The organism is Enterococcus sp. LJL128, from assembly GCF_056924295.1.
Genome location: NZ_JBXPBP010000001.1, coordinates 458,181 through 515,851 on the forward strand (window position 1 = coordinate 458,181; position 57,671 = coordinate 515,851).

The window sequence follows — 57,671 nt, forward strand, 5'->3', positions numbered from 1 at the left end:
GCATTTGAAAATTTAAATATCGAAGTAGAGATTGATGAATGCACGCAAGTTGATGCTGAAGATTTTAAGGATGCTGATATTTGTGTTGTGGCAACTTATACTTACGGTGATGGCGAATTGCCGGATGAAATTGTTGATTTCTATGAAGATTTGCAGGAGGTAGATTTATCTGGAAAAACCTTCGGTGTCTGCGGTTCCGGAGATACATTCTATGAAGAGTTCTGTAAATCTGTTGATGATTTCGAAGCAGTATTTGTAAAAACAGGAGCAAACAAAGGAGCTGACAGTGTAAAGGTTGATCTGGCAGCTGAAGAAGAAGATATTCAAAATCTAGAAGCCTTTGCAAAAACCTTAGCTGAAGCAGCTTCATAATTTAGCCGATTGTTTATAAAAAATGAAGTTCTACATCAAATTTTGTGAGTAGAATCAAAACACCCGAAAATTGTCCTTGAACAATTTTCGGGTGTTAATTTTATTTAATCTTTATTTAAAAATTCTTTTATTGCCTGAGCGTTCGCTGCTTCATCGATCTCAATGACACTTCCGGAAGAAGTATAGTCATTAAAATCCCAGCTACCTTCTACAGGAACAGATAGGCTTTCCAAAGATTTTACTTTACCCAGCAGAAAATCCTTAGCTAAATCAATAATCAAATCAGTCGGTACATTTGTATCAACTTTTCCAACTGCTTCTCCTGCAACCTTAGGCAGCTTAAGAATAGGAACCAAATCCTTCGATTGATCCGCCAAGGCATTCATCACCTGCTGCTGTCGGCGAATCCGTCCAAAATCCCCCTCTTCGTCCATTCTAAATCGGGCATATTGAAGTAAAGTATTTCCGTCCATCTTCTGCTTTCCAGCATATATATCAACACCATCCAAATTAATGTCTTTTTCAGCATTGATTTCTACGCCGTCAGTATATAGCTCATCCACCATTTCACTAAACTGGCTAAAATCGATGACTGCGTAATAATTAATCGGTATACCAAAGCTTTCATTCAGGACTTCTTTTGTCAGCTTCGCCCCGCCATAGGCATAAGCCGCGTTTATTTTATCTAAGCCATAACCGGGAATATTGACAAAACTATCTCTCATAATCGAAATAAGCTTAGGCTGCTTAGTCTGCGTATCGTAATGGGCAATCATTAACGTATCTGAGCGGCCGTCATCTTCATCATCATCTCGGGTGTCAGTACCAATCAGCATGATTGTCAGCTCTTTGTCGCTTTCTTGATTATCTCCGGTAAAATCTTTGTTTTTGGTTACTATAGCTTTAGCTTCAGCTGTTTCTTTGGCACTAAAAAATGTCAATGCAGCATAGCAGCCTACAGCATCTAAGATAAATACAATAAATAGCAAGATGATAATTCCAGTTTTAGCTGTTTTCTTCATCAGTCAAGTCCCTTCCACTGTTGTATACCAGTGTTCATATTCCCATAACACAAAAGCTAGCCCCATTACACAGACTAACTAACCCATTCATTTTTTCAATTGACAATTATTTTTACCAATAATAAATACAGTAATACTATACCCACATCGAAAAGTGAAGTCAACTAAAGATATATTAAGATTTCTTATTTTTTTCACAGGAAAAAGCATTCAAAAAAAATAACATCTATTTTTTTAAAACTCAAAAAGACCTTTAAAAAAGCAACTGTCAACGACTATCAGAACAAGTACAAGAGCAGGGAAATCAGAGAATGTTGATTAACTATTTTCGTTTGATTTCTTTCTTATTTGGATGGTAAGAATTGCGGCGCTTATAAGAATAAACACTAATAATAGCCAACTAAACCAGCTTTGCAGGAAAAAATTTTGAATAATATAAGCGATAAGAGACAGTTTAGTTAGTCCATAAATCATCGCAAAAAACATATAGCTAACAGTTTTTGATAACCCTAATGCGAATAAGCCTGATAAAGCACTAATTAATGGTACCAGCCAGAAAACCTGTTCAAAAGAGAAGCCCGTTCCTGTTGCTGAAGCTAGAGCCATGACAAAGGATAGCGGATAATACAATAATGCATTTAATGCAATTTCACATAGCAAATAGAGGATAACCTCTGGCCGCTTAAACGTATTTTTCATTGCTGTAGTAGTTATTTTCATAAGGCACCTCAATTACATTCTATCTATTTTTTTGATTATTCATTCTATGTTTTATGTCTACTAGAGACGATTAAGAGAACTATTATCATTATAACATTTTTCTTTCAAAAAAAAGGAGCTAGCCTGAAAACAGGCCTCTCCTATAGTTTTTGCGTTTACTCGCTTCATCATACTGTTAATAGCTTTTATCAACAGCTGCTATTTTTATTGTTTAAAAATCTGTAAAGCCAGCTTCCAGCTCTTTACTGAATAAATGATGTTTTTCTGCAATAATTTGATCAAAGAACAATGCCTCTGAAACACTAAAGTATGGCGTCACGTAAAATAGTGAAATACCCATGCTGAAAAATGTTAGTACATACCATGGAATAAAAGACAGTGTAAACAGAAAATACTCCATTTTATAGCCTTTCATTAACTCCATACTCAATGCAATTGCTTCCTTCGCTGATAGGCTTTCATCTTTTCTCATCAGATAATTGGTCATGCTATAAGACATCTGCTTCACCAGACCTGGAACAATAAATAGCAGTGACCACAAGAAAGTGTAAAGCCAAACCAGTAAATTCGCAGGAACAGCTCTCCTTCCATTTTCTTTAAAGAACCTGGTAAAGGTCAGCTTTAGACCAAAATCTAAACCTTCGGCATTATCAACAGCTGCCCATTTCATCATAGCTTGATATAAAAGTACGACGAAACCTATTGCTAAACCAAATAGAAAGGCGAATAATCCAATAAGGACAGAACCAGACCGTCTATAACCATAATTATAATCATACAGGTGATTTCTTGCAGTAAGCTGTTCATCGAACCCTTGGACAGGCAGATTCAATGCATGAAGGTTTCGACCTTCTTCTTTTTGGTTCTCTTCTTCATAATAGCCGTCGTCATCAAAAGCGTCATACCAGCCATCGTCATAGCCATCATCGTAACCATCGTTATAGCCGTCCATATAACTGTTTCCCGAAGCTCCGTCATAGCTGTCGTCATCATCCCAAAGATCATAGTCATAATAATCATCATACTCATATTGATAATCATACATATCATATGAAGTGCTGGATGTAGCAGCCATCATTATAAAAATATATCCCGCCACTGCTATAAACGGAATCACCAGCAACGTGCTCCAACGACCATAATTTCGATGCAGCAGCCGCTGCGCCTGTTTCTTTATTTCACTTCTAAGCATCTTGTTTTCTCCTTTTTTAACCCATTATCCACCTTTTACCTGAATCTGTTACTAAGTAAGTAGTTTTACTATATCGAAAATCTGTACTTTGTACAATAGAAAGACTGAAATTTTCCCTACAATTTATGTAGAAAAATATAATAGCTGCTGGCACTCTTCTATAGATTTTCTACAGATATACGCTGTTCTTTATTCCCCTGTTTAAGAATTGCCTGATTAATGCGATCCGCCCAACCCATATTTGCTTCTTCGGGAATTACAAACAACGCCTCCTTGTAATTCCAGCCCTTCCTAACCACCTGACAGCCTTCTGTCAGCCATTCTCCTAACTGAATGATTTCATCAAACAAGTCTACCGCATAGTGATTGAAGGCCTGCAAACGATTCAGCTTTCCATTCAATTCACTTTTTATTTCACCATACATTCCTAAAAGTGTAGTGTTTTCACTAATAAAAAAGGCTTTGTTTAGAGGCTCCAGAGTAGAATCAGCTACTTCCTTGAGCAAGCGTCGAATTTTTTCTATTTGATTTTCCCAATAGCTAATCTGCTCTGATAACTCGGCAGCATTCAAACTGCAGTAGTCGACCGTTGACAAATAGTTTTTTATAAACTGATTGTTTACCTCAATAACTATCTCCGAAAGTAATTTTCCTCCTCTTATCAAGGGCAGCAAAACCGTTTCAAAATACTGTTTTGCTGAGTCGTATGCTTTTGAGCGACTTGATGTTTCCAAGATAAATTTTTGAAACTGATTAGCTAGTTGTTCATAGATAGTCTGTTGCTCCTGACACAGCCTATTCATCCCCTCTACCTGAGATAACGCCTGAGGTAAATCAATATAGATATTCATTATTAGTCTCTCTTTCTTCCATAAACAATCTTTCCACACTATTTTTAGATCGACCTATTAGCTGCAGCCACTCATAAAAAATGGATCCCCATAAACAGCTGCCTTGATTTACTTTTTAGTCTTTGCTATATCGCTTATTCCAATCCTCATGTACTTAATTCTAATAGGGCCAATCCGCTTTATTTTATAGTTCTTTAGATATTTTTTTCAAATGATCTGCTGCTTCAGTCACTATTTTACTAATTTCTACAGTTGGCTTTACCACTTGCTCTACTGCTTTTTGAAGATGATTTTCTTGATTATCTGGGGGTAATTCTTTCAAGCTATTCATTAAATCATCAGCTGCACTATAAAGACTGTCTGCAACTTTTTCGGCTATTCTGCTGTCTTTATGATTACGTTCCATTGTCTCGTTCCCCCAATAGTAATCTACTTGTCAAATTCATCGAAAACTTTCTTAAACATCTATTCTTTTCAAAATAAGAGATAGTCTTTTCATCTTTATTTTATAAATAGTATCATAAAATACGAATAATTTGTTATCATTTTTTTACATCTAAATCTAAAAAAATGAGAATTATTTTACCTCCATAATTAAGTGAAATAACTTTGAGGTATGCGAAGAATTCAGACTCTATTACTCAGGCTTAAAACATGGAAAAAGTACTTTTTTAGTAGACTAAAGACAACAAAGCCATCCACAATCAAGGTACTGTTGTGCAAAAAATTTGTAACTATTTCTTTTGTAATCAATCCATCTATAGAAAGATATTTGGAAAGACACTATCAATAAGTTAGCTTTTTATTTTCTGGATACTATGACGTCACAGGTAACGGTCCTAATCATAATACTCATTTCCCAACAGAATTTACCTGTAAATAAAGTTATTTTTTATATTTATTTTATCAATTGATTAGACTATAGTTTCAAAATAAATGCAGAATGTACGTTTAAGAAACTGTTATTTTCAGGCGTTTCTTCGTATTTTTTCTCACTTTTTGTCTTGCGTTTTCTTTTTGTTCGTTTATACTTATAAGCGTGGGATAGAAAAAACAATTTTATATATTCATTGGCTCTCTTAATTCGGCGCCAACCGAATTTTAGAGAATCGTTGTGACAACCGTAATTGCCCAACATATTGCCAATAGTGTCAGCGCGCCGCTGCTTATTTTGTATGCTCTCCCTGCATAGATACCGATCTTTTAGGTAAAGGTCCTATTTGTGCAGTCACTTCAAAAAAGCAGATGGGCTATGAATAAAAACTATTGTAAACGATATTAGGGTAATTCCTGGTATCGTTTTTTCTATCCTGCTTTCACAGGCAGGATAAAATAAAAAGGGCACTTCACAAAATGGCGCCAACCATTCTGTGAAGCCTTGAATAGACAGCCGTAACTATCTAGACAAGTTTGCCCAATTACCAGCACTGAGCACTGGCTTCTTTATTGTACCGAATTTTACAGAGAATTTCCAGTCACTCTCTTATTATTTGTTTCAATATGTGCCATCCAACTGTCATAACCCAATTAATACCTGCGGTTTTCTTTTAAGACAGCTCTTTTTATTTGTCCTTGCCATTATCTTGATAAATATAACTTACAAAGCTCGTCCTATATAAAAATTACAGCTCCGTATACTTCTCTTTATTCCCTTTACTCTTATCCACTGGGTACTTAATCGCATTCAGCTTCATCTTGTCTTCAATAATCTCATGAACATCCAATTCCAAATCTGACGCCAGCATCAAACTATAAATTAAGACATCAGCTAGCTCCTGCTTGATATTCTCCATATTTTTTGATACAGCTTCTTCGTCTGTCAGCCATTGAAAATTCTCTAGAAGCTCAGCTGCTTCCAGACAAATAGATAGAGACAGATCTTTTGGGTGGTGATACTGCCGCCAGTCTCTTTCATCTCTAAAATGATTGATTTTACGAATTAATTCTTCCATTCTTCTACCTCCATCCGCTTACTTGCTCTATATCTATCCGACAACTATTTTCTTATTCAGCCTTGTTAAGCTCTCGATAGCTGCCTGTAGTTTATGTTAGATTAACACATGCTTCACTCTTACTATCAACTTTTTACTTTCCTGAAATTTTTCAGCCAATTATAAGAGATTTTTTTATTTCTAGTTATTATTACCCCTTTACCCGATACTAAGCTTAAACTTTCATTCAATAAATAAATGGCTTCTTCTGCATTTTCTGTATCATAAGGGCCATCAGATAATTCATCACAAAGTTCTAGTAGAAGAAAAAAATTGGGGACGTGCTGATAAAGCTTCTGCACAAACTGAATCAGTTCATTACTGTAATCCATCGCTCCATTTTTGCATATCCTAAACTGCAGCTCTTGAAGATGAGAACTTTGTAAGTGTAGTGCAAGATAAACTTCCTCATCATAGCTTTGCTGAAATGTTTTTTGGAAATATCTGTCAAAGCCCTTAACTTCTTTAAAATGCAAACTCCGGCCAAATCGATATTCCCGCGGGTCTTGAGAAAATGTTTCTTCCCCCCATGCTAGAAGCAGTTCCTGCAGCTCCACTCCATAGAGCTCACTTTCAGGTATCAGTATATCTAAAAGAAAATCCATCTGTATTCTTCCTGCCCCTTCTCTGTTTCTTCCCCGACTATTTTTCAAAAAATATAATAACTAAAATTGTCGATACTTTCCACATAGTTCTATTTTACTTAGGGATGCACTCGCTTGAAGTGAGGAACAGCCGAGCTGATTTTACTATCTCCCTTTGGATCATCAAAATAAACAATTTTATCTAATGGTATTTCTTCGGGAATAAGCAGTCTGCTGATTTGGATTCCTTTATTGCAGCTGCTGCACCAGACCAGACTGTAACCGATGCGTGACTTTTGATCCCCTACATATAAGTAATCAAGTGTCCTACCTTCACATGAGGGACAAGAAAGCTCAGACAGGCAGCTAACGTAATCAGGAAGGACTGCCGCAGTATGAACCCATGCTCTAAAGTTTTTCATTAGGCGACCTCTTCCACGCTATTCTTTCACTGCTATTTTATCAATCAGATAGCCATCTTGATCAAACACCTCGGTAATTCCCACAGAATTTACAATCATCAATATATCCTTCCCAATAAAAATTGGCTGATCCTCATTTTCCTCATAGAAGCACTCGCCATCCTTGTTCGTGTATAGCTTCTTATTTGTACCATTAATTCCTTCTTTATAAAGTGTAACTCTCCAGCTATTCAGAATTTTTTCTAATGTAATAGACCGGTCCTTTTTGATTGTATAGAGAACTTTTCCATTTTTATCAATTAAACCATTGTCATACGCTTTATTATATATTGTGGCAAAATTGCTGTTTTCAAAGCGGGTAATTCCATGAATCTTTCTTTTTTCGGCTTCCTCTTGAGAGAGCAGTATATCTCCATCTATATTAACCAAGGCATAGCTTTTGCTGCCATTCCCTACTTCTCTCGCACTAAGCAAACCAAACCCAAGATAAGTATAGTCATCCATATCAGAATCTAAAACAGCTGCTTTTTTCAGATTTTCATCAATAAGGACGTAAGAGCGGTTGAACTCCTTGTCTCTATAATAGGATAATGCATAACCATCCTTATCAAAGTCATAGATTGATCCCAGTTCGTTTTCCTCTATTTCTTCTCCAGTCATTAGAATCTTGCCTGTTTTATCAATAATCAATTCCTCGCCGAACTCACTTCTAGCAGTGGCGATACCAGCTGAACTAAATGTGCCAATGGATTGGAAAAGCAAAGGCGATCCATCCTCTGTTTTGATGATTTCACCGTTTTCATCAATCAGGCCATTTTGATTGTCTGTAGTGTAATACTTTGCAACCGTATTATCTCTATAACTATAAATATCTTCAATTTTCTTTTCTCTGGCATTGACAGGTGTTAAGGTCCAGCCCTTTTCACAATGTAGAATTCCCTCTTCATCATTTATCTGAACAATAGCCCCTTTAACCTTTGGATTATCACTGCTGTTAATATATAAATCTTCAAAACGCTCAGTCAGCAGCTCGCCTTTATAATTTAAAACTGCACTCTTGCCATCTGTAAAATGGATGGTCGCTAAATAACTAGTTTCAAAATAAATTGATTTCACCTGTTCAAACTTCATATCTCTGGCTGCTTTGATAATTTCACCATTATTCTTGATGATTCCCAGTCTATTTATAGCTGTATCTCTGTACGCACCGTACTCCCCTTTAGAAAAGGCACTTTTTGAGATGGAATAGTCTCCTTCCAACCGTTCATTAGTTCCGGAAATGTAATAAAAGCTTTTATAATTTTCATCTTGACATGCAAAAAGCTTACTATTTGGAATTGATTCTATTTCTGTTATCTTCTCTTCCACACCATTCAGTAATATCTTGCCGTTCTCATCCATTAAGCCCATATAGCCCTTTGCTGAATAGATAAGCGTTTCATTTTCCAACGTTTTATCTGATTGTCTGATTTCTGTACTGAATCCCATATCTGGTTCCTGCTCTACTCGGTGTTCTTGCTCCAGATATATACCAACAGCTAGACAGATTCCGATCAAAGCCAATCCAGATAAAATAATAACCTTCTTTCGAGCTTTCCATATTCTCTTCATTTTTATTACCACCTTTTTATTTTCTCCATGATCCAATCGATCATTTTATATTATAACAATTCTTAAAAGATTATGGCTTTATTTTTATGATAAAAATTGAAAAACAGGCTGATTGTGTTTCACAGGTTTCAATCAGATCTGACGATTCCTGCTGCTAATTCTTTGCTTCCTGCTTTATTCCTAATTAGTTCCCTATAAATAATAGATACAGGAATAGGAATAAGGCCTTCCCCTCTTTCAACTCGTAAACTAAAAAACTAATCATAGATGCCGTAATCAAAGAAAAAATAATGTGTACTTGACTGCCCAAAAATCCGCCGGTATGTATAGCCCTTCTGTACTTGAATCAGCTCGGGTTTATCCATTTTTTCCAAAAGCAGCTCGACAATTTTCAAAGGTGTTTCAACCGCTGCTAAATCATTATGCAGATAACTAAAAAATCTTGTAGGAGAAACAGCTTGAATATCTATTTGATTGAGCATCCCAAAATAAGCAGGAATCCAAACGTTTTCCAGAGCATTTAACCACTCCGCATCTTTTTTGTTTGGTTCTTCCTCCAACGGCCATTCTTCACTATCAAAAAGTTCTTTTTTAAACAACGCTGAGAAAGCATCCTTAACTGTCCCGATTTCCTTTTTAGGTACCATTAAAATATCTACCTGCATGACGGATTTACTAAAAGAGTATTCTTCAAAGCCGACTACTTGAATATCTATCTCTGCTGTCATTGCAGCAAAGTGTTTTTTATCTCTGAATAACGCTTGAATCTGCTGCTTCATTCATTCGCTCCTTCTATTTAGCTAATTACTACCTGTTAAAGGTTTATCCAATACCGTTCGACTATTTCATCATCCTCTACTTCTCCTTCAAATACACCCCCATTAGACAAAATAACCTTTCGAGACGCAAAATTACTTTGATCACAGGTTACAAGAACCTTTTCCAGACCAAGCTGTCGGCAAAAGTCCAGCGACCGCTTTAGCATTTCTTTGGCATATCCTTTCCCCCAAAAGCTTGGCCGGACACTGTAGCCAATATGGCCGCCAATTCGAGCAAGATAGTCATTGAGTTCATGTCGGACACTAATCATTCCCACAAGTAGTTGATCTTCCCCGCGAACAGCCAGAAACTGAGTTGCTTGAACCAGTCCTTCTGCTACTGTTTCACTGTTGCTATTCATTTTGATACAATCCAGCCATTTTTCTATCTCTTCGTAATCCGCAAGAAATGAGGTGCCATCCATCGAAGTCTTAGACTGTAGAAATTCGTTTCTATATTCTTTTATCTGCCCTTCATATACAATTGAAGGCTTGATTAATTGTATTTTGCTCATACTGCACACTCCATTTTTTAGTTGTATTTCCTTTATCAATAACTACTCTGAAAAAGCTTTTTTCCTTTCATTCCTGCTAAGCTGAACAAGTCATTTCAAATCAGATAAACAACTCTCCCAATATGGCTATTTCGCTAGAATCATTCGCATAGCCGGTCAACAGCTTTCTTAGCTGAAGCTTTTCAGCAGCGGTAAACTGGACGAAAAAATGGCGGTTCCATTCCTTATACCAGCTTTGGATTCGCCTTTGAATAGCCTCTTGAATAGCGTCATTCAGGGCACAAGGGTACAGTTCAAATAAAATCAGCAGGTATTCTTTTCTGGGACTGCTCGTCAGCAAATTTAAAATACTTTGCTGGCAATAAAAATTTGCTGTTTGCTGAAACTGATTCATTATATCTCCTTCAATAGCAGGAGTATAAATAGCCCTCAATCCCTCGATCGCCTTTTGCCGTACTTCCCTAGAGCAATCCGCAAGACCTTGATAAAAGAGCGGGACTTGTTCCAGAGGTGATAAGCAAACTGCCCAATCAAGAACCGCTGTACGGATTTTCTTCCTAGAATCGTTTTGTTTTTTTCTCATCTGCTCTTCATCACGAGGGTCCCTCAGCATTGCCAGCCCCTGCAGTGCTGTCACTTCATTTGTTTCAAGATGCTGATGATAATACGTGCGGATATTCATGTCAGGAAACTGTTTGACCACATAATCTCTGGTCAAATAACGGATACTTTTGGCACTATCCAATAGCCTAGGAATCATCGTTTCCTCTTTTTCCAAATGGCTGTAACTCCATTCGCTTGCGAGCTTTCGAAGAATTGTTTGAGGATGAGACAACAGCTGTCTAATCTGTTCTTCCTGATGCTCGGTTGTTTTAATCAGAACTTTGAAGCTTCTCGCTAAAGTCACTTTATCAGACTTGTTCAGTCCATTATGGATGCTCTCCATTTTCGTTTCCTCATCTGCTGAAAATCCTAATTCAAAAGCATAACGGTAAATAAAGACATCCTCTGACTGCTGAGCTCTTAAGAGTATTTTCGGCTTTGTCAATAACACCTGGACTAGTCGTTGCTGTAATTCTATGTTCTCTTTGTGCCCTAATCCTGAGAGCCGCTGAATAAAGGGCAGGCAGTATTCCCAGTCCTCATCACAGCAGGTGTCCAGCTGACTTAAAGCTACCAGAGCCATTTGACGAAGCTTTGGGACATTATCATTGAGCGTCATTAATAAAAATACCGCTTTACGCTTTAGCGGCCATTCTACAAGCTTCTCCCAAGCCAGCTCACGAATATAACCATTAGGATGAGCAGTCAGCCAGAGCCAAAAAGAGCCGGAATCCTTCTCATTAATCCTTTTAAGCTGTTTTTTATCTAAATTCAGCCACTGCCATTTATCTGTTTTATAGTGGGAGAATGCTCTTAGTTCCTTATAAGTATCTAATAGAGCCTTGGGTGTTAATGTATGTAAACAGCTAGTCAGCACAGCGAAATAATTCTGATGATTTTTATAATCCAACCGTAGCTTGTAGCAATAATACTTAATCATTTCTCCACTGGAATGTGTGCTCATTTGTTGATTAAAACGCTGAATTTGATGTTCCTTTTGTTTCATCTTATCCTTTTCCCTCCCTTTTATTTTAATTGAAACAGTGCTGTCTCATAACCTGCTTCTTCTACATTTTTTATGTATGCTGCTTTCTTTTTATAGTAGGTTACCAGTTTTTCATTCCCTGCCCAGCAGTCAAAATAAACCTCTTTTTGCTCAAATTCTCCTTTGTTTTGAGCAAAGGCAAACAGTCTGTCTAGTATCCCCTGACCTTGATATTCTGGATGAATGGCTATCTTTCCAATGAATAAAACTGGAGTTTGGGACATAAGTAAATGCCCGAACTCTTCTTTGTCTAAAATCCGAATAAACGGCGTTCCAAAAGTAGCTCTCTCGGAAATAAGCCGAACTATCTCAAAAATATGAAAAGCTATTTTCGGATAATTCGTCTTATTTCTCGAAGCTAAACACTTTTGTCACGACCTCATGAAAATTTTCCATTTCTGAAATGCTCATACTCCCAATAATCCGTTCTGATTTTTTTAGAAGAAACAGCATCGGTAGAATATTTTCAATCTGCTGCTCTGTCCAGGGATAACACCACTGTTGAATACCTCTTTTTATCAGCTTATCTGTTACTTGGTTGTACAGACAAACAAGTTTAGGTACATCTATTTTCTCTGCTTTTTTAATCATCCTTTTCTCTCCTCATTCGTTTCCCCTATACCTGTTCTTCTCATTATACCTGATAAATAAGCGCTAATTACAGCTCTTTTAGTTGATGCACCTTTGCAGCTCTGCAAAAAAAAGAAACCGAAGCAGCTAAATTTGGGCTTCGGTTTCTTTCTGCTATTCAATTATTTCATCCTTACTTAGTCAGGATGGCTTCCTGTTCAGCGGGATAAAACGGGATGATTTCTTCATCTGGAATCACAGGTGTACCATAACGGAAGTAGCTGTGCGGCAGGCTGGCACCATACCAAATGATTGCCTTTTCTGCATCTGTCAGCTTCCACTCAACTGGTTCAAAGGTTGGATCAAAAATTAAATATCCTGTATCTCCAAACAGCTCAATCCGATTACCTCCTGGTTCAATAACATACATACATTTAGCTTGAGAAACACCATGCTTCAGCGGACCAGCTTCAATGGGAATACCTAATTCTGTTAAAGCATCAGATAGATATTCTAAATCTTGAGGATCACCAAACCAATAGGCAATATGGTGAAGACGACCCGGTTCCGCTTTATCAAACATTCCATCAGCCATAAAAGCAATTTCATGAACAAGCGGCGATACCGACAGCCAAGCAGCTCCTTTTCCGCCATCTTCTTTAGCTAAATATTCACGAACCTTAAAGCCAAGATGTTCCGTAAAGAATTCGACATTTTTATCTACACTTTTAGATAGACAGTTCATATGATCTAATCGGCGAACAGGAACACCTGTAAGCGGACGACGTTGAGGACGGTTATTTAGTTTTGATTTTAATTCTTCCGGCGCAACATAATAGTCTACATCAAAGAAAATTTCAAACAAATGATTATCTGGACTAGTAAATTCATACGCTTTTCCTCTGCCAAAAGCCGGTTCCACCCAGCCTTTCCCCTCAGGAAGATTGGAAAGAACTGCTACTCTCCGTTCTAGGGCTGCCTGACTAGTTGCACGCCAGCTGGCTTTTGCAAGTCCTGCTTCATGATGAGGCGTTAGCTTCATACTGTATTGATAAGGATCTTCATACGCCCGCATATATACAGAGCCTGCTTCATCGCGATTGACGACAATCATCCCCATGATTTCAAAAAACTTAACAGATTCTTCCAGTTTTGGAGTATAAAGATTTACCATGGCCAGCTGCGCTACTTCAAATAATGGTTCTACCTGTGTATTTGTCATATTCTTGTTCTCCTTTTCCTTTTATCTTTTTAGTTTTTTTGCAGACACTCCGCCAATTCCCCAGTGGGTTTTCGGCACCTCAGAAACGATTACACGAACATTTTGCTCCGGTACTTCTAAAACGCTTTCAATTGTTTCCGTTACTTCAGCGATCAGCCTCTCTATTTTTTCTTCTGACCGTCCCTCCATGATTTCAATATGAATGAGTGGCATATGCTCCCTCCTGAACTATTTCATAAATAGGCGTACTTCACCTAATGTTTCACCAAATTTAACTTCTACATAATCACCAGAAGAAACGGCAACTGCCTCTGTTAAACCGCCAGTCAAAATGGGTTCTCCCGGCTTTATAGCTTCTCCTTTTTCCGCCAGCATATTTGCCAGATAGGCAACTGATTCTGCTGGATGATTTAGAACAGCTGCACCGGCACCAACAGTCTTTACCTCACCATTAATCTGTAGGACAACCCCGATAGTTTCAAGATCTATGCCTTTTGGACTAATCAGATGAGTACCGAATACAGCACCAGCGGCAGACGTATTATCTGCAACAACATCTGTCATCGTAAAATTAAAGTTTAAATAGCGGCTGTCGATAATTTCTATTGCCGGAAAAACAGCTTCTGTTGCTTCGAGAACGGCTTCTTTTGTAACACCAGGACCCTTTAGCTCTTTTTTTAAAATAAAACCAATCTCCGGTTCTACTTTAGGATGAATATAATCCGCCATTTCCGCAGTGCCCCCATCTGGAACAACCATCGTATCAAATACATAGCCATAAATCGGATCTGAAACATTCATTTGCTGAAGCTTGGCTAGACTAGTCAGTCCCATTTTCGGCCCAACAATTTTTTCACCTCTATCCAGTCTTCGCTTGATGAGCGCTGCCTGAATCTGATATGCTTCAGCCATTGTTAATTTGGGATAAAGTTTCTCGGTAATTTTAAGAATCTCATAGTTTTCGTCTTGAGCATTTAAAACATAATCGACCAGCTCATTTCTTTTCTTGCCATCCAACAATTCTTCACCTCCGATTTATTTTTTCTCCATTAATTTTTTTGCGGTATCAATAATCATATCTTCCTGACCGCCAACAACCTTCTGCCGGCCTAACTCAATCAGGATATCCCGAGGGTCAATTCCATATTTTTCCCCTGCACGTTGTGCATGCAGCCTGAAACTGGAGTACACTCCTGCGTAGCCTAATGTTAAACTTTCTTTAGTAATTTCCTGGGGCACTTGCAGCAGCGGTGCAACAACAGCTTCGGCGGCATCCATAATTTTGTATAAATCGATACCTGTTTTAACCCCCATTTTTTCTAAAGCAGCAACCAGTACCTCTGTCTGTGTATTGCCGGCACCAGCACCTAAAGCACGAATACTGCCATCAATTCTTGTTGCTCCAGCTCGAATGGATTCCAAGGTATTGCCCATTGCCAAGCCAAGATTGTTATGGGCATGAAAGCCGACTTCTACAGACAATGCGGATTTTAAAGCAGAAATTCGTTCATATACCTGCTGCGGCAGCAATGCTCCAGCAGAGTCGGTCATATAAACTGCTTGAGCACCATAGCTTTCCATCAGCTTAGCCTGTTCGACCAGCTTGTCGACTGGAGCCATATGCGCCATCATTAGAAAGCCAATGGTTGTCATGCCTAATTTCCGAGCCTCCTGAATATGCTGAGCTGAGACATCTGCTTCGGTTACATGGGTTGCCACTCTTACCAGAGAGGCACCGAGTGCATGTGCCCGCTTCAATTCATGAAGGGTCCCTATCCCGGGCAGCAACAGCACACCGATTTTAGAATACTCTGCGGTTTCCACTGCCGCTTGAATCAGCTTAAACTCATCAACTTTAGACAAACCATACTGTAGCGTACTGCCGCCTAAACCATCGCCATGAGACACTTCAATATATGGAACCCTGGCTTGATCCAAGGCGCGAACAACGTCTCTTACTTGTTCCTCAGTAAAACTATGCTTAACTGCGTGACTGCCGTCTCTCAAGGCAACCTCTGTGATAATTACATCTAAATCTTCATTCAAGATTATCCCTCCTTCATTGATTATTTTTGACAATTTCCTCTGCAACCTGGATAGCAGCTGAGGTCATAATATCCAAATTCCCGGCATAAGGAGGCAGAAAGTCCCCGGCACCTTCTACTTCGATAAAAACAGTGACTTCATTTCCGTCAATAATTGGCTCTGAACGTAAATGATAGCCTGGTACATATGCCTGTACCTCTCTTACTCGATCATTGATAGCTGCTGTGATAGCTGCTTCATTTACTTCACCATCTACTAATACTCGAACCGTATCACGCATAAGAATAGGCGGATCAGCCGGATTTAAGATAATGATTGCCCGGCCCTTTTCAGCTCCGCCGATTTCTTCGATGGCTTTGCTAGTAGTTTCTGTAAACTCATCAATATTTGCTCGAGTTCCCGGTCCGGCACTTTTGCTGGAAATCGTTGCCACTATTTCCCCATATTTTACAGGAGCTACCTTTCCAATTGCTGCAATAATCGGTACTGTGGCTTGTCCGCCGCAAGTAACCATATTGATATTTTTCTCATGAATGTGTTTTTTTAAATTCACTGGAGGAATCACGAAAGGTCCAATAGCAGCTGGAGTGAGATCCAACATCCATTTTTCCAGTCGGCCAGCAACCTCCCAATTATGAATATGAGCATTTGCAGATGTAGCATCGAACAAAATGTCGGCTGATTCCGGTGCTTCTTCAGCCCATTGGTCAATTCCGCCTGTAAAAGTCTTCAACCCATGTGCTCGAGCTCTTTTCATTCCTTCTGACTGGTCATCAATTCCAATCATTACTGCAGGTTCAATCCACTCTGAACGCAGCAGCTTAATCATCAGGTCACTGCCAATATTTCCCGAACCAATAATTCCAGCTTTTAACTTCTCCATCACCTTACCTCCTTCTTTAAAAGCGCACTGCTACATTTCCCAGCTGATTGAACTTTATTTCAAAATAGTCGCCTTCCTCTGCTGGTATTGCTGCAGATAAAGCCCCGGAAAGAATCACTTCTCCTTTTTCCAGCTGGATATCATAAGCTGCTAGCTTATTGGCCAGCCATACCACTCCGTTAATCGGATTATCCAGACAGGCAGCTCCAGCTCCGGTGTTCTGCAGCTTACCGTTTTTATAAAGAGCCATACCTGTTAGCCGCAAGTTTATTTCTTTCAAAGAGAATTTTTTTGTACCTAAAACATATAGACCTGATGATGCATTATCTCCCACTGTATCCTGTAAGGTTAGCTTCCAGTCCTTAATTCGGCTGTCGACAATTTCAATAGCCGGCGTAATATAATCCGTTGCCTGAATGACATCCAATGCGGTCACTTTGGGACCCTTCAAAGCTTCTTTTAATACGAAAGCAATTTCTCCTTCTACTCGAGGCTGAAGGACTTGTTTCGATTGAACCTTGCCCCCGTCGATAATTTCCATACTATCAAGAAGATGCCCATAGTCAGGCTCGGATACTCCTAAAGAATCCTGCATTGCCGTAGAAGTTAGACCAATCTTTTTTCCTGTAATTTTATTGCCGGCTGCGAGTTGTTTACTGATGGTTTTCAATTGAACCTGGTAAGCTTCTTCAACACTCAACAGAGGAATCAGTTCTGTCAACGGCTGAACACCACCATTTTTTTTGGAAGATGCCAAATGCTCAGATAATTGTGCTGCATTGAAAATCATTTCTCTTCCTCCCGTCATAACTTAACAGTGATATTTGTCAGCTCTGTGTAAAAATCAAAGCTGTGTGCACCACCTTCACGTCCAATTCCGCTATGCTTCATACCACCAAACGGTGTCCGTAAATCTCTTAGGAACCAAGTGTTAATCCAAACGATACCAGCCTCAATCTCTGCTGCTATCCGGTGAGCCTGTTTCAAATCCTGCGTCCACATCGTTGCTGCTAGACCATAGGTTGTATCGTTTACTTGTTTCAAAACCTCTTCTTCTGTTTCAAAAGGCAGAATGGTTATAACAGGACCAAATATCTCTTCTCTAACACAGCGTGAATCTTTATCCAAACCAACAATAATCGTTGGATCAATAAAATAACCTGGTGCGTTCGGAGTTGCTCTTCCCCCAGTTAAAAAAGTCCCTTGTTCTTCCTTAGCAATCTCTAAGTAGCTCAAAACTTTGTTGTAGTGTTCTTCACTGACAACCGAACCGACAAAGGTTTCATCTGCTAATGGATCGCCTATTTTAAGCTCCTTCGTACGTTTTACCAGTTTGTCTACAAATTCATCATAGACTCCTTTTTGTACGTAAACTCTAGAACCGCAGAGACAAACCTCACCCTGATTTAAAAAGCTGGAACGTATTGAAGTTTCAACTGCATCTTCAATATCTGCACTGTCAAAAATGATATTGGGATTTTTTCCGCCAAGCTCAAAAGATAATTTTTTTAGTGATGGTGCAGAAGCTTTCATAATTGCTGTTCCAGTGATTGTTTCTCCAGTAAAAGCGATTGCGTCAACATCCTGACTGTCTGACAATGCTGCTCCAGCTTCGCCAAATCCATGAACTAGATTGACAACTCCCTTTGGAATACCAGCGTCCGTACATATTTCAGCAATAACTGTTGCGGTCATCGGGGTTACCTCAGACGGCTTCATTACGACTGTATTTCCGGCAGCTAAAGCCGGCGCCAGCTTCCATGTCATCAGCAGCAGCGGCAGATTCCAAGGATTAATCAAGCCGACTACACCAACAGGTTTTCTCACTGCATAATGCAGCGCGACATCATCCTGCTGGTAGCTTTCCTGTCCAATAGTAGTCATATAATCCGCAAAAAAATGGAAGTTGTGAGCAGCCCGCGGAATATCCAGCGTCTTAGATAGCCACAATGGTTTGCCTGTATCCAATGTCTCCAGCATGGCTAGCTCATCAAGCCTTTCAAGAATTAAATCACCAACTTTTCTTAAAATTTTTGAGCGTTCACGCATAGGCATCTTTTTCCACTCGCCATCTTTGGCTCGTTTTGCTGCGGTGATTGCCTTATCAACGTCTTCTTTACTTCCTTTTGCCACAGTTCCCAGCTTCTCTTTAGTAGCAGGATTACTATTTTCAAAAACAGCACCGTTAATCGAATCAACATATTTCCCATCAATATAATGTCGGCAGTCGATACCCGTTTGATTATTTTTTTGTGTCATTAGACGTTCCCCCTTCGTTCTTTCTTGCTCTTATCTTATGGGAAAGCAGTTAAAAGACCCAGCTCTCAGTTCCTCTATGAGCAACAAACTTTAAATTCCTTGTAATTATGTTTATAATCCAAGAAAAGATAGCGTTTTCATTTTATTTTTTTTAAATATCTGTTCCGTATACAAGAACAAGCCAAAGGAGGAGAATTACTTATGAGCAGTGAACTACAATCTGTAAAGAATGCCTTGCTTATTCTAAAATGCTTTTCCGCTGATCAGCCAAAGCTGAGAGTCACAGAGCTCAGTGAACGGACCGGTCTAGCCAAAAGCACAGTCAGCCGCAGTTTAACTACCTTAGCTTCAGAAGGCTTTATCAAGAAAGCTTCGGACAATCAATCTTATATGCTTGGCTTATCAATTATTAACCTTGCCGGTGTAGCACTAAGCGCCATGCGCATCCAGCAAGAGGTATCTCCTGCGCTGAGCCAGCTAGTCGTACGAACAGGTGAAAGCAGTCATATCGCCATTTTAGACGGGCTGGATACTGTTTATATCCAAAAAGAAGAATCCATCACTCATACAAAAATTCAAACTCACTTAGGAAAACGAAATCCTTCCCATGCAACCAGCTCCGGTAAAATTCTGCTGGCATTCCAAGAACAAAGCTTTCAGGAAAAATACTTCGATATGCCGTTAAATGCCTTTACACCACAAACGATAACCAATCCCTTTCAATTAAGAGAGGAACTGAAAAAAGTAAAAAAAGCCGGCTTTGCCTACAGCAAAGATGAATTAACAGAAGGAGTTTCTTCTTTAGCTGCTCCGGTTTGGGATTATTCCGGCTCTGTTGTAGCTTCCTTAGGAATCGTCGGAGCAACGACCCGGTTCTCTACGAAGAAAATCAGAGAGTTTGTTCCCTTAATCATTGATGCCTCAAAAGCGGCTTCTGAGAATCTAGGTTTTCGAAGATAAGAGAAAGTCTGGAAAATTATTATTTATATCCCAGACTTCTCTTTACGAATAAAAACACAGCTGTAAAAGGAGGCACTTATTTCTCCCCTTTTACAGCTGTGTTTAATTCTACATTCAATAATGAACTACGGCTGCTCACCAGCCTATTTTAAAATTTTCTATTCCTTTACCGATAGATACCTTCTTTTGGCGTAAATGCTGGTATCTCTAAATTTGTTTCATAGAGATAACCAATATAATCTCCCAACATATCATACAGGTCATCCTTAACATAGGCAAACAAAGCGGAATCCTCAGCAAACATCTCCTCATCAGAAATATGCCCTTCGTGGTATTGTTCTGTCCGCTCACCGATTTCCTTTAAAGTCGTTACTGCTTCTAAAATCCTCTGCTTGTCTTTTAAAGGCACTGCAGGATCTTGTGTCAACTCTTCTCCGATAAAATCACAAAAATAGGAAAAATTGCTATCCCAGTTAATATTTCCATTATTTTGGGCTTCCCAACGCAGCTTTTCTACCTGACGCAGCAGCTCTCCATACAGATGAGTAGACTGTCCTTGGGCAGGAATATACAGCCGCCAGATTTTTTGACAAACTTTCTTGTAGCTGCCAATCGAAATTTTTGCTTCTTCTATTTGTCCAACTTTCCAGAACCAGTGCAGCCGTCGATTTAAGACTTCTACAGCCTTTCTCACCTGTTCAGCGTATTCAACTGGTAAAACAGCTAACTGGTAAGAATCGGACTCTGAATCAAGGCAGACAAGCACTAATTGGTCTGGCATTGCTTCTTTCAGCTGCTGAAAAAATTCAGGCGCCATGGCTTCCGTATCAATAATTTTAGTATGGTCTAAAGACAGGTTATATTTTTTTATAATTTCGTCAACAAAATAGACAAAATCTTCTGCGTCTTCTTTCCAATCAATCTCAGTCAGGTAGCCGCATGCCTTTAGGACCCAGTTCAGCTTGTCCCACAGGGATGTACCATCATATTCTTCAACCAGCTCAGAAACCGTCAGTTGTTCAATAAAGCCCTGAGACAAGAATAGCTGGTAATGTTCAAAAAATGCCTGCGTATCATTCAGAACCAGTGTCATCCCAGAAACTGCCTGTTGATTACGCTGAGTGAACCAGCCGGCTAAGTCAATATATGCCTGTTTCTGATTCTTTGCTTGTTTATCTGCAATGGCTTGAATACTTTCAGCCACTTTTGACAGTTCATGCTTTGAAAGGTCTTGAAAAATCCTAAGCTCTTTTTCTTTGCTAATTTCTGTTGTTTTTATATTAGATATTGGTTTCAAATCAATCTCAATTGGTTCTGATTTTCTTCCAAATATTCGTTTAAAAAATCTCATACCTTGCGCCCCTTTTCTTTCTTCATTTGATTTTATCATATTAAATGACGTTAAAGTACCTAATTTTTTTCTTTTTGGCAGTTTTTCAATGTTTTTTTATAGTTAAATGAGTTCTCTTCTCATTATTTTCACATCTTTTAGGTTGACAGGTCTTTTTTATTCCAGTATAGTGTTCTCAATAACAAAAATGCTTTGAAAAGAAGAGTACATACTGATGATTTTTTAAGAGAGTCCTGAATGGTGAGAAGGGATAAATGAAGCAGTTTGGAAGATGGTCTTTGAGCAAGCAGCTGCGAGTCCTTGATTAGCAGCTGACGGGAATGCCCGTTACAGCATCACAGTATCGATGACAAAAACAGGAACATCTGTACTGATTGAGGCTGTACTTCCGTAAGGAAACAGTAAATAAAGGTGGTAACACGGAGAATCTAACTCCCGTCCTTTTTCTGCATAACGTAGAAAAAGGGCGGGAGTTTTGCTTTGAATCACTACGATTTCATAAGCAGAGTAGATGATGAAAAGCATTGGTTTCCACACCGTGGAAAGGAATTTCCTCACTTGTGAATCACTACGATTGCGTAAGCAGAGTAGATGATGAAAAGCATGCTGTAAATCACAATGAGTTATACGAATTGATGATGCACAGTACAAGGCGATTGCTTTGAGCGTTGTAACCTTTTCTTTACCACACCATGGAAAGGAATTTCTTGCTCAAGAATCATGGAACTACCTAAACGGTTTCATGAATTGACTGAATAGGAGCTTCTGATAGTTTGAATACAAGTTATATTGCATGTACTCCTCTTTTCCATCTTAGGGATTATTACTGGCACGAGAACTCTCTTCAGGCACATTTTTTTGTTAATAAAAAATAAAGGAGAAATGACAAATGAAAACATGGAAAAAATTAATTACAGGAATTATAGCTACGGGAATTTTATTATCTTTATCTGCCTGCGGTTCATCAGCTGCAAAGAAAGACGGAGCAGATGCTGCTAAAGAAACGGAAGAATTTGTGATTGGCGTTGCTCCTGGTCCTTACGGAGAAATGGCATCAGAGGTTATTTCTCCATTGTTAGAAAAACAAGGATTTAAGTTGACAACTAAGCAGTTCAATGACTACGTTCAGCCAAACAAAGCATTGGATACTGGACAAATCGATGGTAATCTTTTTCAGCACACTGCTTATTTAGAAAAATTTTCTTCTGATAATAATCTTTCCTTAACCGCCTTAGACAGGGTACCAACGCTAGGCATGGGAATTTATTCAAAGAAGCTTGATAGTCTAAACGATTTAAAAGATAAATCAACAGTGGCGATTGCCAGCGATGCTTCTAATCTTGCGCGTACTTTGCAGCTTTTAGAAGCCAATGACTTGATTACTTTAAACAAAGAGGTTGATGAAACAAAAGCCACTGTTAGCGACATTGCAGAAAATCCTAAAAATCTCGAATTTAAGACATTGGACGCGGCTCAGCTGGCTCGTTCACTGGATACGGTTGATTTAGCATTAGTTCCCGGAAACTTTGCCTGGGCAGCTTCTTTAGACCCTGCCGATGCACTTGCCCTTGAATCATTGAAGGAAGAATACAAAAATGTTTTTGTTGTTCGTAGTGATGAAGCCGACTCGGAATTTGGCAAAGCCGTAAAAGCAGTGTTAAGCAGTCAGGAATTCAAAGATGGCATTGCTGATTCTCCTTTCAAGGATTTTGACAAGCCAGCTAGCTGGACAGATAAGTAGGCCAGCGCTATGACAAAAATTGAAGTTAATCATTTAACGGTAGCCTTTAATCAAAAAAAGCAAACAGTCAAGGCAGTAGATGACGTTTCTTTTCAGGTGAAAAGCGGTGAAATTTTTGGAATAATTGGATTAAGCGGTGCTGGGAAAAGTACCTTAATTCGTACGCTGAACCTCCTACAGCTTCCCTCTGAAGGAACGATAAAAATCAATGGAGAAGATATCACCACACTGAATACTCAAGGTATTCGAAAAATCAGACAGAAAATTGGGATGATTTTTCAGCATTTCAATTTAATTCAAAACCGAACGATAGCTGAAAATATTGCTTTTTCATTAAAAGCTGGGGATTATCCTAAAGACAAGCAAGCAGAGAGAATTGACGAGCTGTTAAAACTTGTTGATTTAGCTGATAAAAAGCACAGCTATCCGAATAATCTTTCCGGTGGTCAAAAACAGCGGATTGGTATTGCCCGTGCATTAGCGAATGATCCGGAAATTCTCCTTTGCGATGAAGCTACCAGTGCATTGGATGTGGAAACAACGGAAGAAATATTAAAGCTTTTGGAAAAGATCAATCAGGAAATGGGGATTACAATCGTCTTTATTACCCATGAATTGGAAGTAGCCAAGCGGTTGTTTCAACGTATTGCTGTCATGGAAAACGGCAAGATAGTTGAGCAAAGCTCTACATTTGAACTTTTCGCTCAACCACAATCGGCAATTGCAAAGAAATTAGTCAGCCGCTTCTTTAATCTGACAATTCCAAATCAGTTGAAAAATACACTAAATCAAGGAACCTTGTTGGAACTTCGCTATCAGGGAACCGCTGCATTAGATCCTTTAATTTCAGAAATTTCAAAAAAATTTGATGTACTGATTGGTATTACTCATGGAAAAATCGAGTATATCCAAAACGACGTAATTGGCATTTTATTTGTTTATCTTACTGGAACAGATAGTGCCATTGCAGCTGCTGTTGCTGAAATTCAGAAGCATGTCCACAGTCTGAAAATTTTAAACGAGGAGGCGAGTTCATGGAAAGTACGCTAAGCATCTTACAGGAACATTTACCTAAAGCTCTGGCTGACACAGGCTTGATGGTTGCTGTTTCCACTGTTGTTGGCATTTTGTTTGGGACACTGATCGGTCTGCTGCTCTTTTTTACAAGCAGTCCGTTATTTGCTAAACGTCCAGTTATTAATAGTATTGCCGGCTTTTTAGTAAACGGACTTCGCTCACTACCTTTTCTGATTTTATTAGTTGTTTTAATTCCGTTTCTCGCACTGCTTTTTGGTGATCCTTATACACCATTGGGTGGAGCTGCGGCCCTATCAATCGCTGCCATCCCGTTTTTTGCACGTATCGCTGAGGGTGCATTTGCAGAAATTAATCATGGCATTCTTGAGGCTGCTGTTGCTTCCGGAGCGGGACCCGGTCTGATTATTCGGGAAGTGATTCTCCCGGAAAGCCTGCCTGCTCTCGTACGGGGAGTCGTCTTAACAATTATCAGTCTGCTTGGTTACTCAGCCATGGTCGGAACAATTGGGGCAGGCGGCATCGGCGATTTAGCAATTCAATACGGCTATTATCGCTATGAAACTCTTGTGTTAGTAATCATCATTGTCCTACTGATTATTTTCGTTCAATTGATTCAATGGCTAGGTGACCGTCTAGCGGAGCACCTGACAAAATAACCACAAACAGAAAACCATCTTTCCCCAAATAAATATGGATTGAAATCGAAACTAGAAAACGCTGAAAATCAAGGATAAATTCTGCTTGATTTTCAGCGTTTAATGCTTTTTTTAAGTTTTTAAAGAAAGCACCCATCTATAAATGGATGACCCCCTGATGGAGCGTCTTCTCTATCGACTTCTTTTCATTCTGCAGCATACTGCTCCAATATCCCTTCCAACTTTTGAACAACAAACTCAACAAGCTCTCTTGGTTCCTTAATCACTGCTTCCCTGCCAAGCATAATCAAATATTCAGCCGTATAGGGGATATCCCGCTGATCAATCGTCAATTCAAGTCTCCTGCCTTTCTCATCAGATAGTACTCCTTTAGAAAGGTATCGATTTTCTAAACAACGTTTCAGACCTATTGCCGTCAGTTCAACCAACATCTTTACCGGCTCCTTCGGTTCATATTCTTTATTCAGTTCTTTCAATGTCAAATTTGTCTGATTTTGTTCAGCAACTACCGTAACGGACTGAATCCGGTCAATCCGGTAGTGTCGCGGCTCTTTCCTCGCAGTATCAACTGCAAACAAATACCAGAACCCATTTGCTGCATAAATACCAATCGGTTCTAAAACCTTGACCGATAAAAATTGAGGTGAACGATACTTTATTTCTATCTGTTGTTTATTCATTGCTGCTGCCATCAAATCACTTAAAAAGGAATTTTCTACTACTTGTTTGGGCACTGCTAACTGGAAATGATCCTCCAAATGAAGGAGCTTATCCTGTAATTGCTTAGGAACTACCGATAAAAGCTTCTCACCAGCAGTAACTGTGTTCATTTGAAACGGAAACTCTTCATAGTTAGCCAAAGACTGTATTGCAAAATACAAAGAAATAATTTCGTTCTCCGTAAATAGAACCGGTGGTAAAACCTGATTGGCCAGCACTGTAAACCCGCCATTTCTTCCCTTCTTACTCTCCACATATAAACCTAAATCTGCTAAATCTGTGATATAACGGTAAACACTTCTTATGGATAACTGGAAGCGGTCAGCCAGTTCCTGTGCCGTAAACTCTTTCTTGTTTTGGATATACCACATCATCTCATAAATTGTCTGCTCTTTTTTCATCTTTTTCCCTCTTTATACTTTAATATGACATTTTTTGTCATATTCATTTTATATACTTATAGAGTAAAGGAGGAATGACTATGAGTCAAATTAAAATTAGAGGTGCTCGTACTAGAAATTTGAAAAATATTGATGTAACTATTGAAAAACATCAAATTAATGTCTTTGCCGGTGTGTCCGGCTCTGGAAAATCATCATTAGTGTTCAATACTATAGCAGCTGAAGCACAACGGCAGATGAATGAAACATATCCAAGCTATGTGAGAAATCGAATGCCTCATCTTCCCGTTCCGGAAGTCGATCTTATCGAAAATCTTTCACCTGCTGTGATTGTTAATCAGAAGCCAATGGGAGACAACAGCCGTTCTACAGTAGGAACAGCAACCGATATCAATCCAACCCTGCGACTTCTTTTTTCACGTTTTGGCCAGCCGTTCGTCGGTTATTCAGATGTGTTTTCTTTTAACAACCCGGCAGGAATGTGCCCCACCTGTCAAGGTATGGGTCTAACGACTACTTTTAAAGTGGAGGAATTATTGAACCCTGAACAATCTTTAAATGAAGGAGCAATCTGCTTTGATACGTTCGAGCCAGGAAGCTACCGTTGGAAACGATATGTGGATTCGGGACTTTTTGACAACAATAAAAAGATTAAAGATTTTTCTGAGGAGGAACTTGAGCTTCTGCTCTACTCACCAGAGCTGAAACCGCCCCATCCATTACCTGGCTGGTATAAATCTTCTATGTATGAGGGAATTATTCCAAGAATCAAAAAGACGTTTATCCACATTACATCGAAGCAGCAAAAAAAATACCTCCCTGAAATTCAGCGGGTGATCACTCAAACCACCTGCCCGGATTGTCACGGGTATCGCCTAAATCAAAAAACTCTTTCCTGTCAATTAAACGGCAAGAACATCGGTGAATGTCTGGACATGCAGCTGGACGAGCTGAAATTGTTTTTAGAACAGCTGCAGCCTAAAGAAACTCGGCAAGTCACAGAAAAAATAATCCAGCAGCTGGATTATTTTTGTCAGGTTGGCTTAAACTACCTTAGCTTGTCGCGTGAAACCGGCACACTTTCTGGAGGAGAATCTCAGCGGATTAAACTGATTCGCTCAATCGGCAGCAGTCTATCTGATATGCTCTATATTCTCGATGAACCTAGCACAGGTCTACATCCACAGGATATGCAGGCCATCGGACAACTGATACATGCAATCAAAGCAAAAGAAAACACACTGCTCTTAATTGATCATGACCCTACAATCATTGAGCTGGCTGACACTGTTTATGAGTTAGGGCCTGGAGCAGGGCTTCATGGCGGCGAGCTGATTGGCCAGGGACCTTATACAGAATGGGCCGCTCGTCAAAAACAGCAGCCCAGCTTAAAAAGAGCAAAGCGGCCTGTCAGTAAAGAGAAATACTTCTTTGCAGAAAAGATTTCAAAAAATAACGTCGTTGAGGCCTCTGTAAAACTGCCGTTAAATCGACTTTTAGCAATCACTGGTGTAGCAGGATCTGGGAAAAGCTCTTTTGCAGAAGGTTTGCGGGAAAAGTATGGTGATTTGATTTTTTACGTTAATCAAAAACGGCTGCATACAAGCAGCCGCTCCACTATGGCATCTTATATTGGTATTTTAGATGATATCCGCAAGCTGTTCAGCAAGGAAAATAAAGTGCCCGCTGGTTTATTCAGCTTTAACGGCAAAGGAGCCTGTCCAGTTTGTAAAGGGAAAGGATATATCGAAACTGAGCTTGCTTTCCTCGAAGCTGTACGAGCTGACTGCGAGCTGTGTCACGGTACAAAATTCAAACAGGAATCTCTTACTTATTTTTACCAAAGGAAATCAATTTCACAGGTATTGAGTTTATCTATTGAAGACAGCGAATCCTTCTTCAATAATCAGGAAAAAATCAGAAAGAAAATACACTGGCTAAATGAGATTGGCTTAGGTTACCTAACGCTCGGACAAACACTAGATACTCTATCCGGCGGTGAACTTCAGCGCTTGAAGCTTGCCTGCAATTTGGACTGTTCAAACAAAATCATTATTTTGGATGAACCAACCAGTGGTTTAAGCTATAAAGATACCCAAGCTCTTTTAAATGTATTTGAAGAGCTTCTGAATAAGAACAACACCCTATATGTAATCGAACACAACACTGCCATGATTCGCTTAGCAGACTGGATGATTGAATTCGGCCCTGGCTCTGGCAAAAACGGCGGACAAATTCTCTTTGAGGGAACACCTGAATCAGCTGTAAATCACCCACGTTCAATTACAGGGCGCTATTTATCTGACTAAACATAAAAATAAAAACACCTCGATGATTTCAGTTTTCACTGAGTCCTTCGAGGTGTTTTTTAATCTATTAAGAGTTCCAGATAAGTCTCATTTGTGTGAAGTATCCGGAAACGAATCGTTGAACAAATCTGGTTCCCTGCAGTAGTACTGGTATCATCACAAGTGCCGCTAAAGCCAGAAGCAGGGATAAGGCAAAATTGAGAATCATAAAATGCTGCAGCCCAACTATAAAAGCTCCGACTACTAAGACTGGTGATACCGCAAACATTGCTAATGAGAACCAAGCACTTGCAAGCAATACATATACCGTAAACAACGCCCAAGAAGTAAATAATACATTAAACAAAACTACACCGATTTTTTTCATTTTTAAACATCTCCGTTCGCTTTTTTTATTAGTATAACAGAGCAAACTAGAAACGTTATCCAGCTACGAACTGATTTTCCTATCAGCCTTAAGGTCCATTCCTTCTCCAATAAAAGACCTAGAGAATTAAAAAAAGGGACTGTGACATTAGTATGCCTCAGTCCCTTAAATCCGGATAAACGGTGTTTCAGAAGTAACTTCTTCGACAATAAGGCGGAAATTCGCAAAAATTTATGGAACAATTTTCGGAATTTCCGCCTTATTGCTTGAAGCTGAACACTTCTGTCACAACCTCGTCTGTTCTGCTGCCTTAGCTTTAACAGTTACAATTATTTTGTGATTGTGTATTCATCAATCACTTCGTAGCCGGCAGTTCGCACTGTAACCTTTAATGCAGAATCTGTAACCTCAACTGCAGAAAAGACTGTATTCTCCGGATAATTCTCTTTTCCTGTAATATCTTTAACATTTGGGCCCCATAAAACATCGGTCCAATCTTTGCGGGATTCCATCGTGTATGTTTTCTTCCCACTGTTTCTGGAAACCATATAGATTGTTCCATCTTCACTTGTTGAAATATTCCCGTGATCTGAAATAGTTTTATTTGGCACACTATTTTTAATTGGATAGCTGCGAATATAGTTATGATCATGGCCAGATAGAACCAGATTGACACCTAAATCTTCCATCACAGGAACCAATTTCTTCTTAATATTTTTTGAACTCAATGAACCACTGGAAGAACTAGTCCATTTTCCGCCATAAGGACTCTTATGGAACGCCACAACGATAAATTTATCCTGTCCTTTTTCAGCAACTTCCTTTTTCATCCATTCAATCTGTTTATCCAGTTCTTTATCTGAATCATGATTTGAATTCAGGTTAAAGAATAGCGCATTTCCGTAAACATAGGAGTAGTTCAATGGGAAGCCATTGACATTATCTACACTGAAGGTATTTTGATAAAATACTTCGTTAGAAGAAGAGCTCCCTTCATGATTTCCTAATACTGGCAAGAATGCCGTTGAAGCAAATGTATTGCCTGCTGCATTGAAGAAGCTGGTGAAATTCGCTTCATTTGGTGTCTCCACCATATCTCCTGTATGAATAATAAATGGTGCTTCCGGGTACATTCCCAAGGCTTTATTCAAGGTATTGCCAAAATATGGTGCATATCCGTCTAGTGAGCTTTGAGAATCAGCCAAATGAATAAAGGTGAATGGTTCTGCTTTCTGATTTTCTGTTTTAAAGCTGAAAACATCACTATAATAGGTCGTAACTGAACCAGTCTTTGGATTTGTATAATAGTTACGCAAGCGATACTCATACTTCGTACCTGGAGTCAAACCTATCAGTTGTACCTTATTCACATTGTATTTTGTGAGGATACTTTTATTCTTAGTTGAAGTACCCGTGAATTCCATAGTATTTTCTGCTGTAAACTCTTGACCTGCTTCAACAACTTCAATCGCTGCTGAATTAAGTGTTGCATCAGATTGCCATGTAATTGAACGCGTTGTTTTCGAATCTGAACCAAAACCATTATTTACACCCAGCGGTATTAGCTGGCGGCTCTCTCTTTCCGGCGTATCCTTCCGGTTGATTTCAAATTGATCAACAACTTGTCCATTAACTGTATATGCTGTTACTTCAATTTTTTCAGCAGTTACCTGAATATTACTGTACATTTTGTAGTCAGCAGCTTTTTTTACAGTACTGCTGCTGTAGTTGCTGGCTGTCTTAATCCATTCTCGACCAGTTGCGCCATTCTTTTGCTCAGCTCCGGAAGCACCTGGTGATAGGTAGATAACGCCATCTTTATGAGCAATTTCTGTGCTTCCCGGATAATCGGAAAGTACTACACTCTTAGAAATCGGATATGAGCGAATATATGCATCATCATTCCCTTGAATCACCAGATTTACTCCAGCTTCATCAAAAGCAGCTGCCAGCTTTTTATTAGCCGAGCTTACTGTTGAAGAACTGCCGTAAATACTGTTTCCCACACTAACAATAATCCATTTACTTTGACCTTTGGTTGCAACTTCTTTTTTCAGCCAGCTAATATGATTTTCAATATCTTTTGTACCGGTCAATTGACTGTTGACATTTAGGAATAAGGCATCTCCATAAACAAATGAATAGTTGCTAGTATCATTACTAACACCAGTCAAATTATAATTAAGCTGGAAAAGCTTGTTTGCAGAACCCTTGGAAATTGTATTTGGCACCAAAGGATACTGATCAAACGTATTCTGCGCTAACCCAAAATAACCATTCCAATGCTTTTCATCGGTCAATGTACTATTGGCCTTTCCTGTATGCATAATAAATGCTGATTCAGGAAACTTGTTCACTGCCGTAGACAACGTCACACCAAAATAGTTTTGGTAAGATGAAGTACTGCGGTAATTGCCGTCTGCTGCCGCAACAAAAGAGAAGTTTGTGACTGCTCCCTTCGTTTCAAATGAATATTCTTTCGAAACAGCTCCTGTGTTTTCATCGACAACACGATAATGATACAGGGTTTGCGGCTTCAAGCCTTCCACTACAGCTTTGTGATAGCCCACTCGACTATTTGCCGTTGTCGCCGCTGCAGTCTTGCCATTGTGCCCTTTATCAAAGCTTTCCCCATCCTGATAATAATAAATAACTGTTTTCGGTTGAGGAACACTACTGGATTTCACAGCCTCTGTCTGATAATTCAAATAGGCAGTTGTACCAATATCATCTCTTAATACTTGGTTGAGATTATTGACAACCAGTTCCTGTTCCTCTGCATAACCATTGGAAGCTGTTAAACTAAATGAAAAAATAAGTGTAACAGCAAGCATTAATTTTGCCAGTTTTTCTTTATAAAACTTCATTCTCCCACACTCCTTGCCCTAATAATTGAGACTACTAACCAACTCAATTATAACATGCAAAAACTTTTTAGCTTATCAGGTTTTCAGCTGGTTTAGGAAAAAAATGAGAAAATGAACCCCTTATAGATGTAGATATATTTTTCTTTTAAAAATTTTATAGACTATATCCAAAGGCTGTTAAATATAGATTTTAAATAACAATAAATAAAATATTTTTATAGAATATTTCAACATATATTCTTTCACCGGTGTTGCAGAGATATAGTCAGAATAATCTGAAAACACCAACCTGCTGAAAATGAAAAAGGAGAATTTTTAGAATGGCTCTAAAATCAAGCTTTTTACTATACTAATCAACGTTTTTGCTGGTTCATTTGGTTTTCTCAGATAAAGAATCAAACGTTATTGCAGAAAACCATTTCTGAAAACATGTTTTTGCGTTATACTCTTCCATGTGGTAATCCTTTTTATTGGTCTTGGATAAGTCATCCAAGAGTAGTATAAAGGACTTTTTTGTCTATGAATAGTTATGCTTCACAAAGCGGTACAAATGCCTGAGCATCCCCAACTTTTGCTTCCTTAACCAGTCTGATTTGTACTTTCTTTTCCATAACTCTCCTTCTTTCGTCCGGACACTTATTAGACATCTATCCAGACAGAAAAGTTTCAAATAAAATTTATTTTTTAGCTAAAAAGTATAATTTCTTAAAAAAAAAAGTAACACGAGGATATCTCGACTGCTTTTGATAGGACATACTCATATTTTGTAATTAGCTGACTCATGCGATTGAAACTAGATAGATTATACCTATTCTTTATATGATTTTGGCAAAAAACATCTATATAACTATAAAAAAAGAATCAATAATAATTCATGCTGATGGAATCGCAAAAAAAGCAGACGAAATCGTCTGCTTATCCATTTATCTGATTTGTATTTTACAGGAGAATTACGACTGACTCTTTGTAGAATCCCGGACGATTAATTCCGGTAAAAAACGTCGATAGCCTTGGCTTCCTCCATTTTCTTCAATCTTTTTAACCAGCATCTCTCCACAGACCTCACCCATTTTGACGATTGGCTGCTTAGCTGTTGTTAGTTTTGGCGAGCTCACCTGATCCAGGAAAACACCATCAAAACCGATAATCCCGTATTCTTCTGGTATTTTACCACCACTATTGGAAATTCCCCGTTCAATTCCTATTGCCAGCCGGTCTGAGCTGCAGATAAAGCAAGTATTTGGTGAAAGTGTTTCCCAATATGCTTCGATAAATAATTGACTAAGCGTCGAACGATTATTAAAACGTTCAATTCTGCCGGTTTTTCCGCTAGCCTCCATTGCTTGCAAATATCCTTGTTCCCGAGACTGTTCAAAGGATTCATTCACATCAATACCTATATAAATAATTTCATCGTAGCCGCAGGCGATTGCATAATTAGTAGTCATTTCCGTACCGTAATGATTATCGCTGTCTACAAAATCAATTCCCTGACTGTTCTCGCCAAACAATACAACTGGTTTATCCAAGCTTTTAATCCAGTCAAAATCGTGGGCGCGAAAACCAGTAATGATGTATCCGTCACAGGTTCCAGTGTCAAAGCCATCCTTTGTTACCAGCTGTAATGAATAATGTGCTTTACCAACTGCTCTAGCAATCCCCATCAGCAGATTCATATAGTAAGGCTCTGTTGTATCAATCTCTTCCAAGATAAAGAGTTTAATAATCTGGGAGCGGTTTTTGACCAGTGCTTTGGCTGCAATATTTGGATGATAGTCCAGTTCCTTCATCGCTTCATAAACTAATTCCTTTAATTCTTCCGTCACTTTTTCCGGATGATTGATTACTCTGGAGACGGTCATTTTGGACACATTTGCTAGTTTAGCTACGTCAGATAGTGTGGTCACATCGTTCACCTCTTCCCAGTTGGCTAGTTACTTAGATTAGCCGCATTTCTTTTCTTCTATTATACATGAGAAGCTGCTTTTATACACGAACCACTAGAGCATCATATGGCCGCAGATTCAATAGCTTAGCATTGGAAATGGGAGCAGTCCGATTGCTGATAATCTCCTCTTTTACAGTATCCTTTAACAGGAAATCTTGTGCTGTGTCTGAAAGATTGGCAACAATCAGCCATTTTTCTCCCTTGTATTCTCGATAATAGGCAAAAACCTCATCTGACGTATCAGGAATCAATGCATAATCGCCCCAAACAATCAGAGCATGCTCTTTTCTCAGCTGAATCAGCTGTTGGTAAGTATAAAAAATAGATTCAGGATTTTCAAGGGCCCGTTCTACATTCACAGAAGGATAGTTTTCGTTTACCGGCAGCCACGGTTTTCCAGTAGTAAATCCAGCATTTGAAGAGCTGTTCCACTGAATTGGCGTGCGCGCATTATCCCGCCCTTTAGCATTAATTGAACGCAGCAGCTCATCTTTTGTATAACCTGCTGCCAGTCGCTCATGGTACATATTGATACTTTCAATATCCTGAACTTCCTCAATAGAAGCAACCGGTCGATTCGTCATACCGATTTCTTCCCCTTGATATATATATGGTGTCCCCTTCATCATGTGCAGTAGAATTGCAAACATTTTACCGCTTTTTTCCCGATAGTTCTGGTCGTTCCCCCAACGGGAAATAATTCGAGGTAAATCATGATTATTCCAAAACAAACTGTTCCAGCCCTGATTTCCAAGAGCGGTCTGCCATTTAGATAGTACTTCCTTCAGTTTCTTTTTATCCAACGGCTGTAAGTCCCACTTATCTTTTCCCTCTTGCTGATCCAGTCCCATATGTTCAAACTGAAAAACCATGGACAGCTCCTGACGATTGGGATCAGAATACAGCTTTGCGATTTCAGGCGTAGCCCCCCAGGTTTCACCTACCGTCATTACATCATATTTTCCGAAGCTGGCCTGATTCATTTCTTGAAGATATTCATGAAGCTTAGGTCCATTTCCCGTGATTTCCTGATCCGGCTGTTTACCAATCAAATCAATAACATCCATGCGAAAACCGCCAATACCTTTCTCCAACCAAAAGTTCATCATGCTGTATACTTCTTGACGGACTGAAGAATTTTCCCAGTTTAAATCCGGCTGCTTTTTGCTGAACAAATGAAGGTAATACTGACCTGTTGTCTCATCCAACTGCCAGGCACTGCCGCTAAAAATAGAGCGCAGTTCATTAGGTGCTTTTCCTGCTGCGGGATCCCGCCAAATATAGTAATCCCGATAAGGATTATCTTTAGTCTTCCTAGACTCAATGAACCACTTGTGTTCGTCAGAAGTATGATTCACTACCAAATCCATAATAATTCTGATATCTGCTTCTTTTGCTTTATCAATCAGTTCTTCCATGTCAGCCATCGTACCAAACTCATGCATAATATTCTGATAATCACTGATATCATAGCCATTATCGTCATTAGGAGACTGGTATACTGGGGACAGCCAAATTGCGGTTATACCTAATTTTTTTAAGTAGTCAAGTCGGGAAATAATTCCCTGAATATCTCCAATTCCATCCCCATTGCTGTCTTGGAAACTCCTTGGATAAACTTGATAGACAACTGCCTGCTGCCACCATTTCTGATTTTGTCCGTTTTGATTTCCTACTTCTGTTTCTTCCATCGTTTTTCCTCCGCTGTTTATTAATTACCCATATCAATCTGATAAGTTCGTGCTTCAAATGGGGCTAGGGTATCTGTCAGCGGCAAATCCTGCGCTGCCTGATAATTGCTTAGAACCAGCTGAGCTTTTTCAGACAGCTGCTTCATATGTTTTGGTATTTGGTAACTAGCCGGCTGCTCTGAAAGATTTACCAGCACCAAAAACACTGCTTCCTCATTTCTTCTTGTATACACATAGAGCTGCTCATGCTCAGGTAAAATCTCTTCAAAGCTGCCATAGACCAGTGCTGAATGCTGTTTACGCAACCGAATTAGCTTCTGATAGAAATAGAAAACAGAATCAGAATCTGCTAAAGCTGCTTCAACGTTAATTGTCTGCTTGTTGGGATTCATACAAAGCCACGGCTCTGTATTTGAAAAGCCGGCGTATTGATCATTACTCCATTGCATCGGTGTTCGCGAATTATCTCTAGTAATGGCATTTACAGTCGCTAAAGCTGCTTCTTCAGATTTTCCGGCATCCTGCAGTTCACGGTATAATTGCTTTGAATCCAGTGCGTTGATTTCTTCAATGCTTTCAAAAGGCATATTCGTCATCCCAAGCTCCTGCCCCTGATAAATAAACGGTGTTCCCTGCAGGAAGAAATACATCATTGCCAACGCCTTAGCAGAAATCTCCCGATATTCTTCTGAGTCATTACCAAAAACAGATACGGATCTGGGAACATCGTGATTTTCCATATAAAGTGCGTTCCAGCCTTTGCCGTCCAGTGCATATTGCCAGTTTGAGAGAGCCTTTTTAAATGCCTTAATATCAAAGTTTTTTTCTTGTTCCTGTTTCCAAAGCCCAATATGCTCAAATTCAAAAATCATATTGAAATAGCCGTCATCACCAGCCCATTGTTCTGCTTCAACTGCCTTAACCCCGCTCGCTTCTCCCACGGTCATAATGTCATATTCTTCAAAGACCTGCTTTAGTTCTTCTAGATAGTGCTCAATTCCTGGAATATTTTGATACCTCCCTGGAACATTTTCCAAAAGCGCCGGCAAATGATGGGCATCTTTGCGAATATGGGAGATTGCATCTACCCGAAAACCGTCAATTCCTTTATCCAGCCACCAGCGAATCATGGAAAAAAGCCTCTCTTTCAACTGCTCATTTTCCCAGTTAAAATCTGGCTGCTCTTTTGCAAAAGCATGAAAATAGTATTGCTCCGTTTTTTCATCATATTCCCAAACGGAGCCGCCAAAAATAGCCTGCCAATCAGAAGGCGGCTCTCCCTGAATACCATCTTTCCAAATATAATAGTCTCTATAAGGATTATCTTTGCTCGCTTTAGATTCTTTAAACCATTCATGCTGGTCGGAACTGTGGTTGACGACTAGATCCATAATCAGCTTAATTCCCAGTTTGTGGGCTTCTGCCAAGAGTAAATCAAAGTCCGCCATCGTACCAAAATCTGCCATAATTGCCTGATAATCGCTGATATCATAGCCATTATCCACATTAGGCGACTGATACACCGGATTTAACCAGATAAAATCAATTCCCAGTTTCTTAAGGTAGGGTAATTTTTCTCTGATACCATTTAAGTCTCCAATTCCATCATTATTACTATCTTTAAAGCTACGCGGATAAATTTGATACCCAACCGCTTCTTTCCACCATTTTTTCTTCATCAGCTTCCCCTTCTTTCAACTGGAAATAAACTAAAATCAGAGCACAAAGAGAATAATCTCATTTTGTGCTCTGACCTGCCTTTTCTATCCTCTATGCTGAAAACATCTGTTTAAGCACTTGTCATATGATTTTCATTAAATTAATGTTTTGTTATGCTTCGTATTTACTCAGCAAAACACATTTTCTTGCTTTCTACTACTCCCCCCAGAACTATTCGCAATCTATACTAATGATTGCTTTGCCAGTTCTTAATTAGCAATAGCTATCATTATTTTTGCTTAATAGGAACAATCACTGTTTGTTCTAAAAGATAGTCTTCCTCATAGATAGACAGCTGCTGTGTTGAGCCTTCAAGCAGCTCCAGCTGTATGTTATTCTGATCCACTTTAACTGAAATTAAGCCGCCACGGTAATTGATAGTAAAGGCGTAGCCTTCCCACATTTCAGGTAAGAATGGCGAGAAGCTTAAACTGTCATCAAAGGTGCGCATTCCTGCAAACCCCTGTACAATTGCCAGCCAGCTGCCGCTCATAGACGTGATATGCAGACCGTCATCTGTGTCATTATTGTAATTATCCAAATCGAGGCGTGCAGTTCGCTTATACAGCTTAACCGCTTTTTCTTCCTGACCAAGTTCAGCTGCTAAAATTGCATGGACACAGGAAGACAGCGAAGATTCATGAACCGTCATTGGCTCATAGAAATTAAAGTTCTTTTCCTTTTGTTCTGGGGTAAACTGATTTCCAAAGAAATAAATTCCCTGCAGAACATCTGCCTGCTTGATAAAGCAGCTTCTTAAAATACGATCCCACGACCAGTTCTGATTCAACGGACGGTCTTCCGGCTTCAGCATTTCTGCCGGCATCAAATCTTTATCGAGGAATGTATCATGCTGTACAAAAATATCAAGTTCTTCATCATATGGGAAATACATCTTTTCAGTAATGTCTTGCCACTGCTTGCGTTCTTCCTCAGTAACCAATAGTTCATGCTTGATTTCTGAAAGTGCCTGTTCATAGTTCTCCAGAGCATAGCGTAGACACCAAACTGCCAGATAATTAGTATACCAATTATTGTTAACATTATTCTCATATTCATTTGGTCCTGTCACGCCATGAATCATATAACAATTATTTCTGGTTGAATAATGAACACGATCTGCCCAAAAACGGGCTACATTTACAACGACCTTCATTCCTTCGCCCAGTAAATAAGTTTTGTCACCTGTGTAGTTCGTATAATTATAAATTGCATGAATGATCGCACCATTACGATGAATTTCTTCGAATGTTATTTCCCATTCATTATGACATTCCACTCCGGTAAAGGTAACCATAGGGTATAAAGCCCCTTTTAGTCCTTGACGTTGAGCGTTAAGCAACGCACCATCCAGCTGTCTGGAACGATATTCTAATAGCTTGCGCGTTGTCTTTGGTTCTGTAACAGAGAGATACATGGGAACAATATAGGCTTCTGTATCCCAATAGGTTGCTCCGCCATATTTTTCTCCGGTAAAGCCCTTTGGTCCTACGTTCAAGCGTTCATCCTCGCCGTAATACGTGGAAAACAATTGAAACAGGTTAAAACGAATTCCCTGCTGAGCTTCATCGTCGCCGATAATTTCTACATCTGCCAGCTGCCAGCGTTTCTTCCAAGCTGCTGCTTGTTTTTCCAACTGTTTATCGAAAGAATCTGCCAGACCTGTCTGCAGCGTTTCTTTCACGGCTTGAAGCTGCTCTGCTTCTGGAACGTCACGGCTTGTCGCAACAGCAACTGTTTTTTCCAATTCCAAGCTGGCTCCACTGTTTCCTTGCCAGATGAACCGTTCACCAATTACCAGTTTCTCACTAACTACTTCTCCTGTAAGTGACTGATTGAGCTGGTTTTTCATGGCTGTAGTCACCGTAAATCGAGGGATATCAAATGCATTTGGAATCGTCTGTGTTGTTAAAAAGCTGATTCCTTCAGCGTATGATCGTTCTCTTTCCTCCCAAAACATCTCCTCATAATTACTATCTTCATTGCATACATCACCGTCCATCTTTGATACGAACTGAATTTCTGGTGTGCCTTTTAGAACTTCAGCTTTGATGCGTACAAATGCCAGTTCTTTATCTACAATACTAACAAACCGTTCAAAAGTAAAAGCAATTTCTGCCAAATCAGATTGATAGACAAAGCGACGGGTCAACAATCCATTTTTCATATCCAGTTCCATATAAAAATCAGCTACAGATTGTTCAGCCAAGTCTAAAGCTGTACCGTCAATAAAAATATCTACTGCGATAAAATTCACTGCGTTGATAACTTTTCCAAAATAGTCAGGATAGCCGTTTTTCCACCAGCCAACTCTTGTTTTATCCGGATACCAAACGCCTGCCAGATATAGTCCCTGATGAGAATCGCCGCTGTATGGCTCTTCAAACATCCCCCGCATTCCCATGTAGCCATTACCGATGGAGGTCAAACTCTCCATCAGCCGCTTGTTTTCACGATCCAGTGTTCCTGTCGAGATTTTCCAAGGATCGATATCGAATAGTCGTTTATACATTTCAGCCCTCCAACCTTGCTGCCAGTGCCTATTTCACAGCACCATCAGCAACACCTTTTATGATTTGTTTCTGCATGATAAAGTAGAAAATGATAACAGGCAATACGGCGATAACTAAGCCTGCCAGTGCTAAGTGCCACTGTTTTGTATATTGTCCAAAGAAGAAAAACATTTTAAGTGGAATTGTTTGAGTCGTTGGTGAATTTATTACCAGCGATGGTAGTAAATAGTCATTCCAAATCCACATTGTATTTAAAACTACAACAGTCACTGTGGTTGGCTTCAGCATGGGAAAGATGACCTTCCAAAAAACCTGAAAACGATTCGCCCCGTCAATAATTGCCGCTTCATCCAATGCTTTGGGAATACTCTTCAATGCTCCATGATAAAGGAAAATTGACATACTTGCACCAAAGCCAAGATACATAAAAATTATTCCTGCTTGATTCAGCATCTGTGCTTTTCCGAAAATGGAAATCAGCGGAATCATTACAGATTGAAAAGGAACCAGCATAGCTGCAACAAAAACCATAAAGATAAAGGTACTCAGCTTTGTCTGCATCCGTTCCAATGCATACGCGCAAAGAGCTGAGAAAATCACAATCACTGTCACACTGAGTACAGTAATCAGTAATGAGTTAAATAAGGTTTTAATAAAATCCAATTGAGTGAATGCTTCCGGGTAATTAGCCCAAGTAAAAGAATCTGGAATACCCAATGGATTGGTGAAAATTTCCTGCTTGGATTTAAATGAGTTGCTTATCATCAGATAGAAAGGAATCAGCCAAATCAAACCCAAAAGAATTCCTAAGAGCATGCGCACTAACCGACTTCCTGCTTTTTGTTTCTCCATTAGACTTCAACCTCTTTTCTCTTCGTCAGATAAACCTGTGCCAGTGAAATAACAGCTACAATGATAAAGAAGATAACTGCTTTAGATTGTGCATAGCCCATTTTATTTTCAACAAACGCACTATTATAAATATTCATGGCAACCATTTGTGTTGAATTATAAGGTCCACCATTTGTTAAAGATAGGTTTTGATCGTAAAGCTTAAAGCTATTGGACAGGGTCATAAACAGACTAACAGTGAAGCCGGGCATAATCAATGGGAATTTCACATGCCAAAATTTCTGCCAAGCCGTTGCGCCGTCTAAGTCAGCGGCTTCCAGTAATGCATCATCCACATTTTGCAAATAAGAGATGTAGATTACCATGATGTAGCCTGACATTTGCCAACACATTACGATAACCAATGCCCAAAACCCGGTCTGCGTAGTAGAGAGCCAGGTTTTCAACCCTTCATTGCCTATCGCATCACCGATTGCGCCAAACGCATTAATAAAGATAAACTGCCAGATAAATCCTAAAATAAGTCCGCCAATCAAGTTAGGCATAAAGAAGACCGTTCGTAGTATATTGGCGCCCTTGAATTTGCTGGTAACCAACATGGCTAGTCCTAGCCCAATAATATTAATTAAAATAATTGAAACAACAGCAAATTTAATCGTAAAGCCGATTGCTGCCCAGAAACCGCTGTCGGAAAGTAAATTCACATAATTTTCCAGACCAATGAATTCTCCTCTTGCTACCGCATCCCAATTTGTAAAAGAATAATATACACCATACAAAAACGGTACAACAACGACTAATGTTAGTGCCAGCACAACAGGTGCGGCAAACAGATAAAACCAGGTTTTCTTTTGATGTTTCACTTGTGGTCCCTCCCTTATGTAAAAGCACGAGAGATGTAGTGATTGTCTCCCGTGCAGCTGTTGAATAGATTCATTCGCTTATTTACGCTCTGAAGCCCATTTATCCTGTGCTGTTTTCAATACTTCTTCCCAGCTTGCTTCACCGGCAACATATTTTTGGATTTGTGCACCTAAGGTTTGTTCACCCCAGCCTGCAGGGTAACCCATGAAGATCCAGCCAGTAGTTTTACCTTCTGTATAGTATGTGTAGACGTCTTTAGATAGTGGATCAGAAATCTTTTCTGTATCATAGTCTTCGTAGGCAGGTACAAATTTGAAATCTTCCAGAACAATTTTCTTACCTTCATCTGATGTGTACAGATAATCAAGGAAATCTTTAGCTGCCTGCACTTCTTCATCAGAACCGTTTGGATTTACTCCCCAGTACATTGGTACGCCGACTGGGATTGTTCCTTCCGTTACACCGTCAATTGGAATTGGCAGTAAACCAATATTTTCATTAGCTAATTCTTCATCAATTCCTTCAATTGTTGGATATACCCAATTTCCTTGTTGAGTCATTGCAACTTTACCATTTGAAAACAGCTGTTCAATTTGTTGAGAGTAGTCTAAGCTGTTTGTCGGCTGAACAGAGTATTTATTAGAGATATCAATATATTTCTTAAACTGATCACCATACGTAAATTCAACTTCTTTTGCTTCAAATGCTTTCATCACATCGTTGTCAAATTCAGCGTTCAGGAATGCATTGGACGAATGTAGTCCAGTAATCCACTGTTCTTTTGCTGCTAAAGCAAAAGGAGCATCAATCCCTAGTTCCTCTTTCTTCGCTTCCAGTGTTTTTGCTGCGTCTTCTAAGTCTGTTAACGTTGTGATATTTTCTGCATCAATTCCAGCTTTTTTGAATATTTCTTTATTGTATAGAACACCGTAGCCTTCAATATTATACGGAAGTCCCAGAACTTTACCATCCTTTGTTGCACCAGTTAAAGTACCTTCCAATGCTTGTTTCGCCGATTCAGTATCACTTAAATCCGTTAGGTTATCAATCCACATATTCACATCTTCCGGACCGCCTATATTATAAATGTCGGGCTCATTGCCAGATGAGAATTTGGATTTCAATGCAGCTCCATAATCTGAACCGCCGCCGACTGTTTCAACATTGATTTTCACATCAGGATTTTCTTCCTCATATTTTTTTGCCAGTTCTTCAAACTGATCCTTAAACTCTACTTTAAATTGGAAAATATCAATTTGCGTTTTATCTGCTGCTTTACTGTCGCCTGAACCGCCAGATGAATCAGATGCATTGCCGCATGCAGCCATACCTAATACCAATCCTGATGCCAATAAACCTAAACCAATTTTTTTCCAGTTTCTTTTATTCATTTTGGTCCCTCCAGAGTTTTTATTTACACCATCATTGTGCAATCGATTGCGTTGTTTTGCAAGCGTTTTTATGATGTTACCGATAACAAGATGAATTTAGTCTTTTTTTCAGCTATATAAAGAGTATTATTCTGTACTATTACTTTTTTGAAGAGCATATTTCAAAAATAAAAATCTATTAATTAATGCAATCGTTTTTTTGTAAAATAAAAAAACGAAGCTCTGTTTACGCTTCGCTCTTTTTATTTTATTCTGCTTTCGATAGCTGTCTTTTACAACCACTATCACACCTCTCTAATTAAACAAAGGGTTTCGGTATGCTTTCTTTTTCCCAATCATTTGTAGTCTTTTTTACCTTTTTGTACACTGGTTTTCTCATAGCAATTACTTTTAAACAGTTTCGCAGACTTATTCTGCTCCACGTATACGATTAATAATCGTTTCCTTGTTGACTAAATTTGTTGTAGCAAACGTCAATATCAGTTGAACTGAAAATACCAAAGTTACCAGCAGCAGAACCTGCAGCAATGGATACTGATAAAATTTGATTTGCATTAAGCCATTTTCTGCAGCATGCTTGTAAGCCAGATATCCTAAAAGACTTCCAAGTCCTACAGACAGACCAGAAATACCCAGTGCATAAAAAATGCCTTCTAGCTGCAGCATTTTTCTCATTTGACGCCCAGACATGCCGATTGCCTGCATAACACCCAGCTCTTTTTTTCGGGATAAAATACTATCGATAGTTGTGTTGATTAAGTTCATGATTCCAACAATTCCCAGAACAAAAAGGATACCATAACCAGCTCCAGTCGTCATCGCTGTTGCACTACGCCACTTCTCCTGAACTGCTTCAAAGTCGTCTAATTCAAAAGCTTCATGCTCTTTAGAAATCGCCTCAAGGGATGCTTGAACAGCAGAAAGTTGATTTTTCTCAGCATAAATATCGTACGTATTCGTTAAATTAGTAGTGGTCAGCTTCGACAATGCCTGATTTGAAGTGATAAATGTTCCTTGTCCGCTTTGTCCATTGGTCAAATCTGCTTTGGCAATCAGGGTCATTTTCTTTGTATAGCTGGAATCACCATCCTCTATAATCACTTCCAGCTCTTCTCCAACAGCAGTCTCCGGATAGTTTTTTGAAAACCAGTTGTCAGCAATCACAGCATTTCCTAAACTCAGCTCATCAAAACTTCCAACTGATCCCTCTGTAATATTCTTTTTAATTTCATCAAACTCATCCTCATTAAATCCATAAATAGAAGAAGTTAACGGTTTATTTGTGAAATCATCCATAAGTGCAGGAATTTCCATGTTCAGCAGTTGATGCTCGTTTACTTTTTCTACACCGGGAATGTCTTCAATTCTCTTTTTCATTTTTTCATTCAGGGGGTTATTTTGTTGAATCGCTGACCACTCAAGCTCTGGATTCATTTTATTTCCCGCATGGTTGCTAATCATTAACCGGAAATCACCATTTATCTCATCTCGTGCGATTTGATCTGGATTCATGCAGCTGAAAATAGTTGCCATTGTGACGAACAAAATGCCTATTAACCCTAAAGAAATTACTGTAATCAAAGTTCTTTTTTTGTTTCTCAGTAGATTGGCTCCCACTAATTTTTCCAAAGATAAGCTGATGTACCCTCTTCTTTTTCCTTTGCTTCCTTCTTTTTGCCCTGTGTAATTCATTGCCTCCATTGGAGAAATCTTCGAAGCCAGACGCATTGGTTTTAGCGAAGAAATCAACACTGTTGCCAAACCAATTACAGCAGTTAACAGAAATACCCAAGGAATATAAATTTGAATTTCTCCATTCTCCAGCATCTCTTTTGATACCGCTGACAGCTCTGAGCCAGATAAAAACGAGAACATAATTTGTTTAAAGAAGAACAGAATCAGCAGGCCGCCCAACACTAACCCAGTTGGAATCGCCAACAGTGCAACAATCATATTTTCCAACAGAACAATCCGGTTGATCTGTCTCTTCGTTGCACCTAGAGCTTTCAGCTTCCCGAACTCCTGTACCTTGTTAATCAATGAGACATAATAAATACTATAGATAGTCAGCGCACCTGCTAATGAAATTATTAAAATCAAAACAGCCATTCCGCTAATAAAACTAGGATCTGTATAATTAGCAAATAAATATTCTGTATTTATAAGTATCGATGTCTCCGTGAGTCCAAAAGATTCACCAATCTTCTTCCCTGTTTCCTCAACCAAATCTACTGTTTTAGTATATTCAGGAGTTACACGAACCACTACGCGATACTGACGTTCCGCTTCCGGAATCAATGCTTTCATTATCTCCTCAGAAACAATCATTGAATACGCAGCTGCGCCGCTCGTCTCTTTTTCATCAGTCAATAGTCCACTCAAGATGAAATGCTCCGTGCGTTCAAATCCCAGCCCCTCTGCATCAAACGGCTGAAAAGCAATGTCTATCTGATCGCCAACGACCGCGTTTGGGTATCCCAGTAACGCTAAACTTTTTTTCGACAAAACAACCTCTTTGTCTTTCTGCGGAAAAGAGCCTTCTACAGTCTTAATTTTATTCAGTTCAAGGGCCTGTTTATCTAAATACGTAACAAATAATTCACCAGCCCCCAGCTTTGCCGAACCGACATCTTGACGTACTCCTGCTTTTTCAATATCGGCATGTTCAACTAGCTGACTGGCCGTTTCTTCAGAGACACCACGATACATTGCATGCCAGGTAGGATACAGTTTATTTACAGCGGCATTTTGTGTATTTACCGCACCCAAACCAATAGTGACAATTAGCAATATTAGAATAGTAGTTAATATAATAGCTGTGCCGGATAGTAAGTTTTTTCCCCGGTTATATTTTGTATTTGCCCAGGCAACTGTCTTAATCATTTTAAATCACCCGCCCATCTTCAATACGGACCACTCGATCTGCCATCTGGGCAATCGATTCGTCGTGAGTAATCATAATGAGAGTTTGCCCATATTTCTCTACTGATTGCTTTAGTAAAGACAATACCTCTAGTTCAGTTTTCGTATCAAGATTGCCGGTTGGCTCGTCTGCAAGAATGATTGCCGGCTCAGCAGCAATCGCTCGGGCAATCGCTACCCTTTGCTGCTGACCGCCGGACAGTGTACTTGGCAATGCTTTTTTTCTCTGATCCAATCCAATTTTTTCAAGTAGCTCATTAACAAATCCTTCATTTACCTTTCGTCCATCTAACCCCAGCGGTAATACAACATTTTCCCAGACATTTAAAGAAGGAATCAAATTATAGCTTTGAAAGATAAATCCTATTTTACGGCGACGGAAAACTGCCAGCTCTTCATCCTTCATGGCAAACACACTTTTTCCATCAATATAGATTTCCCCAGAGTCAGGGCGGTCCAATGCTCCAATTAGATTGAGCAGCGTACTTTTCCCAGATCCTGATTTTCCAATAATTGCAACAAACTCCCCTTTTGAAACCTGTAGGTTTGTTTGATCTACCGCTTTAATCACTGTACTTCCATCATTATATTCTTTCACTAATTCATTAATTTTCAATACCATTATTATTCCCTCTTTTCGTTCTTGTTGCTTTCAGTATAGAGAAGGAATCTTGCAGTTTCATTTCAGTTTTCTTAACAGAACTGTAAGAAAGCTGTTATTCAGTCAAAGGGATTGTTAATTGTACTTTTGTGCCCTTTGGTTGTCTATTTTTAGTAAGAATCACACCGCCCTGCTCTTCGATAATCTTACGTGCTAAATACAGACCCACACCAGAACCTTCCTTTTCAAGAATCTCAGTAGCACTGCCTCGATAGAAGCGCTGATAAATAAGATTGATTTCTTCTTCTGGAATCCCTACTCCTTCATCCCGCACTTCAACCAATACATAACTAGGCAGGTAGGTTCCAATTACCTGAATTGTGGTTTCCTTCGGACTATATTTAATTGCATTTTCTAAAATATTTCCAATCGCTTCGATTGTCCATTTTCTATCCGCCATTATCTGTTGATCCTCTGTTAGCACTACTTCAATTTCTATATCCTTAGCAACAGCCTTCATAATAAGACTATTAACTACTTCTGTAATCAATTGTTGAAAGGAGTACGGCTTCATGTCCAAATCAATTAGACCTGTTTCTAAATGAGACAAATTAGCCAGCGAGTCCAGCATTAAATCCAACCTATCTACTTGGGCAACTCCTTGTGTAATAAAACGGCTGCGCTCCTCTAGCGTGAAATCTCCTGAGGCAGCAATTTCCATACTCATTTTTAGAGATGCAACTGGTGTTTTCAGCTGGTGCGCAATATCTGTAATCACTGACTTAACATGCCCGTCTTCTTTATATTTTCTTTGCAGCAATACACTATTTCGCCTGAGCTCTTCTTGAATTTGTTCGTTCAGTTCAGCCATTTCCTTTTTAATCCGCCGATTATCCTGCAGACTTTTGCACAGCAGTAACAACCAGAAAAGCACGGCAAGGACTAAAACTGACATTGTATACAATATAAAACGCCAAATACTTTTCTGCTGGCGAGTCCGCTCTAGTTGATAACCATATTTCGCAGCCAACCGCTGTCCATCAGCAACCTTTTCTTGATTAACTGAGGCTTCAAAACCATTAATCACCGTTGCCTCATTCAGCTTTTCAACTGAAGAGAAGGTACCTAACGCATGATACATATCCAGAGCTGTCGCCCGCTTCAACGACATAAAGCCCCAAAACAGCAACAGAATAACTACTATTGTCCCAACTATAAAACTGGCTATTAGAATTTTTGGACGTCGCCGATCCATATATAGCCAACTCCTCTCACTGTCTTGATTTTCTCTTTTCCTATTTTTTGCCGTAGCCGACTGATATTTACAGAAATTGTATTGCTGTCTACATAGTCGCCTTTATTATCCCAAATTTTTTCAAGCAGCTGTTCCTGAGTCAAAATCTGTTTAGGATTTTCCATAAAATAAATCAGCATCTGCATTTCCGTCTTACTCAACTGTGTCAGCTCCGATTCTAAAAAGACCTTCATCTCAGATATATGAAGCCTAACATCTCCCGAAGACAGAATCTTGGCTCCATCATTTGAAAACCGTTTCATTAAAGTATTGACCTTAGACAATAGAACCATCAGGCTGAATGGTTTTGTAACATAATCGTCTGCTCCTTGCTCATAGCCTAAAACGATGTCATACTCTTGATTATAAGAGGTCAGCATAATAATAATCACACTGGAATACTGGCGTATTTTACGACAAAAGTCTAAACCGTTTCCATCTGGCAATGAAATATCACTTAATATCATATCTATTTCTTCCGCAGCAAATATTTGTTCTGCGCTGCGAACTGTTTTACACGGGAATACCTCATACCCTTCTTTTTCCAGACACAGGGTGATTCCCTGGTTTAAATTCAAATCATCCTCTAGCAATAAAATCTTTTTCATGTTCTTCTCCATCCTCAATTTAATTACATTCGTTATCTTAAACTATAGCAAAAAAAGGGCTGATTGGCAGTACCTATTTTTATAAAAATGAACATAAAAAAACAATTTTTCTGTTTTTTATTGTTGACAGTACTTTTTACTCCCGTCGGCACATGATTCTCATTCCTTTTCTTTAAAACACTCAATCAACACAGCTTTGCCATTTGATTTTTAACTTAAATTTATACTAAAGGGCTTGTTTTAATACCAAAAAAGGCGTTAAATATGTGAAGTATATATAGCGTACTTTATCCTTATGGTATTAACCAGCTCAACTGCATTGCTATTATTTTGTTTTTTTGATCTATCATTACTTTAATAGAAATTATTTTTATTGAGGAGCTTACTATTTTATGGAACATTTTTTGCCTAATTCCGTTCTACAAATGAGCACCATTTTTTTATCGATTGTTATTGAAGCTTTTCCTTTTGTTTTGCTAGGTTGTTTGATTTCCGGAGCCATTCATGTTTTTTTGACACCCGAACGAGTAATTCGACTACTCCCCAAAAATAAAGTATTAAGCATCTTTTTGGGAAGCATTCTGGGGTTTTTCTTCCCTTCCTGCGAATGCGGGATTGTACCTATTGTTCATCAATTTTTAAAGAAAAGCGTTCCTGACTACACTGCTTTTGCTTTCATGCTGACAGCACCAATTATCAATCCGATCGTCCTGTTTTCCACCTACATTGCCTTTGGAAATTCTGTTCAGTTTGTTCTTTGGCGGGTTGCCGGTAGCTTTCTCATTGCTTTTGTGGTTGGCGGTTGGCTGGCATTTTTCAACAAGGAATCAATTCTTTCCTTTGAAGAAATATTGGAAGCACCTGACTGCTCAGTAAATGCCTCAGAAATCAACCCTAAAAAAGAGCCGCTGTTTCATAAAATGAGTCATGTACTCACCCATGGTATCGACGAATTTTTTGATACCGGACGCTACTTAGTTATTGGCGCGCTACTGGCAGCCTCCATGCAGACCTACTTACCTACTTCTGCAATTTTACAATTGGGCCATACAAAGCTGTTAGCTATCTTAGTTATGCTGTTTATCGCTTTTACCCTATCCCTGTGTTCAGAGGCTGATGCCTTTATCGGTTCTTCTCTGCTTAGTCTCTTTGGCTCAGGTCCAGTTGTCGGTTTTCTAGTCTTTGGACCGATGGTAGATATCAAAAATCTACTGATGATGAAACGCTACTTTAAACTGTCATTTATTGTTAAGCTGATTGCTTTAATCACTATTCTAACAGCATTTTATGCTTACTTTATCTAAGGAGGATTTTTCATGACTCGGTTTATTATTTTTGCCGGCTACGCTTTACTGATGATGTCATTGCAGCTTTCTGGAAAGCTAAATCAATATATCAACACTCATTACCGCTACCTAGCTATTTTATCAATGGTGCTCTCTTTATTTTTAGCAATCATTCAACTAATCTCTTGGACTAGAGAAGATAAATCTGGTCCCTATAAACAGCTACAGGATCATGAAACTGAGCATCACCATTCACTAAAGCCCTATCAACAGATTTTTGCTTATATTCTACTGGCATTGCCGTTAGTCGTTGGTTTTGTTTTTCCGACAGTTAGTCTGGATACCACAATTGTCGAAGCAAAGGGTTTTCAATTTCCTTTAAGCCAAGAGGCGACTGGAGATCCTGATATGCAGACTCAATACCTGAAACCAGATACCAGTATTTATTTTGATAAAGCTGATTACGACGAACAGATGAATCAGCTGATGGCTGAATATGCAGATAATCAGGTGCTGACCATCACAGATGAAAATTATTTAGAAATAGTCGAACTAATTTATAACTTTCCCAGTGAATTTCAGGGAAAATCTGTCTCTTACAAGGGATTTATCTTTCACTCCAATCAAGAATCAGAATCAGACACCTTTGTTTTCAGATTCGGAATTATTCATTGTGTAGCTGATGCTGGAGTCTTTGGTTTGCTGACCCGCCTTCCCGAAAATCAGGTATTAGCAAACAATGACTGGGTCGAAATTAAGGGAACCCTCTCTACTGAGTATTATCATCCCTTTCAGCGAACATTGCCTATTGTTAATGCCGTATCAGTGAAACAAATCTCAGCTCCAGAGAATCAATATGTTTACCGGTCATTTTGATCAATAAGAAACAGCCGAATTACGAAGGCAGCAAAAAATGGCGAGAACCAAGCAAATACTTATAAAGACCTGCCCATCTCTCAAAGTAGATTCCACAAATGAGACGAATTTTCTACAATTCATGCGATGATTTCTTGATTATTGCTAAGTTTGCAACAAATATGAAAGTGAGATACAATACATTCATCAGATGAGTGAGGGGTTTATTATGAAAGAGAAAAACAAAAAACTACCTGAACAAGTTGCAGACAGCATCATCGACTATATCCATGCACATAATCTTCAGGTTGGAGATCGTCTGCCAAATGAATTTGATTTAGCAAAAGAGTTGGATGTGGGGCGTAGCACCATCCGAGAAGCCGTTCGCTCCCTCGCCTCCCGAAACGTTTTGGAGGTTAAACAAGGATCTGGTACCTTCATCAGCGAAAAAAGAGGCATAGCTACTGACCCTCTCGGCTTTTCTTTGATTAAAGACAGTCTAAAGCTGACAAAGGATTTATTCGAAATTCGCTATCTTTTGGAACCGCGCGTAGCAGCATTGGCAGCTGAACATGCCAGTGAAGAAGAGATTGCAGCAATCGACTCCATACGCAAACAAATTGAAACGGTTATGAATACGGACACTGAGCTGCAGCTGCAGCTAGACATTGAGTTTCATTCGTTGATTGCTAAAGCCAGCAACAACGTAGCCATGCATCACTTAATCCCAATAATCAATGAATCTGTCCTGCTATACAACGACCATTATACAAATCAGCAGGTCAAGCAGGAAACGTTAACCATGCATAGAGAAATCGTTGAAGCTATCAAAAAGCATGATAGCAATGGCGCCTACGATGCCATGATGATTCACATGGCCTATAACCGTATGAGCTTAACTCACTTTGAATAGCTGTTAAATCCATCGAAAGAATCTGCCGAGAGGTCTGGTTCTTTTTTTATATAAAAAAGAAAGCGTTCTCTATTGACAAATCATCAGACGTATTTTATAGTTAAATCATCAGATGATTTAAAGGAGGATTTCAAATGAAATTTAGTTTCAGATGGTATGGAAATGAAGACCCCATTTCGCTTGAAAACATTGCCCAAATTCCCAATATGGAAGGAATTGTCAGCGCTGTCTATAGTGTGCCGGCTGGAGAGATTTGGCCAGAACAAGCCATTTATTCACTAAAAGAAAAGATTGAAGCACAAGGGATGATTTTTCAGGTAGTCGAAAGCGTTCCCGTACATGAAGATATTAAATTAGGACGACCTACACGAACAAAATATATTCAAAATTACCAAGAAAACATCAGACGTTTAGCCAAAGCTGGTATTACAACCATTTGCTACAATTTCATGCCGGTTTTTGACTGGACCCGAACAGACCTGAGTTATGTCAATAAAGATGGTTCAACTTCTCTCATCCTAGATACTAAAAAAATAAAGAATTTAGATCCGTTTAAAGGAGATTTTTCGTTGCCAGGATGGGATGAATCCTACAGTAAGGATCAACTGAAAGATTTATTCGATGCTTATCAGACAATTTCAGAAGCAGATTTGTGGGAAAATCTGAAATATTTTCTAGATCAGATTCTGCCTATTGCAGAAGAAGTTGGGATAAAGATGGCGATTCATCCAGATGATCCGCCCTATGCTATTTTTGGATTACCACGGATTATCACTACAGATGCTGCCTTAGACAAGCTTCTTGCGCTAAATCCCAGTCCGGCTAATGGAATTACATTTTGCACCGGTTCATTAGGTGCACGGGTGGATAACGATATCTATACCATGCTGGAAAAATATTTGAAAAAGGGGCGCGTGTACTTCATGCACACCCGTAATATCCTGCTCCATGAAAATAATAGCTTTGAAGAAACTGCCCACATGTCAAAATATGGTTCTGTTGATATGGTAAAGGTACTCTCGCTGTTGAACGACTACCACTATCAAGGCTATCTAAGACCTGATCACGGCCGCATGATTTGGGGGGAATCTGGACGTCCGGGATATGGATTATTTGATCGGGCGCTGGGAGCTAGCTACTTAAACGGAATTTGGGAAACGTTACAAGCAAAAGGAGGAAAGAAACATGGATAACCGCAACTTTATGGACCGCTTTGCAGATGTTTTAGGAAATGTCGCTACAAAAATCAACAGTCTTCGTTATATCAAAGTTATCAAAGAAGCTTTTGCTGCATTAATTCCAGTGATTATTACTGGTGCATTCGGTACCCTCTTCTCAGCGATGGTTTTCGATACCGAAAACGGACTAGCTCAGTTGAAACCGCTTCAATTTTTAGGACAGCTAAAACCGATTGCTAACAGTATCTCTTATGTTACACTTAGCTTTCTAACAATTTATGCTGTATTTTTGATAGGAATCGAGCTGGCTAAGCTAAATCAAGTTAAAGGTGTTTTCCCCGGTATCATAGCTGTTATGTCTTATCTTTCGGTGAACCCAACCACCTACGAATTTCTTTTTGAAGAAAAATCAGTAATCGCTGAAAATGTTCTTGCTAAACAATTTACTGATACAAAAGGACTTTTTTTAGGAATGTTTATTGCTATTCTTTCTATCGAACTGTACTGTTGGCTTGGAAAACAGGATAAGCTCAAAATCAAAATGCCAGATACTGTACCCACAAATGTCTCTGCCAGCTTTTCTGCTCTATTCCCTACAGTTCTAACAATTGCTATCATCGCTACCTTAGGTTTTACTGTTAAAGCGTTAACCGGCATGTATATGTATGATATTATCTATAACTTAGTTCAAAAACCTTTGGAAAACGTTGTACAAGGTTTGCCGGGCATTTTGCTGTTAATGTTTATTGCTCAGGTTTTCTGGGTTATTGGTATTCATGGAAATCAAATGGTCAAACCAGTTAGAGAACCCTTGCTATTAGCTGCTATTGCTGTTAATACGGAAGCTTTCGAAGCAGGGAAAGAAGTTCCAAACATCATCACCATGCCTTTTTGGGATATGTACATGAGCATGGGCGGTTCAGGAGTGACCATCGGACTGCTGATTGCTATATTCATGGTAGGTAAACGAGATGATATGAGGGAAATCGCTAAACTGTCTGCTGCTCCTGGTATTTTTAATATCAATGAACCTGTTATTTTTGGGATGCCGATTATGCTGAATCCGATTTTAGCTATTCCCTTTATTTTAACCCCTTTAGTGACAGGAACCATTGGTTACGTGGCAACGGCTCTCGGTTTTGCTGCAAAAGCTGTCGTGATGGTTCCATGGCCGATGCCGCCGTTGGTCAATGGTTATCTGGCTACAGCTGGAGATTTGGGTGCAGTCATCACTCAATTGATTTGTATTATTGTTTCAGTATTAATTTATCTGCCATTTGTTAAGATTTCTAATCGGCAGCAGCTTAATTTAGAAAACTAAATTCTTTCTGGAGGTAAAATAAATGATAGACATAACTATTCCTGAAAATTTTGTGATTGGAGCGGCTTCTTCTGCTTGGCAGACAGAAGGCTGGAAAGGAAAAAAAGAAAATCAGGATTCCTTTCTTGATCTCTGGTATAAAAATGAAGCATTTGTTTGGCATGATGGCTATGGACCTGACGAAGCAACTGACTTCATGACCCATTATCAAAAGGATATTGATTTAATGAAGGAAATTAAACTTACTCATTACCGAACCTCCATTAACTGGTCTCGCTTTTTTACAGATTATGAAGCACTAACTGTCGATGAAGACTATGCAGCCCATATCAATCGAGTAGTGGACGCTCTTATTGCTGCTGGTGTTGAACCAATGCTATGTCTTGAGCATTATGAAGTCCCAGGTGTTCTTTTAGAGAAATACGATGGCTGGAGCTCAAAAAAAGTTGTTGAATTATACGTTAAATATGCTGAAATTGCCTTTGAACGCTATGCTGACCGAGTGAAGCACTGGTTTACCTTTAACGAGCCAATTGTGCCTCAAACCCGCTGTTATCTTGATGCTGTTCGCTGGCCTCACGAGCAAGACTCTAAAAAATGGATGACCTGGAATTACCACAAGGCATTGGCAACTGCTAAAGCTGTTAAGCTCTTCCACGAGAAAGAGTATGCAGGACGTATCGGCTGTATTTTAAACCCAGAAATGGTTTATGCCCGTTCCAGTGCTGTCCATGACCAGAAAGCTGCTCATATGTATGACCTGTTCTTTAACAAAGTATTTTTCGACCCAATGATTTTAGGCGGATATCCTCAAGAGCTGATTGAACTATGTCAAGCGAACAATATCATGTTCCCAGCAACAAAAGAAGAGCTGAAGCTGATCAAAGAACATACAGTTGACTTCCTAGGGATCAATCAGTACTATCCTAAAAGAGTGCGGGCTCCCCGCTACCAATGGAACCCTGAAACACCCTTCCACCCAGAAATGTTTTACGAAACTTTCGACTTACCCGGAAGAAAAATGAACAACTCCCGCGGCTGGGAAATTTATCCCAAAGTAATGTACGATATGGCTATCTATCTAAAGGAGAACTACGGTGATATCCCTTGGCTGGTTACCGAAAACGGGATGGGACGTGAACAGGAAGAGCTTTATATAGATGAAGCAGGCATCGTCCAGGATGATTACAGAATAGATTTTATTTCTCAACATCTTGCCTGGCTCTTGCGTGCAGTGGCAGAAGGTGCTAACTGCGAAGGCTACATGCTTTGGGCATTTACCGATTGTGTCTCGCCAATGAACGCTTTTAAAAATCGTTATGGCCTTGTAAGAATCGAATTAAATGAAGAACGAACACGGTCTTTGAAAAAATCCGCCGGCTGGTATAAATCACTGGTTACTGAAAGGAAGCTTCATTTAACAAACAACTTAACTTAATCAGAACCTTGCGAATCGCTCTTTCTACTTTTTTACAACAGCTTCTTTCCTCGATGGAAAGAATTTGCTGGTGGATTAGGAAGAGCTTTTCCTATATCATATAATGAGGAGAATATACTACATGAATATAGAAATGATTGGTATCGGAAAAATGGGGATGGGTATCTTAAATAATCTAGCTCAGAAAAACTGCTACTCTATTCATTGTACAGACCTTGATTTAACTTTGCGGAATTCGGTTGAGCAATCTGGTGCACGCTTTTTCAACACTTTGGAAGAGCTGCTTTCCGCTAGACATGAAGAACAACGACTTGTTTGGCTAATGCTGCCAGCTGGAAAGACTACAAATCAGCTGGTTAAAGACTGCTTGACCTATTTGAAGCCAGGCGACATACTAATCGATGCTGGTAATTCGAAATATACCGATAGCCAGAAAAATTATCAACACTGCTTAAAAAAGAAGGTACATTTTTTTGATGTAGGAACATCTGGCGGGATGACTGGGGCATTAGAAGGAGCCTGTATGATGGTCGGCGGCAAAGAAAAGCATTACCAGGAGATAGCCTCGTTAATCGAAGACCTCTGCGTTCCTGAAGGTGTTCTTTATTGTGGTCCGGCCGGCAGTGGTCATTATCTGAAGATGATTCACAACGGTATTGAATACGGTATGATGCAGGCAATCGCAGAGGGTTTTGACATTTTGAATCATGCGCCCTTCGATTATGACCTTGCTAAGGTTGCTCATGTTTTCAATCACGGCTCAGTAATTAGAAGCTGGCTGATGGAATTGACAGAAAATATCTTTTTGCATCCAGAACAGTTAAATACTATCGAAGGTATCATTCCTTCTTCAGGTGAAGGTCAGTGGACGATTGAAGAAGCCCTTCGTTTGAAAATACCAGCGCCAATTATTACTCAGTCCCTTCTCTTCCGCTACTCTTCAGAGAATACCGACCGTACAACAGAAAAAGTTGTTGCGCTTCTACGAAATCAATTTGGCGGACATGCCACAATCAAGGAGGAATAAATGTGTCAGACAGCAGCGTACTAACCATCGACATCGGCACAACTGCAATTAAATTTTCCCTCTATCAGGGAAAGAATCTGATTGAAAAAAGAGAAGCTCGTATTCAAACCTATACTGGCGAAAACGGGAAAATCTACCAAAAACCTGAGGAAATTCTGACTCAGCTGAAAGCCGGTATCACAGCCTTTTCAAAGCTGGAACTGAAATCAATTGCCACAATTGCTCTAAGTACAGCCATGCACAGTCTCCTGCCGGTCTTTAAAGACGGCAGCTATGGCGAGCTGCTGCTTTGGTCAGACAGTCAGGCAGCAGCTTCAACAGCGGCCTTTAAGAAGCTGCCGTTTAGCCGGGAAGTCTATCAAAAAACCGGAACACCGATTCATTATATGTCGCCTTTTTCCAAGCTGCTTTATTTTAAACAACAAGATATTTTGCAAAATAATGTAGGTAAATGGATTGGGCTAAAGGAGCTTGTTGTTTCTTACTTTACCGGTAGCTACTGTCTTGATTACTCCACTGCCTCTGCAACGGGTCTGTTTAACAGTCTCGATCTGGATTGGGATCAGGATATCCTCAGTTACGTTTCTATCGAGCGTGAACAGTTGGCAGAGCTAATTGATACAGATGTGCTTCTGCCTATCCAATTGGAAACAAAACAACAGCTGGGATTGGCCTCAAATGTCCAGCTCTTAGCAGGTGCCAGCGATGGCTGTCTGGCGGCATATGCCGGCTATTTAAATACTGGACTAACAACCAGCATTACCTTGGGAACCAGCGGTGCTGTTAGGCAGCTAACCAACAAACGACAGCTGGATAAGAACGGGCAGACATTCTGCTACTATCTAAAAAAAGATTTATGGGTTATCGGTGGACCAAGCAATAATGGTGGCGCTGTCTTAGAATGGGTTAGCAACCTGTTCTGGGAAAATCCTACTACACTCTTTGATCACTTGAATCTGATTTTAAAAGAGACCAGTATCGGTGCTGATGGTCTGACTTTCCTCCCCTTTATCAATGGCGAACGTGCCCCTTTCTGGAATTCCTTTTTCAAAGGTTCCTTTCAAAATATTACTATGACACACAACAGGAAGCATTTTGTTCGAGCAGCAGCCGAGGGCATATTGCTAAATTTGCGGATGATTATGGACGCAAACCAAATTGAGGAGGATGCGGTTTCTATTAACGGCGGTGCTTTTCGCCATGAAGAATTAGCAAAACTAGCGGGTGCCATTTTCGGCAAAGACTGTCTACTTTCAACTAACAATGAGCCAGGCTTTGGTCTACTTAGTTTAGCGAAACAAACATTCACTGCCGTTCCTTTTACTTCGTTTCAGCGCATCAAAAAAAATAATGAGTTAGCTTCTGCCTATCAGGACATCTATGAGAATTTCTTAACTAAAATTGAGCAGTATAAACTTCAACAACAAGAAAATTGAACAGTCCTCAACTATCTGAAATTCCCAAGATAGTTGAGGCTTTTTCTGTCGTTTTTCAAAAGGACATTTACAGTCTTAGAAAAATAGAGGATAATTAACGTTAGACCATAAGATTCAAAAATGTCTCAATCCAAAAATTCTAAACAAGTCCAACTATTCGAAATCATCGGAGGAAAATCTAAATGGGGTTATTTGATAAATTTAAAAAGAAAAAAGCTGGAGCTTCTAAGCAATCAGTCGAAGCTGTTGAAAATCCACAGCTGCTGGCACGGTGGGAAAATTACCTTGCTGATACGACGGATGAACACCTTAATCAATTCTATGAAGAAGTATGTACTCGGGCAGTTTTTCTATTACTCGCTGCACCATTGGATACGAAGCTTGCAAACGGAACCAATGTGCTAAAAGAAAAGACCAGCATTGTGTTTCCTTTACTAGAAAATGCCAATAATGAGCATTACTATCCTGCCTTTACTGACTGGAAGGCTGTTAGTCATTGGAAGCAGGCTCCATCAAACAATGCTTTTGTCTTTTCTTTTGATGACCTTGCTTCAATGATTATAGGCAATCCGACTATCACTGGCCTGTCCATTAATCCATTTAATGAAAATATTGTCTTATCCAAACAGCTTATTCAGCATTTAAAAATGAGAAAAGACATTCTGGAAACTGGACATT

At 39.3% G+C, this 57,671-nt stretch carries 51 protein-coding genes and 1 other annotated feature (2 of these 52 cut by a window edge); of the genes, 15 read left to right on the forward strand and 36 right to left on the reverse strand.

Annotated elements, in window-relative coordinates; all coding sequences use genetic code 11:
• Positions 1 to 372: the 3' portion of a flavodoxin gene (locus AC1Z3K_RS02325; RefSeq protein ID WP_426082209.1), read on the forward strand. 72 nt of this gene lie to the left of the window's left edge; only the last 372 of its 444 coding nucleotides appear in the window; its start codon lies off the left edge, out of view; it ends in the stop codon at positions 370 to 372.
• A gap of 104 nt (positions 373 to 476) precedes the next feature.
• Here AC1Z3K_RS02325 and AC1Z3K_RS02330 read toward each other — a convergent pair whose 3' ends face one another.
• The 21 genes from AC1Z3K_RS02330 to AC1Z3K_RS02430 form a co-directional block, all read right to left on the reverse strand.
• Entirely contained in the window at positions 477 to 1,394 is a 918-nt protein-coding gene (locus AC1Z3K_RS02330; RefSeq protein WP_426082210.1) for an LCP family protein, read from the reverse strand.
• Positions 1,395 to 1,712: 318 nt separating this feature from the next.
• Positions 1,713 to 2,114, reverse strand: coding sequence for a hypothetical protein (locus AC1Z3K_RS02335; protein WP_461731722.1), 402 nt, complete (start codon positions 2,112 to 2,114; stop codon positions 1,713 to 1,715).
• 211 nt (positions 2,115 to 2,325) lie between these two features.
• Positions 2,326 to 3,306 carry a DUF975 family protein gene (locus tag AC1Z3K_RS02340; RefSeq protein ID WP_461731723.1) on the reverse strand — a complete coding sequence of 327 codons (981 nt, stop codon included), beginning with the start codon at positions 3,304 to 3,306 and terminating at the stop codon, positions 2,326 to 2,328.
• A 158-nt stretch (positions 3,307 to 3,464) separates the two neighbouring features.
• Positions 3,465 to 4,157 carry a hypothetical protein gene (locus AC1Z3K_RS02345; protein WP_461731724.1) on the reverse strand — a complete coding sequence of 231 codons (693 nt, stop codon included), beginning with the start codon at positions 4,155 to 4,157 and terminating at the stop codon, positions 3,465 to 3,467.
• A 184-nt stretch (positions 4,158 to 4,341) separates the two neighbouring features.
• The gene (locus tag AC1Z3K_RS02350) at positions 4,342 to 4,563 is read right to left on the reverse strand and encodes a hypothetical protein (protein WP_426082215.1); all 222 of its coding nucleotides are present in this window, start codon (positions 4,561 to 4,563) and stop codon (positions 4,342 to 4,344) included.
• Positions 4,564 to 5,779: 1,216 nt separating this feature from the next.
• Complete coding sequence (locus AC1Z3K_RS02355) at positions 5,780 to 6,109, reverse strand: nucleotide pyrophosphohydrolase (protein ID WP_426082216.1); 330 nt, start codon at positions 6,107 to 6,109, stop codon at positions 5,780 to 5,782.
• A 125-nt stretch (positions 6,110 to 6,234) separates the two neighbouring features.
• Complete coding sequence (locus tag AC1Z3K_RS02360) at positions 6,235 to 6,753, reverse strand: hypothetical protein (RefSeq protein WP_461731725.1); 519 nt, start codon at positions 6,751 to 6,753, stop codon at positions 6,235 to 6,237.
• Between the two features lie 98 nt (positions 6,754 to 6,851).
• A complete protein-coding gene (locus AC1Z3K_RS02365) occupies positions 6,852 to 7,154 on the reverse strand; it encodes a hypothetical protein (RefSeq protein ID WP_461731726.1) in 303 nt (100 codons plus the stop codon).
• Positions 7,155 to 7,172: 18 nt separating this feature from the next.
• Positions 7,173 to 8,765, reverse strand: coding sequence for a hypothetical protein (locus tag AC1Z3K_RS02370; RefSeq protein ID WP_461731727.1), 1,593 nt, complete (start codon positions 8,763 to 8,765; stop codon positions 7,173 to 7,175).
• A gap of 257 nt (positions 8,766 to 9,022) precedes the next feature.
• Positions 9,023 to 9,544: a hypothetical protein gene (locus AC1Z3K_RS02375; RefSeq protein ID WP_426082220.1), complete on the reverse strand. Its 522-nt coding sequence runs from the start codon at positions 9,542 to 9,544 to the stop codon at positions 9,023 to 9,025.
• A 35-nt stretch (positions 9,545 to 9,579) separates the two neighbouring features.
• Complete coding sequence (locus AC1Z3K_RS02380; protein WP_461731728.1) at positions 9,580 to 10,098, reverse strand: GNAT family N-acetyltransferase; 519 nt, start codon at positions 10,096 to 10,098, stop codon at positions 9,580 to 9,582.
• A 100-nt stretch (positions 10,099 to 10,198) separates the two neighbouring features.
• Positions 10,199 to 11,707, reverse strand: a complete 1,509-nt coding sequence (locus AC1Z3K_RS02385; protein WP_461731729.1) for a HEAT repeat domain-containing protein — start codon at positions 11,705 to 11,707, stop codon at positions 10,199 to 10,201.
• Positions 11,708 to 11,727: 20 nt separating this feature from the next.
• Complete coding sequence (locus tag AC1Z3K_RS02390; protein WP_461731730.1) at positions 11,728 to 11,970, reverse strand: GNAT family N-acetyltransferase; 243 nt, start codon at positions 11,968 to 11,970, stop codon at positions 11,728 to 11,730.
• Between the two features lie 121 nt (positions 11,971 to 12,091).
• Positions 12,092 to 12,337, reverse strand: a complete 246-nt coding sequence (locus AC1Z3K_RS02395; RefSeq protein WP_461731731.1) for a hypothetical protein — start codon at positions 12,335 to 12,337, stop codon at positions 12,092 to 12,094.
• A gap of 172 nt (positions 12,338 to 12,509) precedes the next feature.
• A complete protein-coding gene (locus AC1Z3K_RS02400) occupies positions 12,510 to 13,538 on the reverse strand; it encodes a VOC family protein (RefSeq protein ID WP_461731732.1) in 1,029 nt (342 codons plus the stop codon).
• Positions 13,539 to 13,559: 21 nt separating this feature from the next.
• Positions 13,560 to 13,751: a 4-oxalocrotonate tautomerase gene (locus AC1Z3K_RS02405; RefSeq protein ID WP_461731733.1), complete on the reverse strand. Its 192-nt coding sequence runs from the start codon at positions 13,749 to 13,751 to the stop codon at positions 13,560 to 13,562.
• A gap of 15 nt (positions 13,752 to 13,766) precedes the next feature.
• Positions 13,767 to 14,558: a 2-keto-4-pentenoate hydratase gene (locus AC1Z3K_RS02410; protein WP_426082226.1), complete on the reverse strand. Its 792-nt coding sequence runs from the start codon at positions 14,556 to 14,558 to the stop codon at positions 13,767 to 13,769.
• A 15-nt stretch (positions 14,559 to 14,573) separates the two neighbouring features.
• Complete coding sequence (gene dmpG / locus AC1Z3K_RS02415) at positions 14,574 to 15,584, reverse strand: 4-hydroxy-2-oxovalerate aldolase (RefSeq protein ID WP_461731734.1); 1,011 nt, start codon at positions 15,582 to 15,584, stop codon at positions 14,574 to 14,576.
• Between the two features lie 13 nt (positions 15,585 to 15,597).
• Positions 15,598 to 16,467, reverse strand: coding sequence for an acetaldehyde dehydrogenase (acetylating) (locus AC1Z3K_RS02420; RefSeq protein ID WP_461731735.1), 870 nt, complete (start codon positions 16,465 to 16,467; stop codon positions 15,598 to 15,600).
• Positions 16,468 to 16,483: 16 nt separating this feature from the next.
• Positions 16,484 to 17,257, reverse strand: coding sequence for a 2-keto-4-pentenoate hydratase (locus AC1Z3K_RS02425; protein ID WP_461731736.1), 774 nt, complete (start codon positions 17,255 to 17,257; stop codon positions 16,484 to 16,486).
• A 14-nt stretch (positions 17,258 to 17,271) separates the two neighbouring features.
• Positions 17,272 to 18,726, reverse strand: coding sequence for an aldehyde dehydrogenase (locus tag AC1Z3K_RS02430; RefSeq protein ID WP_461731737.1), 1,455 nt, complete (start codon positions 18,724 to 18,726; stop codon positions 17,272 to 17,274).
• A gap of 201 nt (positions 18,727 to 18,927) precedes the next feature.
• On the opposite strand from AC1Z3K_RS02430, the gene AC1Z3K_RS02435 reads away from it, so the two are divergent.
• Positions 18,928 to 19,686, forward strand: a complete 759-nt coding sequence (locus AC1Z3K_RS02435; RefSeq protein WP_426082231.1) for an IclR family transcriptional regulator — start codon at positions 18,928 to 18,930, stop codon at positions 19,684 to 19,686.
• A gap of 166 nt (positions 19,687 to 19,852) precedes the next feature.
• Here AC1Z3K_RS02435 and AC1Z3K_RS02440 read toward each other — a convergent pair whose 3' ends face one another.
• Positions 19,853 to 21,037 (reverse strand): DUF6630 family protein, encoded by a 1,185-nt coding sequence (locus tag AC1Z3K_RS02440; RefSeq protein WP_461731738.1) that lies wholly within the window; start codon positions 21,035 to 21,037, stop codon positions 19,853 to 19,855.
• A 183-nt stretch (positions 21,038 to 21,220) separates the two neighbouring features.
• Positions 21,221 to 21,483 (forward strand) — a binding site (T-box leader).
• 443 nt (positions 21,484 to 21,926) lie between these two features.
• On the opposite strand from AC1Z3K_RS02440, the gene AC1Z3K_RS02445 reads away from it, so the two are divergent.
• From AC1Z3K_RS02445 to AC1Z3K_RS02455, 3 genes are read left to right on the forward strand one after another with little or no spacing between them, the layout of a single operon-like run.
• Positions 21,927 to 22,778 (forward strand): MetQ/NlpA family ABC transporter substrate-binding protein, encoded by an 852-nt coding sequence (locus AC1Z3K_RS02445; protein WP_426082233.1) that lies wholly within the window; start codon positions 21,927 to 21,929, stop codon positions 22,776 to 22,778.
• A 9-nt stretch (positions 22,779 to 22,787) separates the two neighbouring features.
• Positions 22,788 to 23,828 (forward strand): methionine ABC transporter ATP-binding protein, encoded by a 1,041-nt coding sequence (locus AC1Z3K_RS02450; RefSeq protein WP_426082234.1) that lies wholly within the window; start codon positions 22,788 to 22,790, stop codon positions 23,826 to 23,828.
• Complete coding sequence (locus AC1Z3K_RS02455) at positions 23,813 to 24,472, forward strand: methionine ABC transporter permease (protein WP_426082235.1); 660 nt, start codon at positions 23,813 to 23,815, stop codon at positions 24,470 to 24,472. Before AC1Z3K_RS02450 ends, AC1Z3K_RS02455 begins: the two co-directional genes overlap by 16 nt.
• A gap of 185 nt (positions 24,473 to 24,657) precedes the next feature.
• On the opposite strand, the gene AC1Z3K_RS02460 is transcribed toward AC1Z3K_RS02455, so the two are convergent.
• Complete coding sequence (locus AC1Z3K_RS02460) at positions 24,658 to 25,593, reverse strand: helix-turn-helix transcriptional regulator (protein ID WP_426082236.1); 936 nt, start codon at positions 25,591 to 25,593, stop codon at positions 24,658 to 24,660.
• Between the two features lie 80 nt (positions 25,594 to 25,673).
• On the opposite strand from AC1Z3K_RS02460, the gene AC1Z3K_RS02465 reads away from it, so the two are divergent.
• Positions 25,674 to 27,902 carry an ATP-binding cassette domain-containing protein gene (locus AC1Z3K_RS02465; RefSeq protein ID WP_461731739.1) on the forward strand — a complete coding sequence of 743 codons (2,229 nt, stop codon included), beginning with the start codon at positions 25,674 to 25,676 and terminating at the stop codon, positions 27,900 to 27,902.
• Positions 27,903 to 27,969: 67 nt separating this feature from the next.
• Here AC1Z3K_RS02465 and AC1Z3K_RS02470 read toward each other — a convergent pair whose 3' ends face one another.
• From AC1Z3K_RS02470 to AC1Z3K_RS02530, 13 genes are all read right to left on the reverse strand, one after another.
• Positions 27,970 to 28,269 carry a DUF1700 domain-containing protein gene (locus AC1Z3K_RS02470; protein WP_426082239.1) on the reverse strand — a complete coding sequence of 100 codons (300 nt, stop codon included), beginning with the start codon at positions 28,267 to 28,269 and terminating at the stop codon, positions 27,970 to 27,972.
• A 329-nt stretch (positions 28,270 to 28,598) separates the two neighbouring features.
• Entirely contained in the window at positions 28,599 to 31,136 is a 2,538-nt protein-coding gene (locus tag AC1Z3K_RS02475; RefSeq protein ID WP_461731740.1) for a fibronectin type III domain-containing protein, read from the reverse strand.
• Between the two features lie 950 nt (positions 31,137 to 32,086).
• Positions 32,087 to 33,043, reverse strand: coding sequence for a LacI family DNA-binding transcriptional regulator (locus AC1Z3K_RS02480; RefSeq protein ID WP_461731741.1), 957 nt, complete (start codon positions 33,041 to 33,043; stop codon positions 32,087 to 32,089).
• Between the two features lie 79 nt (positions 33,044 to 33,122).
• Positions 33,123 to 34,775: a glycoside hydrolase family 13 protein gene (locus AC1Z3K_RS02485; protein ID WP_461731742.1), complete on the reverse strand. Its 1,653-nt coding sequence runs from the start codon at positions 34,773 to 34,775 to the stop codon at positions 33,123 to 33,125.
• Between the two features lie 20 nt (positions 34,776 to 34,795).
• Positions 34,796 to 36,454 (reverse strand): glycoside hydrolase family 13 protein, encoded by a 1,659-nt coding sequence (locus AC1Z3K_RS02490; protein WP_461731743.1) that lies wholly within the window; start codon positions 36,452 to 36,454, stop codon positions 34,796 to 34,798.
• A 269-nt stretch (positions 36,455 to 36,723) separates the two neighbouring features.
• Positions 36,724 to 39,006, reverse strand: coding sequence for a glycoside hydrolase family 65 protein (locus AC1Z3K_RS02495; RefSeq protein ID WP_461731744.1), 2,283 nt, complete (start codon positions 39,004 to 39,006; stop codon positions 36,724 to 36,726).
• 28 nt (positions 39,007 to 39,034) lie between these two features.
• A complete protein-coding gene (locus AC1Z3K_RS02500) occupies positions 39,035 to 39,859 on the reverse strand; it encodes a carbohydrate ABC transporter permease (RefSeq protein ID WP_461731745.1) in 825 nt (274 codons plus the stop codon).
• Positions 39,859 to 40,722 (reverse strand): carbohydrate ABC transporter permease, encoded by an 864-nt coding sequence (locus AC1Z3K_RS02505; protein WP_426082247.1) that lies wholly within the window; start codon positions 40,720 to 40,722, stop codon positions 39,859 to 39,861. The genes AC1Z3K_RS02500 and AC1Z3K_RS02505 overlap by 1 nt, the downstream gene beginning before the upstream one ends.
• Positions 40,723 to 40,800: 78 nt before the next feature.
• The gene (locus tag AC1Z3K_RS02510; RefSeq protein WP_461731746.1) at positions 40,801 to 42,114 is read right to left on the reverse strand and encodes an ABC transporter substrate-binding protein; all 1,314 of its coding nucleotides are present in this window, start codon (positions 42,112 to 42,114) and stop codon (positions 40,801 to 40,803) included.
• A 408-nt stretch (positions 42,115 to 42,522) separates the two neighbouring features.
• Positions 42,523 to 44,997, reverse strand: a complete 2,475-nt coding sequence (locus AC1Z3K_RS02515) for an ABC transporter permease (RefSeq protein WP_461731747.1) — start codon at positions 44,995 to 44,997, stop codon at positions 42,523 to 42,525.
• A 1-nt stretch (position 44,998) separates the two neighbouring features.
• Complete coding sequence (locus AC1Z3K_RS02520; RefSeq protein ID WP_426082250.1) at positions 44,999 to 45,658, reverse strand: ABC transporter ATP-binding protein; 660 nt, start codon at positions 45,656 to 45,658, stop codon at positions 44,999 to 45,001.
• Between the two features lie 94 nt (positions 45,659 to 45,752).
• Positions 45,753 to 46,892 carry a sensor histidine kinase gene (locus AC1Z3K_RS02525; RefSeq protein ID WP_461731748.1) on the reverse strand — a complete coding sequence of 380 codons (1,140 nt, stop codon included), beginning with the start codon at positions 46,890 to 46,892 and terminating at the stop codon, positions 45,753 to 45,755.
• Positions 46,865 to 47,539: a response regulator transcription factor gene (locus tag AC1Z3K_RS02530; protein WP_426082252.1), complete on the reverse strand. Its 675-nt coding sequence runs from the start codon at positions 47,537 to 47,539 to the stop codon at positions 46,865 to 46,867. The genes AC1Z3K_RS02525 and AC1Z3K_RS02530 overlap by 28 nt, the downstream gene beginning before the upstream one ends.
• 392 nt (positions 47,540 to 47,931) lie before the next feature.
• Here AC1Z3K_RS02530 and AC1Z3K_RS02535 point away from each other — a divergent pair, with 392 nt between their 5' ends.
• From AC1Z3K_RS02535 to AC1Z3K_RS02575, 9 genes are all read left to right on the forward strand, one after another.
• Entirely contained in the window at positions 47,932 to 48,843 is a 912-nt protein-coding gene (locus AC1Z3K_RS02535; RefSeq protein ID WP_426082253.1) for a permease, read from the forward strand.
• Positions 48,844 to 48,855: 12 nt separating this feature from the next.
• Complete coding sequence (locus AC1Z3K_RS02540; RefSeq protein WP_461731749.1) at positions 48,856 to 49,701, forward strand: TIGR03943 family putative permease subunit; 846 nt, start codon at positions 48,856 to 48,858, stop codon at positions 49,699 to 49,701.
• A gap of 208 nt (positions 49,702 to 49,909) precedes the next feature.
• Positions 49,910 to 50,593, forward strand: a complete 684-nt coding sequence (locus tag AC1Z3K_RS02545) for a FadR/GntR family transcriptional regulator (protein ID WP_426082255.1) — start codon at positions 49,910 to 49,912, stop codon at positions 50,591 to 50,593.
• Positions 50,594 to 50,727: 134 nt separating this feature from the next.
• Entirely contained in the window at positions 50,728 to 51,786 is a 1,059-nt protein-coding gene (gene uxuA, locus AC1Z3K_RS02550; protein ID WP_426082256.1) for a mannonate dehydratase, read from the forward strand.
• Entirely contained in the window at positions 51,779 to 53,092 is a 1,314-nt protein-coding gene (locus AC1Z3K_RS02555; RefSeq protein WP_426082258.1) for a PTS sugar transporter subunit IIC, read from the forward strand. The genes uxuA and AC1Z3K_RS02555 overlap by 8 nt, the downstream gene beginning before the upstream one ends.
• A gap of 25 nt (positions 53,093 to 53,117) precedes the next feature.
• Positions 53,118 to 54,530: a glycoside hydrolase family 1 protein gene (locus tag AC1Z3K_RS02560; RefSeq protein WP_426082307.1), complete on the forward strand. Its 1,413-nt coding sequence runs from the start codon at positions 53,118 to 53,120 to the stop codon at positions 54,528 to 54,530.
• A gap of 121 nt (positions 54,531 to 54,651) precedes the next feature.
• A complete protein-coding gene (gene gnd / locus AC1Z3K_RS02565) occupies positions 54,652 to 55,557 on the forward strand; it encodes a phosphogluconate dehydrogenase (NAD(+)-dependent, decarboxylating) (protein WP_426082259.1) in 906 nt (301 codons plus the stop codon).
• A 2-nt stretch (positions 55,558 to 55,559) separates the two neighbouring features.
• On the forward strand, positions 55,560 to 56,993 hold the full coding sequence (locus AC1Z3K_RS02570; protein ID WP_461731750.1) for a gluconokinase: 1,434 nt from the start codon (positions 55,560 to 55,562) through the stop codon (positions 56,991 to 56,993).
• A 182-nt stretch (positions 56,994 to 57,175) separates the two neighbouring features.
• Positions 57,176 to 57,671 carry the 5' portion of an enhanced serine sensitivity protein SseB gene (locus tag AC1Z3K_RS02575; protein ID WP_461731751.1) on the forward strand. 332 nt of this gene lie beyond the right edge of the window, so only the first 496 of its 828 coding nucleotides appear in the window; the start codon lies at positions 57,176 to 57,178; its stop codon lies off the right edge, out of view.

What these genes read in the sequence shown, in the direction of transcription:
- AC1Z3K_RS02485 (WP_461731742.1), bottom strand. Translation starts at nt 34,775, where the DNA reads ATGGAAGAAACAGAAGTAGGAAATCAAAACGGACAAAATCAGAAATGG.
- AC1Z3K_RS02365 (WP_461731726.1), bottom strand. Translation starts at nt 7,154, where the DNA reads ATGAAAAACTTTAGAGCATGGGTTCATACTGCGGCAGTCCTTCCTGAT.
- AC1Z3K_RS02435 (WP_426082231.1), top strand. Translation starts at nt 18,928, where the DNA reads ATGAGCAGTGAACTACAATCTGTAAAGAATGCCTTGCTTATTCTAAAA.
- AC1Z3K_RS02460 (WP_426082236.1), bottom strand. Translation starts at nt 25,593, where the DNA reads ATGAAAAAAGAGCAGACAATTTATGAGATGATGTGGTATATCCAAAAC.
- AC1Z3K_RS02510 (WP_461731746.1), bottom strand. Translation starts at nt 42,114, where the DNA reads ATGAATAAAAGAAACTGGAAAAAAATTGGTTTAGGTTTATTGGCATCA.
- AC1Z3K_RS02360 (WP_461731725.1), bottom strand. Translation starts at nt 6,753, where the DNA reads ATGGATTTTCTTTTAGATATACTGATACCTGAAAGTGAGCTCTATGGA.
- gnd (WP_426082259.1), top strand. Translation starts at nt 54,652, where the DNA reads ATGAATATAGAAATGATTGGTATCGGAAAAATGGGGATGGGTATCTTA.
- AC1Z3K_RS02375 (WP_426082220.1), bottom strand. Translation starts at nt 9,544, where the DNA reads ATGAAGCAGCAGATTCAAGCGTTATTCAGAGATAAAAAACACTTTGCT.
- uxuA (WP_426082256.1), top strand. Translation starts at nt 50,728, where the DNA reads ATGAAATTTAGTTTCAGATGGTATGGAAATGAAGACCCCATTTCGCTT.
- AC1Z3K_RS02380 (WP_461731728.1), bottom strand. Translation starts at nt 10,098, where the DNA reads ATGAGCAAAATACAATTAATCAAGCCTTCAATTGTATATGAAGGGCAG.
- AC1Z3K_RS02450 (WP_426082234.1), top strand. Translation starts at nt 22,788, where the DNA reads ATGACAAAAATTGAAGTTAATCATTTAACGGTAGCCTTTAATCAAAAA.
- AC1Z3K_RS02445 (WP_426082233.1), top strand. Translation starts at nt 21,927, where the DNA reads ATGAAAACATGGAAAAAATTAATTACAGGAATTATAGCTACGGGAATT.
- AC1Z3K_RS02455 (WP_426082235.1), top strand. Translation starts at nt 23,813, where the DNA reads ATGGAAAGTACGCTAAGCATCTTACAGGAACATTTACCTAAAGCTCTG.
- AC1Z3K_RS02470 (WP_426082239.1), bottom strand. Translation starts at nt 28,269, where the DNA reads ATGAAAAAAATCGGTGTAGTTTTGTTTAATGTATTATTTACTTCTTGG.
- AC1Z3K_RS02475 (WP_461731740.1), bottom strand. Translation starts at nt 31,136, where the DNA reads ATGAAGTTTTATAAAGAAAAACTGGCAAAATTAATGCTTGCTGTTACA.
- AC1Z3K_RS02405 (WP_461731733.1), bottom strand. Translation starts at nt 13,751, where the DNA reads ATGCCACTCATTCATATTGAAATCATGGAGGGACGGTCAGAAGAAAAA.
- AC1Z3K_RS02395 (WP_461731731.1), bottom strand. Translation starts at nt 12,337, where the DNA reads ATGATTAAAAAAGCAGAGAAAATAGATGTACCTAAACTTGTTTGTCTG.
- AC1Z3K_RS02525 (WP_461731748.1), bottom strand. Translation starts at nt 46,892, where the DNA reads ATGGATCGGCGACGTCCAAAAATTCTAATAGCCAGTTTTATAGTTGGG.
- AC1Z3K_RS02535 (WP_426082253.1), top strand. Translation starts at nt 47,932, where the DNA reads ATGGAACATTTTTTGCCTAATTCCGTTCTACAAATGAGCACCATTTTT.
- AC1Z3K_RS02530 (WP_426082252.1), bottom strand. Translation starts at nt 47,539, where the DNA reads ATGAAAAAGATTTTATTGCTAGAGGATGATTTGAATTTAAACCAGGGA.
- AC1Z3K_RS02500 (WP_461731745.1), bottom strand. Translation starts at nt 39,859, where the DNA reads ATGGAGAAACAAAAAGCAGGAAGTCGGTTAGTGCGCATGCTCTTAGGA.
- AC1Z3K_RS02340 (WP_461731723.1), bottom strand. Translation starts at nt 3,306, where the DNA reads ATGCTTAGAAGTGAAATAAAGAAACAGGCGCAGCGGCTGCTGCATCGA.
- AC1Z3K_RS02430 (WP_461731737.1), bottom strand. Translation starts at nt 18,726, where the DNA reads ATGACACAAAAAAATAATCAAACGGGTATCGACTGCCGACATTATATT.
- AC1Z3K_RS02420 (WP_461731735.1), bottom strand. Translation starts at nt 16,467, where the DNA reads ATGGAGAAGTTAAAAGCTGGAATTATTGGTTCGGGAAATATTGGCAGT.
- AC1Z3K_RS02540 (WP_461731749.1), top strand. Translation starts at nt 48,856, where the DNA reads ATGACTCGGTTTATTATTTTTGCCGGCTACGCTTTACTGATGATGTCA.
- AC1Z3K_RS02390 (WP_461731730.1), bottom strand. Translation starts at nt 11,970, where the DNA reads ATGTCCCAAACTCCAGTTTTATTCATTGGAAAGATAGCCATTCATCCA.
- AC1Z3K_RS02555 (WP_426082258.1), top strand. Translation starts at nt 51,779, where the DNA reads ATGGATAACCGCAACTTTATGGACCGCTTTGCAGATGTTTTAGGAAAT.
- AC1Z3K_RS02465 (WP_461731739.1), top strand. Translation starts at nt 25,674, where the DNA reads ATGAGTCAAATTAAAATTAGAGGTGCTCGTACTAGAAATTTGAAAAAT.
- AC1Z3K_RS02345 (WP_461731724.1), bottom strand. Translation starts at nt 4,157, where the DNA reads ATGAATATCTATATTGATTTACCTCAGGCGTTATCTCAGGTAGAGGGG.
- AC1Z3K_RS02490 (WP_461731743.1), bottom strand. Translation starts at nt 36,454, where the DNA reads ATGAAGAAAAAATGGTGGAAAGAAGCGGTTGGGTATCAAATTTATCCG.
- AC1Z3K_RS02400 (WP_461731732.1), bottom strand. Translation starts at nt 13,538, where the DNA reads ATGACAAATACACAGGTAGAACCATTATTTGAAGTAGCGCAGCTGGCC.
- AC1Z3K_RS02350 (WP_426082215.1), bottom strand. Translation starts at nt 4,563, where the DNA reads ATGGAACGTAATCATAAAGACAGCAGAATAGCCGAAAAAGTTGCAGAC.
- AC1Z3K_RS02335 (WP_461731722.1), bottom strand. Translation starts at nt 2,114, where the DNA reads ATGAAAATAACTACTACAGCAATGAAAAATACGTTTAAGCGGCCAGAG.
- AC1Z3K_RS02495 (WP_461731744.1), bottom strand. Translation starts at nt 39,006, where the DNA reads ATGTATAAACGACTATTCGATATCGATCCTTGGAAAATCTCGACAGGA.
- AC1Z3K_RS02545 (WP_426082255.1), top strand. Translation starts at nt 49,910, where the DNA reads ATGAAAGAGAAAAACAAAAAACTACCTGAACAAGTTGCAGACAGCATC.
- AC1Z3K_RS02520 (WP_426082250.1), bottom strand. Translation starts at nt 45,658, where the DNA reads ATGGTATTGAAAATTAATGAATTAGTGAAAGAATATAATGATGGAAGT.
- AC1Z3K_RS02385 (WP_461731729.1), bottom strand. Translation starts at nt 11,707, where the DNA reads ATGAAACAAAAGGAACATCAAATTCAGCGTTTTAATCAACAAATGAGC.
- AC1Z3K_RS02425 (WP_461731736.1), bottom strand. Translation starts at nt 17,257, where the DNA reads ATGATTTTCAATGCAGCACAATTATCTGAGCATTTGGCATCTTCCAAA.
- AC1Z3K_RS02440 (WP_461731738.1), bottom strand. Translation starts at nt 21,037, where the DNA reads ATGAGATTTTTTAAACGAATATTTGGAAGAAAATCAGAACCAATTGAG.
- AC1Z3K_RS02515 (WP_461731747.1), bottom strand. Translation starts at nt 44,997, where the DNA reads ATGATTAAGACAGTTGCCTGGGCAAATACAAAATATAACCGGGGAAAA.
- AC1Z3K_RS02370 (WP_461731727.1), bottom strand. Translation starts at nt 8,765, where the DNA reads ATGAAGAGAATATGGAAAGCTCGAAAGAAGGTTATTATTTTATCTGGA.
- AC1Z3K_RS02330 (WP_426082210.1), bottom strand. Translation starts at nt 1,394, where the DNA reads ATGAAGAAAACAGCTAAAACTGGAATTATCATCTTGCTATTTATTGTA.
- AC1Z3K_RS02355 (WP_426082216.1), bottom strand. Translation starts at nt 6,109, where the DNA reads ATGGAAGAATTAATTCGTAAAATCAATCATTTTAGAGATGAAAGAGAC.